Source organism: Pseudomonas sp. MWU13-2100, assembly GCF_023242365.1.
In the GTDB taxonomy this organism is placed as follows: domain Bacteria; phylum Pseudomonadota; class Gammaproteobacteria; order Pseudomonadales; family Pseudomonadaceae; genus Aquipseudomonas.
Genome location: NZ_JALLIX010000024.1, coordinates 1 through 56,464, shown reverse-complemented (window position 1 = coordinate 56,464; position 56,464 = coordinate 1). Strand labels below are relative to the sequence as shown.

At 61.8% G+C, this 56,464-nt stretch carries 50 protein-coding genes and 1 pseudogene (1 of these 51 cut by a window edge); 30 read left to right on the top strand and 21 right to left on the bottom strand.

All coding sequences use genetic code 11. The features are described from left to right. A protein-coding gene (locus M5B99_RS17635; RefSeq protein WP_248805236.1) for a thymidylate synthase crosses the window boundary here: on the top strand, positions 1-795 show its 3' portion. The gene continues 177 nt to the left of window position 1, outside the view; 795 of the gene's 972 nt are visible here — the last part of the coding sequence; its start codon lies beyond the left edge, outside the window; the stop codon is at positions 793-795. Positions 796-973: 178 nt separating this feature from the next. On the opposite strand, the gene cadR is transcribed toward M5B99_RS17635, so the two are convergent. Beyond that, positions 974-1,420, bottom strand: coding sequence for a Cd(II)/Pb(II)-responsive transcriptional regulator (gene cadR, locus M5B99_RS17630; RefSeq protein ID WP_248805235.1), 447 nt, complete (start codon positions 1,418-1,420; stop codon positions 974-976). An 83-nt stretch (positions 1,421-1,503) separates the two neighbouring features. Between cadR and M5B99_RS17625 the strand changes: the two genes are divergently transcribed. The 13 genes from M5B99_RS17625 (at position 1,504) to M5B99_RS17565 (ending at position 17,757) form a co-directional block, all read left to right on the top strand. After that, complete coding sequence (locus M5B99_RS17625; RefSeq protein WP_248805234.1) at positions 1,504-3,867, top strand: heavy metal translocating P-type ATPase; 2,364 nt, start codon at positions 1,504-1,506, stop codon at positions 3,865-3,867. Between the two features lie 17 nt (positions 3,868-3,884). Continuing rightward, positions 3,885-4,748, top strand: a complete 864-nt coding sequence (locus tag M5B99_RS17620; protein ID WP_248805233.1) for a LysR family transcriptional regulator — start codon at positions 3,885-3,887, stop codon at positions 4,746-4,748. A 260-nt stretch (positions 4,749-5,008) separates the two neighbouring features. After that, on the top strand, positions 5,009-6,085 hold the full coding sequence (locus M5B99_RS17615; RefSeq protein WP_248805232.1) for a putative 2-aminoethylphosphonate ABC transporter ATP-binding protein: 1,077 nt from the start codon (positions 5,009-5,011) through the stop codon (positions 6,083-6,085). Position 6,086: 1 nt separating this feature from the next. Then, positions 6,087-7,811 (top strand): putative 2-aminoethylphosphonate ABC transporter permease subunit, encoded by a 1,725-nt coding sequence (locus tag M5B99_RS17610; protein ID WP_248805231.1) that lies wholly within the window; start codon positions 6,087-6,089, stop codon positions 7,809-7,811. Positions 7,812-7,864: 53 nt separating this feature from the next. Continuing rightward, the gene (locus M5B99_RS17605; protein WP_248805230.1) at positions 7,865-8,887 is read left to right on the top strand and encodes a putative 2-aminoethylphosphonate ABC transporter substrate-binding protein; all 1,023 of its coding nucleotides are present in this window, start codon (positions 7,865-7,867) and stop codon (positions 8,885-8,887) included. Between the two features lie 149 nt (positions 8,888-9,036). Then, positions 9,037-10,173 carry a TIGR03364 family FAD-dependent oxidoreductase gene (locus tag M5B99_RS17600; protein ID WP_248805229.1) on the top strand — a complete coding sequence of 379 codons (1,137 nt, stop codon included), beginning with the start codon at positions 9,037-9,039 and terminating at the stop codon, positions 10,171-10,173. Then, entirely contained in the window at positions 10,170-10,775 is a 606-nt protein-coding gene (locus M5B99_RS17595; RefSeq protein WP_248805228.1) for a phosphonate degradation HD-domain oxygenase, read from the top strand. Before M5B99_RS17600 ends, M5B99_RS17595 begins: the two co-directional genes overlap by 4 nt. 145 nt (positions 10,776-10,920) lie before the next feature. Further along, complete coding sequence (locus M5B99_RS17590) at positions 10,921-11,073, top strand: hypothetical protein (protein ID WP_248805227.1); 153 nt, start codon at positions 10,921-10,923, stop codon at positions 11,071-11,073. 201 nt (positions 11,074-11,274) lie between these two features. Then, positions 11,275-12,555 (top strand): HlyD family secretion protein, encoded by a 1,281-nt coding sequence (locus M5B99_RS17585; RefSeq protein ID WP_248805226.1) that lies wholly within the window; start codon positions 11,275-11,277, stop codon positions 12,553-12,555. Beyond that, the gene (locus tag M5B99_RS17580) at positions 12,552-14,717 is read left to right on the top strand and encodes a peptidase domain-containing ABC transporter (protein WP_248805225.1); all 2,166 of its coding nucleotides are present in this window, start codon (positions 12,552-12,554) and stop codon (positions 14,715-14,717) included. Before M5B99_RS17585 ends, M5B99_RS17580 begins: the two co-directional genes overlap by 4 nt. Beyond that, positions 14,714-15,724, top strand: a complete 1,011-nt coding sequence (locus tag M5B99_RS17575; RefSeq protein ID WP_248805224.1) for a hypothetical protein — start codon at positions 14,714-14,716, stop codon at positions 15,722-15,724. Before M5B99_RS17580 ends, M5B99_RS17575 begins: the two co-directional genes overlap by 4 nt. After that, the gene (locus M5B99_RS17570; RefSeq protein WP_248805223.1) at positions 15,721-17,103 is read left to right on the top strand and encodes an efflux transporter outer membrane subunit; all 1,383 of its coding nucleotides are present in this window, start codon (positions 15,721-15,723) and stop codon (positions 17,101-17,103) included. The genes M5B99_RS17575 and M5B99_RS17570 overlap by 4 nt, the downstream gene beginning before the upstream one ends. 132 nt (positions 17,104-17,235) lie before the next feature. Further along, positions 17,236-17,757: a hypothetical protein gene (locus tag M5B99_RS17565; RefSeq protein WP_248805222.1), complete on the top strand. Its 522-nt coding sequence runs from the start codon at positions 17,236-17,238 to the stop codon at positions 17,755-17,757. 229 nt (positions 17,758-17,986) lie between these two features. Here M5B99_RS17565 and M5B99_RS17560 read toward each other — a convergent pair whose 3' ends face one another. Together M5B99_RS17560 and M5B99_RS17555 are read right to left on the bottom strand one after the other, a co-directional pair. Then, the gene (locus M5B99_RS17560) at positions 17,987-19,360 is read right to left on the bottom strand and encodes a DUF3482 domain-containing protein (RefSeq protein WP_248805221.1); all 1,374 of its coding nucleotides are present in this window, start codon (positions 19,358-19,360) and stop codon (positions 17,987-17,989) included. Further along, entirely contained in the window at positions 19,353-20,765 is a 1,413-nt protein-coding gene (locus M5B99_RS17555; protein ID WP_248805270.1) for a DUF2868 domain-containing protein, read from the bottom strand. The genes M5B99_RS17560 and M5B99_RS17555 overlap by 8 nt, the downstream gene beginning before the upstream one ends. Positions 20,766-20,872: 107 nt before the next feature. Here M5B99_RS17555 and M5B99_RS17550 point away from each other — a divergent pair, with 107 nt between their 5' ends. Beyond that, positions 20,873-21,385, top strand: a complete 513-nt coding sequence (locus M5B99_RS17550; protein ID WP_248805220.1) for a dihydrofolate reductase — start codon at positions 20,873-20,875, stop codon at positions 21,383-21,385. 122 nt (positions 21,386-21,507) lie between these two features. On the opposite strand, the gene M5B99_RS17545 is transcribed toward M5B99_RS17550, so the two are convergent. Beyond that, complete coding sequence (locus M5B99_RS17545) at positions 21,508-22,899, bottom strand: L-cystine transporter (protein ID WP_248805219.1); 1,392 nt, start codon at positions 22,897-22,899, stop codon at positions 21,508-21,510. Positions 22,900-23,211: 312 nt separating this feature from the next. Here M5B99_RS17545 and M5B99_RS17540 point away from each other — a divergent pair, with 312 nt between their 5' ends. Then, positions 23,212-23,796 carry a YopT-type cysteine protease domain-containing protein gene (locus M5B99_RS17540; RefSeq protein WP_248805218.1) on the top strand — a complete coding sequence of 195 codons (585 nt, stop codon included), beginning with the start codon at positions 23,212-23,214 and terminating at the stop codon, positions 23,794-23,796. 252 nt (positions 23,797-24,048) lie between these two features. Further along, entirely contained in the window at positions 24,049-24,642 is a 594-nt protein-coding gene (locus M5B99_RS17535) for a YopT-type cysteine protease domain-containing protein (protein WP_248805217.1), read from the top strand. A 66-nt stretch (positions 24,643-24,708) separates the two neighbouring features. Here M5B99_RS17535 and ilvD read toward each other — a convergent pair whose 3' ends face one another. The 5 genes and pseudogenes from ilvD to M5B99_RS17510 form a co-directional block, all read right to left on the bottom strand. Beyond that, positions 24,709-26,556 carry a dihydroxy-acid dehydratase gene (gene ilvD / locus M5B99_RS17530; RefSeq protein WP_248805216.1) on the bottom strand — a complete coding sequence of 616 codons (1,848 nt, stop codon included), beginning with the start codon at positions 26,554-26,556 and terminating at the stop codon, positions 24,709-24,711. 260 nt (positions 26,557-26,816) lie between these two features. Then, entirely contained in the window at positions 26,817-28,022 is a 1,206-nt protein-coding gene (locus M5B99_RS17525) for a multidrug effflux MFS transporter (protein WP_248805215.1), read from the bottom strand. After that, complete coding sequence (locus M5B99_RS17520; RefSeq protein ID WP_248805214.1) at positions 28,015-28,986, bottom strand: diiron oxygenase; 972 nt, start codon at positions 28,984-28,986, stop codon at positions 28,015-28,017. Before M5B99_RS17520 ends, M5B99_RS17525 begins: the two co-directional genes overlap by 8 nt. Further along, positions 28,983-30,070: pseudogene (locus M5B99_RS17515) on the bottom strand (SagB family peptide dehydrogenase). Before M5B99_RS17515 ends, M5B99_RS17520 begins: the two are co-directional and overlap by 4 nt. A 437-nt stretch (positions 30,071-30,507) precedes the next feature. Then, positions 30,508-31,704, bottom strand: a complete 1,197-nt coding sequence (locus M5B99_RS17510) for a class I SAM-dependent rRNA methyltransferase (protein ID WP_248805213.1) — start codon at positions 31,702-31,704, stop codon at positions 30,508-30,510. Between the two features lie 144 nt (positions 31,705-31,848). On the opposite strand from M5B99_RS17510, the gene M5B99_RS17505 reads away from it, so the two are divergent. The 3 genes from M5B99_RS17505 to M5B99_RS17495 all read left to right on the top strand — a co-directional run bounded on the left by M5B99_RS17505 (position 31,849) and on the right by M5B99_RS17495 (position 33,985). After that, on the top strand, positions 31,849-32,715 hold the full coding sequence (locus M5B99_RS17505; protein ID WP_248805212.1) for an HDOD domain-containing protein: 867 nt from the start codon (positions 31,849-31,851) through the stop codon (positions 32,713-32,715). A gap of 49 nt (positions 32,716-32,764) precedes the next feature. Further along, complete coding sequence (gene mutM / locus M5B99_RS17500; protein ID WP_248805211.1) at positions 32,765-33,577, top strand: bifunctional DNA-formamidopyrimidine glycosylase/DNA-(apurinic or apyrimidinic site) lyase; 813 nt, start codon at positions 32,765-32,767, stop codon at positions 33,575-33,577. A gap of 69 nt (positions 33,578-33,646) precedes the next feature. Then, the gene (locus M5B99_RS17495) at positions 33,647-33,985 is read left to right on the top strand and encodes a multidrug transporter (RefSeq protein ID WP_248805210.1); all 339 of its coding nucleotides are present in this window, start codon (positions 33,647-33,649) and stop codon (positions 33,983-33,985) included. Positions 33,986-34,469: 484 nt separating this feature from the next. Here M5B99_RS17495 and M5B99_RS17490 read toward each other — a convergent pair whose 3' ends face one another. From M5B99_RS17490 to M5B99_RS17470, 5 genes are all read right to left on the bottom strand, one after another. Beyond that, positions 34,470-34,721 (bottom strand): YfhL family 4Fe-4S dicluster ferredoxin, encoded by a 252-nt coding sequence (locus tag M5B99_RS17490; RefSeq protein WP_191489419.1) that lies wholly within the window; start codon positions 34,719-34,721, stop codon positions 34,470-34,472. 136 nt (positions 34,722-34,857) lie between these two features. Next, positions 34,858-35,337: a pantetheine-phosphate adenylyltransferase gene (coaD, locus tag M5B99_RS17485; RefSeq protein WP_248805209.1), complete on the bottom strand. Its 480-nt coding sequence runs from the start codon at positions 35,335-35,337 to the stop codon at positions 34,858-34,860. A 117-nt stretch (positions 35,338-35,454) separates the two neighbouring features. After that, on the bottom strand, positions 35,455-37,050 hold the full coding sequence (locus M5B99_RS17480; RefSeq protein WP_248805208.1) for a GMC family oxidoreductase: 1,596 nt from the start codon (positions 37,048-37,050) through the stop codon (positions 35,455-35,457). Positions 37,051-37,217: 167 nt separating this feature from the next. Then, positions 37,218-37,760 carry a twin-arginine translocation pathway signal protein gene (locus tag M5B99_RS17475; RefSeq protein WP_248805207.1) on the bottom strand — a complete coding sequence of 181 codons (543 nt, stop codon included), beginning with the start codon at positions 37,758-37,760 and terminating at the stop codon, positions 37,218-37,220. A 28-nt stretch (positions 37,761-37,788) separates the two neighbouring features. Next, positions 37,789-39,219 (bottom strand): coniferyl aldehyde dehydrogenase, encoded by a 1,431-nt coding sequence (locus M5B99_RS17470; protein ID WP_248805206.1) that lies wholly within the window; start codon positions 39,217-39,219, stop codon positions 37,789-37,791. A 179-nt stretch (positions 39,220-39,398) separates the two neighbouring features. Between M5B99_RS17470 and M5B99_RS17465 the strand changes: the two genes are divergently transcribed. Together M5B99_RS17465 and M5B99_RS17460 are read left to right on the top strand one after the other, a co-directional pair. Continuing rightward, positions 39,399-40,085 (top strand): TetR/AcrR family transcriptional regulator, encoded by a 687-nt coding sequence (locus M5B99_RS17465; RefSeq protein WP_248805205.1) that lies wholly within the window; start codon positions 39,399-39,401, stop codon positions 40,083-40,085. A 54-nt stretch (positions 40,086-40,139) separates the two neighbouring features. Next, positions 40,140-40,994, top strand: a complete 855-nt coding sequence (locus M5B99_RS17460) for a sulfurtransferase (RefSeq protein WP_248805204.1) — start codon at positions 40,140-40,142, stop codon at positions 40,992-40,994. Between the two features lie 148 nt (positions 40,995-41,142). Here M5B99_RS17460 and M5B99_RS17455 read toward each other — a convergent pair whose 3' ends face one another. The 6 genes from M5B99_RS17455 to M5B99_RS17430 form a co-directional block, all read right to left on the bottom strand. Beyond that, positions 41,143-42,198 carry a hydrolase gene (locus tag M5B99_RS17455; protein WP_248805203.1) on the bottom strand — a complete coding sequence of 352 codons (1,056 nt, stop codon included), beginning with the start codon at positions 42,196-42,198 and terminating at the stop codon, positions 41,143-41,145. Positions 42,199-42,276: 78 nt separating this feature from the next. Beyond that, positions 42,277-43,740 carry a M16 family metallopeptidase gene (locus tag M5B99_RS17450; protein WP_248805202.1) on the bottom strand — a complete coding sequence of 488 codons (1,464 nt, stop codon included), beginning with the start codon at positions 43,738-43,740 and terminating at the stop codon, positions 42,277-42,279. Next, positions 43,733-45,079 (bottom strand): M16 family metallopeptidase, encoded by a 1,347-nt coding sequence (locus M5B99_RS17445; protein ID WP_248805201.1) that lies wholly within the window; start codon positions 45,077-45,079, stop codon positions 43,733-43,735. Before M5B99_RS17445 ends, M5B99_RS17450 begins: the two co-directional genes overlap by 8 nt. Before the next feature lie 114 nt (positions 45,080-45,193). Then, on the bottom strand, positions 45,194-45,808 hold the full coding sequence (gene rsmD / locus M5B99_RS17440) for a 16S rRNA (guanine(966)-N(2))-methyltransferase RsmD (protein ID WP_248805200.1): 615 nt from the start codon (positions 45,806-45,808) through the stop codon (positions 45,194-45,196). Continuing rightward, positions 45,808-47,298 (bottom strand): M16 family metallopeptidase, encoded by a 1,491-nt coding sequence (locus tag M5B99_RS17435; protein WP_248805199.1) that lies wholly within the window; start codon positions 47,296-47,298, stop codon positions 45,808-45,810. The genes rsmD and M5B99_RS17435 overlap by 1 nt, the downstream gene beginning before the upstream one ends. Further along, entirely contained in the window at positions 47,295-48,647 is a 1,353-nt protein-coding gene (locus M5B99_RS17430) for a M16 family metallopeptidase (RefSeq protein WP_248805198.1), read from the bottom strand. The genes M5B99_RS17435 and M5B99_RS17430 overlap by 4 nt, the downstream gene beginning before the upstream one ends. A gap of 174 nt (positions 48,648-48,821) precedes the next feature. Here M5B99_RS17430 and ftsY point away from each other — a divergent pair, with 174 nt between their 5' ends. From ftsY to rpoH, 4 genes are all read left to right on the top strand, one after another. Then, complete coding sequence (ftsY, locus tag M5B99_RS17425) at positions 48,822-50,294, top strand: signal recognition particle-docking protein FtsY (protein ID WP_248805197.1); 1,473 nt, start codon at positions 48,822-48,824, stop codon at positions 50,292-50,294. Further along, positions 50,291-50,962: a cell division ATP-binding protein FtsE gene (ftsE, locus tag M5B99_RS17420; RefSeq protein ID WP_040071500.1), complete on the top strand. Its 672-nt coding sequence runs from the start codon at positions 50,291-50,293 to the stop codon at positions 50,960-50,962. The genes ftsY and ftsE overlap by 4 nt, the downstream gene beginning before the upstream one ends. After that, entirely contained in the window at positions 50,959-51,981 is a 1,023-nt protein-coding gene (ftsX, locus tag M5B99_RS17415) for a permease-like cell division protein FtsX (protein ID WP_248805196.1), read from the top strand. The genes ftsE and ftsX overlap by 4 nt, the downstream gene beginning before the upstream one ends. Positions 51,982-52,110: 129 nt before the next feature. Continuing rightward, positions 52,111-52,965: an RNA polymerase sigma factor RpoH gene (gene rpoH / locus M5B99_RS17410; protein WP_100944601.1), complete on the top strand. Its 855-nt coding sequence runs from the start codon at positions 52,111-52,113 to the stop codon at positions 52,963-52,965. 232 nt (positions 52,966-53,197) lie between these two features. Here rpoH and mtgA read toward each other — a convergent pair whose 3' ends face one another. Further along, positions 53,198-53,920 (bottom strand): monofunctional biosynthetic peptidoglycan transglycosylase, encoded by a 723-nt coding sequence (gene mtgA, locus M5B99_RS17405; protein WP_248805195.1) that lies wholly within the window; start codon positions 53,918-53,920, stop codon positions 53,198-53,200. Between the two features lie 70 nt (positions 53,921-53,990). On the opposite strand from mtgA, the gene M5B99_RS17400 reads away from it, so the two are divergent. From M5B99_RS17400 to trmB, 4 genes are all read left to right on the top strand, one after another. Beyond that, the gene (locus M5B99_RS17400; RefSeq protein ID WP_248805194.1) at positions 53,991-54,368 is read left to right on the top strand and encodes a DUF423 domain-containing protein; all 378 of its coding nucleotides are present in this window, start codon (positions 53,991-53,993) and stop codon (positions 54,366-54,368) included. Positions 54,369-54,455: 87 nt separating this feature from the next. Further along, complete coding sequence (gene thiS, locus M5B99_RS17395; protein WP_248805193.1) at positions 54,456-54,656, top strand: sulfur carrier protein ThiS; 201 nt, start codon at positions 54,456-54,458, stop codon at positions 54,654-54,656. A gap of 198 nt (positions 54,657-54,854) precedes the next feature. Further along, positions 54,855-55,649 (top strand): thiazole synthase, encoded by a 795-nt coding sequence (locus M5B99_RS17390; RefSeq protein WP_248805192.1) that lies wholly within the window; start codon positions 54,855-54,857, stop codon positions 55,647-55,649. 9 nt (positions 55,650-55,658) lie between these two features. After that, complete coding sequence (gene trmB, locus M5B99_RS17385) at positions 55,659-56,384, top strand: tRNA (guanosine(46)-N7)-methyltransferase TrmB (RefSeq protein ID WP_248805191.1); 726 nt, start codon at positions 55,659-55,661, stop codon at positions 56,382-56,384. Positions 56,385-56,464 lie beyond the last annotated feature (80 nt).

The following is a 56,464-nucleotide window of genomic DNA, read 5'->3' as shown; positions in this document are numbered from 1 at the left end:
TGCGGTTTTCTCCGTGGGGTGAACAACGCCGCCGAGTTTCGCGCGCTGGGCTGTAAGGTCTGGGACCAGAACGCCAATGAAAACGCGCAGTGGCTGGCCAACCCGTTCCGCCAGGGCGAAGACGATCTGGGCGAGATCTATGGAGTGCAATGGCGTAAATGGCCGGCGTACAAGCAGATTGCCAAGAGTAATGTCGCGGCTATCGAGCAGACCCTGGGCCAGGGTTACCGGCAGATTGCCGAGGGCGAGGAAGGCGGCCAGGCCTATGTGGTGCTGTATAAGGCCATCGACCAGGTGCGCCAGTGCGTCGACACCATCATCAAGGACCCGGGCAGCCGGCGGATCCTGTTCCATGGCTGGAACTGCGCGCAGCTGGATGAAATGGCCTTGCCGCCGTGCCATTTGCTCTATCAGTTCCATCCGAATGTGGAGACGAAGGAGATTTCTCTGACCCTTTACATTCGTTCGAACGACCTGGGGTTGGGCACGCCGTTCAACCTGACCGAAGGCGCCGCGCTGCTCAGCCTGATCGGGCGCCTGACCGGTTATACGCCGCGCTGGTTCACCTATTTTATCGGCGATGCCCATGTATATGAAAACCACCTGGATATGCTCAACGAACAGCTGACGCGGGAGCCGTTTCCGATGCCGAAGTTGGTGATTTCCGAGCGTGTGCCGGAGTTTGCCAAGACGGGTGTGTATCAGCCGGAGTGGCTGGAGCGGGTGGAGCCGGGGGATTTCTCGCTGGAAGGCTACCAGCACCATGCGCCGATGACGGCGCCGATGGCGGTCTGAGCCGTCTCAGTCAAGCGGTCTCAAGTCTGGCCGAGATTTGTGGCGAGCGGGCTTGCCCGCGCTGGGGGGCGAAGCCCCCCTAAAATCAGCTACCCCACTGTGTCAGGCAGAACGCAGTCACAGGTTTTGGGGGCGCTTCGCACCCCAGCGCGGGCAAGCCCGCTCGCCACAGAGGCCCTCAATGCCCGTGACTTCTTCCGACATGTGAGTGCTCTTCAGCCGCCACCACACTGCCGCTGACTTCCAACCGCTGCAAAATCCCGCACTGATCCAGATCCGGCCCGCCGCCACAACGCTGACGCAGATCCAGCAATTGCACCTGCAACGCAAGCAACCCATCAATCCGCGCCTTGACGTGAAGGATATGCTCATCAATCAGCGCATTCACGCTTTCGCACTGATCCTGCGGACTGTCGCGCAGTCCCAGCAAGCTGCGAATCTCCTCCAGCGTCATGTCCAGGCTGCGGCAGTTGCGGATAAAGGTCAGGCGTTCCACATGCGCCTGGGTGTACAGGCGGTAGTTGCCTTCGCTGCGCGCCGGCTCCGGCAGCAGGTTTTCCTTTTCGTAGTAACGGATGGTTTCCACCTGGCAGTCGGTGAGTTTCGCCAGTTCGCCAATCTTCATCGCTCGATCTCGCAAAAGGGTGCTTGACCCTATAGTGACTACAGGGTGTTCACTTGGCAACAAGCACTTTCAGGGACGCACCCATGAGCGACTCCATCCATCCTTCGCACAAGCCCGGCAGCGATCACACGCATGCTGGCCACGATCACGATCACGATCACGATCACGATCACGGCCATGCTTATGAGCACGGTCCTGCCGATAAGCCGGCTCCCCAGTCTTTCCGTGTCCTCCAGCCGGTGACGGCTTCCCACTCCCATGGCGCGGCCGGGCATGCGCATAGCTGCTGTTCGAGCGCCGAAGCCCCGGCGTTGATCAAGCTCAGCGAGACCACCAGCGCCGACGCACGTTTGAGCCGTTTCCGCATCGAAGCCATGGATTGCCCCACCGAGCAGACGCTGATCCAGAACAAGCTCGGCAAGCTGGCGGGTGTGCAGCAGCTTGAGTTCAATCTGATCAACCGGATCCTCGGCGTGACCCATGACCTGTCGTCGACCACGCCGATCATCGACGCCATCAAGTCCCTGGGCATGCAGGCCGAGCCGCTGGAAGAGGGCGCAAGCGCCGAAACCCCAAGCCAGCCGGCGGCGAAGAAGCCCTGGTGGCCCCTGGCGCTGTCCGGTGTCGCTGCATTGGCCGCCGAAGTGATTCACTTCACCGGTCTGGCCCCGACCTGGGTGGTGGCCATTATCGCGCTGGTTTCCATTCTCAGCGGTGGCCTGAGCACCTATAAAAAGGGCTGGATCGCCCTGAAGAACCGCAACCTGAATATCAACGCGCTGATGAGCATCGCCGTGACCGGCGCCGTGCTGATCGGCCAGTGGCCGGAAGCGGCGATGGTGATGTTCCTTTTCACCATTGCCGAGTTGATCGAAGCCAAGTCGCTGGACCGTGCGCGCAACGCCATCAGCGGCCTGATGCAGATGACGCCGGAGCAGGCCACCGTACGCCAGCCCGACGGTGAATGGGTCGAGCGTGAGGTGAAAAGCATCGAACTGGGCACGTTGGTGCGTGTGCGGCCCGGTGAGCGCATCGGCCTCGACGGCGAAGTGGTCTACGGCAGCTCCAGCGTCGATCAGGCACCGATCACCGGCGAAAGCCTGCCCATCGAGAAGAATCCGGGCGACAAGGTCTTCGCCGGCACCATTAACCAGGCCGGTTCGCTGGACTATCGGGTGACCGCCGTTGCGGGCAACTCGACCCTGGCGCGGATCATCCATGCCGTCGAGCAGGCCCAGGGTGCACGGGCGCCGACCCAGCGTTTCGTCGATACCTTCGCGAAAATCTACACCCCCGCAGTGTTCGCCTTCGCCCTGGCGGTGGCGGTGCTGCCGCCGCTGTTCATGAACGGCCTGTGGTTCGACTGGATCTACCGGGCGCTGGTCCTGCTGGTGGTTGCCTGTCCGTGCGCGCTGGTGATTTCGACCCCGGTGACCATCGTCAGCGGCCTGGCCGCCGCCGCCCGCAAAGGCATCCTGGTCAAGGGCGGGGTGTATCTGGAAAGCGGGCACCAGCTCGATTACCTGGCCCTGGACAAGACTGGCACCATTACTCACGGCAAGCCGGTACTGACCGATTTCCTGGTCCTCGCCCCACAGGCCCTCGATACCGCATCGGCGATTGCCGCCAGCCTCGCGGCGCGCTCCGACCATCCGGTGTCCCTGGCAATTGCCCGCGACGGGCAGGACAAACAGTACGCACGACTCGACGTCGAGGCGTTCGAAGCCCTGAGTGGGCGCGGGGTGCGCGGTGAGATCGGCGGTCAGGGTTACTACCTGGGCAACCATCGCCTGGTGGAAGACCTCGGCCTTTGCTCGCCGGCCCTGGAGGAAAAGCTCTTCGCCCTGGAAAAACAAGGCAAGAGCGTGGTGCTGTTGCTCGACGCCTCTGGCCCACTGGCCTTGTTCGCGGTGGCCGATACGGTCAAGGACTCCAGCCGCGAAGCGATCCGCGAGTTGCACGCCATGGGGATCAAGACCCTGATGTTGACCGGGGACAACGTCCATACCGCCGCCGCTATTGCCGCCCAGGTCGGGATCGACGAGGCCCGCGGCGACCTGTTGCCCACCGACAAACTGCAGGCCATTGAAGAGCTGTATGCCCGTGGCCATCAGGTCGGCATGGTCGGCGACGGTATCAACGATGCCCCGGCCCTGGCCCGCGCCGAGATCGGTTTCGCCATGGCCGCCGCCGGTACCGACACCGCCATCGAGACCGCCGATGTCGCCCTGATGGACGATGATCTGCGCAAGATTCCGGCTTTCATTCGCCTTTCGCGCCAGACCGCGCGTATCCTCAGGCAAAATATCGCCCTGGCACTGGTGATCAAGGCGATCTTCCTGGCGGTGACGTTCCTGGGCTTTGCGACCATGTGGATGGCGGTGTTCGCCGATATGGGCGTCAGCCTGCTGGTGGTGTTCAATGGGTTGCGCCTGTTGCGCAAGTAAACGAATGAGAGGGTGATGTGCTGAGTGCCGAGCTGAAGGCGTTTTACATGGTCGCCCGCTTGGGCAGCATCACCCTGGCGGCGAAAAAGCTCGGGCTCAGCCAGCCCACGGTGACCACCCAGATCCGTCATCTGGAAAGCCAGTACTCGGTCGAGTTGTTCTATCGCGGTGGTCGGCGTTTGAGCGTCAGTGAAGACGGTGCGCGCCTGCTGCCGATGGTCAAGACGTTGTTGCAGCAGGAAGCCGATATCGAGTTTTTCCTGCGTAATGCCGGGCAGGTACAGGGCACCTTGCGGATTGCCGCAACGGCGCCATATTACATCCTCGATCTGGTGAAGGCCTTTCGCGAGCGCTTGCCGCAGGTGGAAGTGTCGGTGGAGATCGGCAACTCCCAGCAGGTGCTGGAGGCGCTGGAGGATTATCGGGTCGATGTCGCGGCTTCGTCGCAGTTGCTGGAGGACCCGCGCCTGATCCGCCGGGTGCTGGGCAGCGATCCACTGGTGCTGGCGGTGCATCGCAACCATCCCCTGGCGGCACATGATCATGTGCCGTTGAGTGCGCTGGCCGGGCATTGCCTGCTGATGCGCGAGCCTGGGTCGACCACCCGGCAACTGACGGAAGAGCTGTTGCGTAACGCGCAGGTCAGTTATGGCCCGCTGCTGGAGATCGGCAGTCGTGAGTCGATCCGTGAGGCGGTGCTGCGCAATATCGGCATCAGCATCATTGCCCGGCAGGAAGTCCCTCACGACCCGCAACTGCGGGTGCTGACTATCGAGAATGCCCCGCAGATTCCCGAATACCTGTATTGCCTCAAGGAACGCAAGGCGGCGCGCCTGCCTGCAGCATTTCTGGGGTTGGCGCAGGAAATGGCGCCGGTCTGACAGAACCGTGGTGAATGGCCGTCTGCTGCGCAGCCGTTCGCGGGCAAGCTCCGCTCCCACAGGTTTCGCGCTGTGTAGAGGATATTTGTACGACGCATTCATTGTGGGAGCGGAGCTTGCCCGCGAAGGCGTCAGTCCAGACAACCCATACCTTCAACCCAAATCTACCAATACCACTATCGGAAACTTTGGCCTCGTTGCCACATAGCCTACGCATTCCCTCCCTAGCATGACCCTCATCCGCTTGATGAGGTCCGTCCATGAACAACTCGATCGCCAATGCCCTGGCCAACCCCGGCGCGCCGATGAAGGTGCGCGGTGTGCGCAAGCGCTTCGGTGCCTTCACCGCGCTGGATAACGTCTCCCTGGACGTGGCCGCCGGCGAACTGGTCTGCCTGCTTGGCCCGTCCGGCTGCGGCAAGACCACCTTGCTGCGCTGCATCGCCGGCCTGGAGCGCCAGGACGATGGCGAGTTGTTCCTCGGCGAGCGCAACGTCTCCGAACTGCCACCGCAAGCCCGTGACTACGGCATCCTGTTCCAGTCCTACGCGCTGTTCCCCAATCTGACGGTCGAGGCAAATATCGCCTATGGCCTGGCCGGTAGCGGTCGTGAGGTAACCCGCAAGCGTGTCGGCCAGATGCTGGAACTGGTCGGTCTGCTCGGCAGCGAGAAGAAATACCCCGGGCAACTCTCCGGCGGCCAGCAACAGCGGGTCGCCCTGGCCCGCGCCCTGGCTCCGGCGCCCTCGCTGTTGCTGCTCGACGAACCGATGTCGGCCCTCGACGCCCGGGTCCGTGAGCATCTGTGCACCGAGTTGCGCCAGCTGCAACGCAATCTCGGCGTGACCACCCTGATGGTCACCCACAACCAGGACGAGGCCATGCTGATGGCCGACCGTATCGCCGTGATGAACAACGGTAAGGTCGAGCAGTACGCCACGCCCCAGGAAATCTACGATAGGCCGGCCACACCGTTCGTTGCCGAGTTCGTTGGCCAGGGCAACTGGCTGCCGTTCCAACGCAGCAGCGACAGCCATGCGCGGGTCGGCGGCATGGATGTGCGCCTGGCCGATGGCAGCGCCCGCGCCGCCTCCGGTCGGCTGTTCTGCCGCCCCGAAGCGATCAACGTCAACCCGCCGGTGCATGAGGAAAACCTGTTTCCGGCGCGGGTGCGTGAAATCACCTTCCTCGGCAATCGCTGCCGCATGAGTTTCGAACTCAACCAATTACCCGGGCACGCGCTGTTGGCCGAAGTCGGCCCACAGGACATGCCGCGCCTCGGGGCTCCGGATATCTGGGTGGCCTTGCCGCCGCGCAGCCTCCAGGTCTTTGCCTGAGATGGCCGTGGAAATCAGCCTGCCCCTGTCCCGGCAGTCGAGCATGAAGACCGCCCGGGTCGGTCTCGGCGATCGTCTGTTCGTGGTCGGCGGCAAACTGCTCTGGCTCTGCCTGCTGGGCGTGGCGGTGCTGCTGCCGTTGCTGGCGATCTTCTGGCGCGGCTTCAGCAACGAAGCCGGGCAAGGCGGTGGCTGGGTCGCGGCGAAGGAACTGGTGAACAGCGACAACTTCCACTGGCTGCTGGGCAATAGCCTGAAAGTTTCCCTCAGTGTGGCGGCCATCGTCGTACCGTTGGCTTATCTGTTTGCCTACGCCCTGCAACGGACCCTGATTCCCGGCAAGCCGTTGTGGCGCGCCCTGTCGCTGTTGCCGCTGATGGCACCGTCGATGCTGCCGGGTATCGCGCTGGTCTACCTGTTTGGCAACCAGGGTCTGTTGCGTGGCCTGCTGTCGGAGAATATCTACGGTTTCTGGGGCATGGTCCTCGGCGAAGCCATCTACACCTTTCCCCATGCCTTGATGATTCTGATCTCGGCTTTGTCCCTGGCCGATGCGCGTTTGTTCGATGCCGCGTCGAGCATGGGCGCCAGCCCCTGGAAAGCCTTTCACAGCATCACCTGGCCGGCCAGCCGCCAGGCGGTGTTCGCCGCCTTCTGCCTGGTGTTCACCCTGACCATCACCGACTTCGGTGTACCGGTGGTGGTGGGCGGCGACTATCAAGTGCTGGCGCTGGAGGCCTACAAGGCGGTGGTCGGCCAGCAGCAGTTCGGCCGCGGTGCCTTGATCGGCATGATCCTGTTGCTGCCGGCGCTGTTCAGTTTTACCGTCGATGCCTGGCTGCGCCGTCGCCATGGCGAGGCCATGAGCGGCCGGGCCCAGGTGTTCAAGCCGGCAGCGTCCCGCCGCCGCGACGCCTGTTACCTGGTGATCGTACTGTTGATCTGCGCGGTGCTGCTGCTGGTATTCGGCATGGCGGTGTACTCGTCGCTGGTAAAGTTCTGGCCGTACAACCTGTCGCTGTCGTTCAGTCACTACGCCTTCAATGCGACCACCGGTAGCGGTTGGTTGGCCTACCGCAACAGCCTGACCCTGGCCTTGAGCACAGCGCTGATCGGCAGCGGGCTGATTTTCACCGGCGCCTACCTGATGGAGAAAACCCGCAGCCAGAGTGGCCTTAACCTGGCCTTGCGCATTCTCGGCTTTGTCCCGATGGCGGTTCCGGGCCTGGTCCTGGGCCTGGGCTACGTGTTCTTTTTCAACCTCAATGGCAACCCGCTGAATGTGTTCTACGGGACCATGACCCTGCTGGTGGTCTGCACCATTGCCCATTACCTGACCACCGCGCAGATGACCGCCACCACGGCGTTGCGCCAGCTCGACAGCGAGTTCGAAGCCGCCGCCCTGTCGCTCAAGGCGCCGCTCTACCGGCATTACCTGCGGGTCACGCTACCAATCTGCCTGCCGGCGCTGCTGGACATCGTGCGCTACCTGTTCGTCTCGGCGATGACCACGGTGTCGGCGGCGATCTTTCTCTACAGCCCGGACACCATCCTCGCGGCGGTGGCGGTGCTGAACATGGACGACGCCGGCAACGTCGGCGGCGCCGCCGCCATGTCGAGCCTGATCCTGTTTACCTCGGTGGCCGTGTCGCTGCTGCTGGCCTGGGCTTCGCGCGGCGTGCTGCGCCGCTCTCAGGGCTGGCGGCAGACCGAGCCCGGCCATTGATCCCGCGCCAATGTTTTGCCCAACCCCAACCGCACTCACCAAGGAACCGCACCATGTTCAAGCCCCTGGCTCTTGCCGCTGCTGTCCTCACTGCTTTCAGCCTGAATGCCTTTGCCGCGAAAACCGAGTTGACCGTGTACACGGCCCTCGAGTCCGAGCAGTTGAGCGCCTACAAAAAAGCTTTTGAGGCGACCTACCCGGACGTGGAGATTAAATGGGTGCGCGACTCCACCGGCATCATCACCGCCAAGCTGCTGGCCGAAAAGGCCCGTCCGCAGGCCGATGCGGTCTGGGGCCTGGCGGCTTCCAGCCTGGCGATCCTCGATCAGCAGGGCATGCTGCAAAGCTACGCCCCCAAGGACCTGGGCAAGATCGGCAACAACTATCGCGATACGGCGAACCCGCCTTCATGGGTCGGCATGGACGTGTGGGCGGCGACCATCTGCTTCAACACCGTTGAAGCCGAGAAGCAGCATCTGAGCAAACCGGTGAGCTGGCAGGACCTGACCAAGCCCGAGTACAAGGGCAAGATCGTGATGCCGAACCCGGCGTCGTCGGGTACCGGCTTCCTCGATGTCAGCGCCTGGTTGCAGACCTTCGGCCAGCAGCAAGGCTGGAAGTACATGGATGACCTGCACCAGAACATCGGCCAGTACGTTCACTCCGGCTCCAAGCCGTGCAAGCTGGCGGCGGCGGGCGAGTTCCCGATCGGCATTTCGTTTGAATACCCGGCTGTGCAGTTGAAGCGCCAGGGCGCGCCACTGGACATCATCCTGCCGAAGGAAGGCCTGGGTTGGGAGATCGAGGCTACGGCGGTGATCAAGGGCACTCCGCATGAAGAGGCGGCGAAAAAACTCGCGGATTTCTCGGCCAGCCCCGCGGCGATGGAGTTGTACAAGGAAAACTTCGCCGTACTGGCGCAGCCGGGCATTGCCAAGCCGCAGACCGAACTGCCGGCGGACTACGAGCAGCGCCTGATCAAGAACGACTTTGCCTGGGCGTCGAAGAACCGCGACGAAATCCTGACCGAATGGCGCAAGCGTTATGACGGCAAGTCGGAGAAATTGCCTCAGTAACCTCTTTGTCTGACTCGCGGGCCTCTTCGCGGGCAAGCACCGCTCCCACAGGTTCGTGTCGAACACATCATGTGCGTACGACACGAACCTGTGGGAGCGGTGCTTGCCCGCGAACCGCGCAGCGGCCATTCCCCTCAGGACCCCCCTCAATGAAAAATCACAGCGACATCCTCATCGTCGGCGCCGGCATCCTCGGCCTGTGCCACGCCTATGCCGCCGCCCGGCGCGGTCTCAAGGTCACGGTCTTCGAGCGCAGCGCCACGCCCCTGGGCGCTTCGGTGCGCAACTTCGGCCAGGCCCTGGTCACTGGCCAGCCGCCGGGCATCATGTCCGAGCTGGCCCGCGCCAGCCGGGAGATCTGGGCCCAATGGGCACAACAGGCCGGCTTTGCGCTCAAACGCAACGGCTCGTACCTGTTCGCCCGCACTGAAGCCGAAGAACATCTGCTCGACGCATTTTGTGCCGGACGCGCCGAGGAGCAGGGCTATCGCGTCGAGTTACTGCGTGGCGCCGCACTGAACGACCTCTACCGTGGCCAATTCAGCCATCACCGCGCCGCGCTGCATGGTCTGGACGACCAGCAGCTCTACTCGCGCGAGGCGATTCCGACGCTGATCGAGTACCTGCGCCGCGAGCTGAGCGTGACCTTCCACTTCTCGACCCTGGTCCGCGAGGTCGAGCCGGGCCAGTTGCACAGCACCGCCGGCACCTTCCATGGGGAACAGATCATCGTCTGTTCCGGCCACGATTATCAGACCCTGCTGGCCGAGCCCATCAGCCGGTTGCAACCGGGCATCTGCCGCCTGCAAATGCTCCGCGCCCGGCCCCGGGTCGAGCTGAACCTGCAACACGCCTTGCTCACCGGCCTGAGCTGCGTGCACTACGGCGCCTTTGCCGATCTGCCGGAAGCGGCGGCCGTCCAGGCCGAGATCCTGCGCGACAGTCCATACCTGCACGAACACGGCATTCACCTGTTGATCAGCCCGACCCCTTATGGCGACCTGATCATCGGCGACTCCCACCACTACGGCAGCGATGCCTCGCCGTTCAATGCCGAACAGGTCGATACCTGGCTGCTGGAACTGGCCGAGCAGACCCTGGGCTGCAAGGTGCAGGTGCTCGAGCGTTGGCAGGGCGTCTATGGCGCCAAGGGGCCGGGACCTTTTTCGTTCCTCCAGGCCGCACCGGGGTTGAGTGCCGCGTTGATGCACACGGGTGTTGGCATGAGCGTCGGCCCGGCCCTGGGCGAAGGCAATATTGCGCGCTTGCTGGGGGAGTCGGCATGAAGTCCGTCGAGCAGGTGCTGGACGAAGTCTTCGGTCTGTACCAGCAGTTCGGCAGCGCCGACTATATCGGTGAGCCGGTGTCCCAGCTGGAGCATATGTCCCAGGCCGCGCAGTTGGCGCTGGCCGAGGGCTTCGACGATGAAGTGGTACTGGCGGCGTTCTTCCACGATATCGGGCATATCTGCCCGTCTGATGAACGGCCGGGAGGGGACATGGGCGGTTATGGCGTGGTCAGTCACGAGCACCTCGGCGCCGACTACTTGCGCCGGTGCGGCTTCAGCGAGCGGCTGGCGCGGCTGGTGGAGTATCACGTTCAGGCCAAGCGTTTTCTGACATTGCGTGAGCCTGGGTACTACGAGCGGTTGAGCGAAGCGAGTCGTCGTACCCTGGAGTACCAGGGCGGTGTCATGACGGAGGACGAGGCCCACAAATTCGAGCAGGACCCGTTGTGTGCCGTGAGCCTGCGGATGCGCCATTGGGACGAGCAGGCCAAGCTTGGAGAGGTACCGGTGATCGACCTGCAACTGTTGCGCGCCAAGGCGGCGAAGTTCCTACATGCCCATGCGGCTTTGCGCTGTTCTCCAGAGACTATTCGGATATAAATAAATACGACCTTGGCTGAAGATAGCACTCGCAGTTCAAGCACGGCGCGTCGTTCCGGAACTGTCTGAAAGTTCGATTCGACGGCGCTCTCGCCGGCCGACTCGATGTTGTCTTCATCCAATAATAATGCCGAGGTCCATACCTATGCTGGAAGCAACCCAACAAGAAAACACCCTTCAGGAAATGACCCTCGAAGAGGCCCAGGACGTTCGTGGTTCCGGGTTCTTCACCGATTTCGGTCCGATCCTCGACAAAGCCGTCGACTGGATCTCCGAAGGCCTGAAAAAAGCCAGCTGATCGGGCACTTGATGCCAGGGCGATAGCTATCGCCCATTGTGTAGGAGCCGGCTTGCTGGCGATGGCGTCCGGATGGGCAACGCGAGACCTTACGGCCGTATCGCCCGCAAGCCGGTTCCTGCAGGGTGCATCGTGTCCCCAGTCTGTATTCCTTCATCGGCGCGTGCCCTGTCGCGTCGGTTGTCATGCACGAGTTCACCTATGCTTGAGTTGGGCAAGGTCGCGCCGCGAGCGGCGCCGGCCCCCGTGGTCTTCGCCTGGTTCGTCTGCCTGTTTTTCGCCGGTGGCCTGGTCTTGCTGTTTATCGGCAATTACGCGAAGAAAGAAGATGTCCAGGGCCGGGTCCTTACCCGCGATGTGGTCCGCATCACCAGTGAGCGCCCCGCTCATATCCGCGAAGTGCTGGTCGAGGCCGGTGCTTCGGTGAGCAAGGACCAGCCTCTGGTACGGATCCGTACCCTGGAGCCGGAAAGCTTCAACGAAGGCAGTGACAAACCCCTTTCCGCCCAAAGCGCCGAGCGCCTCGGCAGCCTGCTGGAGGACGCCGCCAGCGATGAAACCCAGGCCCGTTCGGCTCACGAAACCCAGAAAAAACTCCTGCAATTGCAGATCGAGCAGTTGCACAAGGATCTGCAACTCACCGCCACCATCAAGCGTTCGATCCAGCGCCGGGCCGCGATTGCCCAGGAAAACCGCCAGCGTCACGAGCGCCTGGCGGCCGAAGGCGCGGTGTCCGTGGCGGCGCTGAACGAGGCGATCGTCAAGCACGAGACGGTCCTCCAGGACCTGGCCAACAACGACCTCGCCCAGGCCAGCGCGCAGCAGCGGATCCTCGAGCTGGAGCAGCGCGGCAGCGAAGCCGATCACACTCTTACCAGCCGTCTCAGTGACCTTGCCCGGCAACGGCATGACTTGCGCGAACGCCTCGAAAACCTCAACAAGAGCCAGGAATATGTCCTGCTGTCGCCCGTCGAGGGGGTGGTCGATGCCGTCTCGGTATTCCCAGGCGCCCGGGCCCAGGGTGGCCAGCCGATGATGTTGCTGCGCATCAGCCGGGCGCTGCAGGAGGCACCGGTGGTGGTCCTCGATGTCAGTCCCGCGGCCATCGGTTTCGCCGGCGCCGGTACCGAAGTCATCGTGCGGGTCGATGCGTTTCCCTATGAACGTTATGGCGTGATCAAAGGACAGATCGTGCGCAGCACTGCCAGCACCTACCTGGAAGCCCCACCCGGTGCCAGAACCGATGGCGAGGAACCGGGGCCGACCTATCGGGCCGAGGTGAAGCTCGACTTTTCCGACCCGCGCACCAAGATCCGCCAGGACTGGCTCAAGGACGGCATGACCCTCAGCGGTTCGTTGCGCCTGGAGCGCCTGAACCTGATGGAGTGGCTGTTCCTGCCGGTACTCCGGGGGCTGGCCGGCAATCCGGACTATCTGCCGGCGTTGGGCACCCCGGCACGACCCGTGGGTGAGTCGGCATGAGCCGGCTCAAGCAGTCGCTGCGCGAAGCCCTGGCCCGTTCGCGGCAGTTGTTCCAGCGCACGGTCCCGGTGATTCTCCAGGACGAAATGTCCGAATGCGGCATGGCCTCGATTGCCATGGTCGCCGGCTATCACGGCAAGGCCCTGACCTTGCGCGAGATGCGCCAACGCTATCGGGTGGCGCGGGACGGCATGTCCTTGTTCCAGGTGATCAAGGTCAGCGAAGAACTGGGCTTCAGCTGCCGCCCGCTGCGCTTGCAACTGCATGACGTGCGGCAACTGCGCACGCCGTCGATCCTGTTCTGGAACAACATGCACTTCGTCGTGCTGCAATCCAGCAACCGTCAGGGGCTGCAGATCGTCGACCCGGCGGTGGGGCGGCGCTTCTATAGCTGGGAAGAGGCGCTGTCGATGTTCAGCGGCGCGGCGCTGGAAATGCTTCCGGGGCTGGGCTTCACCACCCAGGTCCAGCGGCGGGTGTCCGGCACCTTCGGCCCGCTTGGCATCCTGCGCAACAACACCTGGCTGTTGCGCTACCTGGTGCCCATGGGGCTGCTCTCGGTGGTCGGCTACTTCGGCGCCATCGCCGCGCCCAAGCTGTTTTCCCTGACCATCGATGAGGTGGTGGCGAAGAACGACGAGGATTTCCTGTTTCTGATCCTCTATGTCTTTGGCGGGATCTTTCTGTTCAAGAGCCTCGCCGCCTGGCTGCGGGCGGTCCTCGACATGCGCCTGCGCATCGCCTTGAGCCAGGACCTGTCCACCGGGGTTATCGCCTGGCTGTTACGGCTGCCGGTGAGTTACTTCGAACGCCGCGCCCCCGGCGATATCCTGCGGCGGACCCAGGCTACCGACAAAGCCTTCGTGCAGTTCACCGCCGGCTGGATGGATATCGCCATCGACCTGGCTTTCGGCATGGCGTTCCTGGCGCTGATGGCCTTGATCAATGCCAAGTTGGCGGCGTTGTCGTTGCTGCTGTGCCTGCTGTTTTTCCTGTTTCGCGGCCTGACCCTGCCGGTGATGGAGAAACACCACAAGACCTCGATCGAAGCCGAGACGGCGCGCAACGTGACCTTGCTCGGCACCCTGGGCAATGTCGAGTCGATGAAGCTCTACAACTACGAAGCGGCCAAGCTGGCGAACTGGAGCAACCAGCACACCGACACCGAAATGGCCCGCGCCGGCGTCCAGCGTTTGCAGGCGATGAACCAGGTGGTGCATGAAGGGCTGTCCCACGGTCATTCGCTGCTGGTCAGCGCCCTCGGCGCGCTGGCCGTGCTCCATGGCGAGAACAGCGTCGGCGACCTGTTCGCCTTCGTCCTCTACAAGGACATGTTCATGGGCTGTGCGCTGAAGGTGGTCGACAGCTATATGAACCTGCGACTGGTGAAGGTCGAGCTCAGGCGGGTCGAGGAAATCGTCGATGAGCCGGCCGAACAGGTGGAGTCAAGCGTGTACAGCGCCGATCCTCTCGGCCAGCAGCAACCCTTGCGCTCGATCCAGATCGAAGGCGCGCGTTTCCGCTACAGTTCGTTCGACCGGCCAACCTTCGAGGACCTGAGTTTCAGCCTCGAAGGCCCGTGCCGGCGTATCGCGATATTCGGCCCTTCGGGCTGCGGCAAGAGCACCTTCCTGAAAGTGCTCGCCGGGTTCTATGCCCTGGACACGGGACGCTTCAGGATCAACGGCCTGGCGATGCGGCATTTCGGTTTGCGCCGCTACCGCCAGAGTGTGGCCTATGTCACCGCTCACGACGAGATCATCGCCGGTACGGTGATCGAGAATATCCTGATGGACAGCGACCCACTGGACGGCACGCGTTTGCAGAGCTGTGTCGAGCAGGCCGGGTTGCTGGAGAGCATCCTGAAACTGAGCAACGGCTTCAACACCTTGCTTGGGCCCATGGGGGTGCAATTGTCCTCGGGCCAGAAGCAACGCTTGCTGATCGCCCGGGCGTTGTATCGGCGCCCGGAGTTGTTGTTGCTCGATGAGCCGACCTCCCATCTGGACCCCAGTGCTCGCGATGTCATCATCGAGACCGTGCGCCGCTTACCCATGCTGTGTGTGATCGTGACCCACGACAAGGCCGTGGCCGCGGCCTGCGACACGGTGTTGCTGATGCATCAGGGGCGTTTGCGACCCTTGAGCGGCGCGGCGCGATGAATCCGTTTCGCCCGGGCTGGCCGATCCGCCGCTGGCTGTGGTGGATGCGTTGCAAGGCCGGGTTGCGGGTGCGCCTGGTGAAAGGGCTGGCGTTGATCTTTCGCCTGAAAATCGCACACCGAGGCTTGCCGCTGTTGCCGGCGATCCTGCTGCGGTTGCCGTCGGCGTGGCGCGGCCCGGACTACAACGCGTGCCGGCAGAACCTCGAATTGTTCGGACTGGAACCCCGCGCCTGTCGGCTGGTGGCCTGCCGCTACAGCGCCATCCAGTTGCAGTGCGCGATCTACCAGGTACTTTATCCGCGCAATCATCCCGAACGCTTGCGCGCCTGGATTCGCGCGATTGCCTGGCACGACCCCGAGCAACATTGGCCGCGTACGCGGGTGCGTTCGACCATCATCGTGCTGGCTCACACGGGCGAGTACTGGATGACGGTGGCCTGCCTGATCGAGCGCTACCCGGCCCCGAAGCGCTTCATCATCCCGATCTGGAACTTCAACGATCCGCTGACCCGGCGCTCCCTCAAGAGCCTGGAAGCCTTCGGTCACCGCGTGGATATTCTCGACAGCAACGATCCAAAGACCGCGCTGGCAATTGCCCGGGCGCTCAAGCGCGGTGATCAGGTGCTGATCTTTGCCGACCTGCCGGTGAGCTTCGGCGGGGTGCGTTCCGGCGAGCCGGTGGATGGGCGCCTGTTCGGCCGCGCCGCGCAATTCGTCAAGGGACCGATGTTCCTCGCGGCGAAAATGCAGTGCGATGTATTGCTGGCGGGGCATCGGGCCCGGCTCGGCGGCTGCGGTGAGCTGCATGTGATCCAGTGGATCAGCAGGGCCGCCGCGTCGGATATGCAGGCGCAATGGGCGCGGGCGATGGAGTCTTTCATTGGTGCGGCCCCGGAGCACTGGTTCTACCTGGCGCGGCTGGAGGCCTTCTACCAGCGGCAAAAAAGTTCGGAGGAGAAAGCCTCGGGGTTGCCAGGACTTCTGCAACGACGGAGGCCCGGATGAAGGCGCGTTACCCTGGGCTGGCGCTGCTGCTGCTGGCGGGTTGTTCGTTCATTCCCGACTACCGGCAACCATCGCCGACCGTGGCTGAGTACTGGCGTGACGCGGGGACGCAGGGCGATACCGGGTCGTTGCCGGACTGGCGCGAAGTTTTTCTCGACCCCGAGCTGCAAGCGCTGATCGAGCTGGCGCGCACGCATAACCGTGATCTGCAGGTTGCCGTCCTGCGTATTGATGAGGCGCGAGCGTTGTATGGGATTTCCGCTGCCGATCAATGGCCCGGCGGGGGCGTCGACGGCTCGGTACAGCGGCAGAAGATTTCCGCGGCGGACTCGCCTACCCGCAAGGCGGTGATCCATGAGCAGGGGCAGTTCCGGCTGGGCATCACCGCCTTTGAACTGGACCTCTGGGGGCGGGTCCGGGCGTTGAAAGCTGAAGCCGGGCAGCGTCTGGTCGCCCGTGAGGAAGATGCCTTGAGCGTGCAGATCAGTCTGGTCGGCGAGGTCGCGACGGCTTACTACGAGCATCATGCCTATCTTGAGTTGCATCGGCAGAACCACCGGTTGCTGGAGCGGGCGGGCGAGTCGAAACGTCTGATCGGGCGCCGCCAGGAACTGGGGCTGGCGAGCGAGCTGGAGTTGCGCCAGGCCGATGCACTGGCTTTGACACTGGCGGCCGAAATGGCCGACGCGGACCGTCAACAACGCCTGGCCCTGAACCGGCTGGAGCTGTTGGTGGGGACCACACTGGAGCCTGCGCGGTTTTCCTCCACGCCCAGGGGCGATGGGCCGCAGTTGCCGGAGATCGCTCCGGGCCTACCTTCCGAGTTGCTGGTGCGACGCCCGGATATCCGCGCCGCCGAGGCCCGGCTCAAGGCCTTCAACGCCAATATCGGTGCCGCCCGGGCGGCTTTTCTGCCGAGCATTTCCCTGACCGGGTTCTTCGGTGTCAGCAGTCCGCAATTGAGCGAGCTGTTTTCCGGGGAAGCCAAGGGCTGGTCCTTCACCCCGGCCGTGACGTTGCCGTTGTTCGATATGGGGCGACGTTTCGTGCAGCTTGAGCTGTCCAAGGTGCAGCGTGAGATTGCCGTGGTCGAGTACCAGCGTTCGATCCAGCAGGCTTTTCGTGAAGTGGCCGATGCCTTGGCGTCGAATGAACCGCTCAATCGGCAGCTCGATGTGCAGCAACGGCTGGTGCGTAGCGAATCGCGCCGCGTCGAGCTGGCGCAGTTGCTCTATCAGGATGGCCTGAACAGCTACCTCGAAGTACTCGATGCCCAGCGTGGCCTGAGCACGGCGCGGCAAGCGCTGATCAGGACCCGCTTGTTGCAGGTGAGCAATCGTATCTCGCTTTACAAGAGCCTGGGGGGAGGGTGGTCCTGAGTCGTGCCGTGCCTTTCAGGGATGGGCGTACATTCGTACGCAAGCTCAGGAAGCCTGCTCTGGTGACTGATCGCTGCGGCGAATTAAGGTGAGGACTCACATGGAAAGGAGTCTTTTATGCGTTATCTGAGAATGACCGCCCAGGATCGTAGCGGCAACGGCCGGGCCGATACCGTATTGCTGCGCTTTTATGAAGAAGTCCCCGGCCAGCCCGACAAACTGGTGTTCAAGGCCGCGGCGGTCGATGTGAACGCCGATGGGGTGAGCGATTTGCAGTTCGGCGGTGACGTCAACCGTGACGGCAAGGACAACGCCAAGGATGAAAAGCTGATCCGGGCCTTTGCCAACAGTTTCCTGAAGCTTGGCTGGTTCAACAGGGGGAAGAGCTGGCAGCGTTATATCAAAGTGTTTGCCGAGAACTATCACCGCGACAAGACACCCAATATCGTGAGACTTCATATTCATGAAGGGACGGGAACGCCGCGAAATCAAACCCTGATCTACAAAACCTCGGTCCATGACACCGACAATAATGGCACCCTGGATTCGGTGGTTTACTTCGATCTCGAGGACGAGACTATTGTCAGCCGCAAGGAGGAGGAATGGGCGAAGTTCATGGGGCGGACCTTTCTGAAGTTCAAGTGGTATAGCTGAAAGCTACGCAGCCGTTGCGCACAATGCCCGTTTGAGGTCGAGCCCACTCCTGTGGCGAGCGGGCTTGTCGGAACGTCGCACCGCCCCTAAAATCAGCGACCTCGGGGTGTCAGACAGAACGCAGCCACAGGTTTTGCGACTGCTACGCAGCCGAGCGCGGGCAAGCCCGCTCGCCACAGGATTGCGTTCGGCTTCAGCTTTAGCTGGCTGGTATTGCACCGAGACTCTGTCAGGGTTCAGTCAGGCGACCCAGCAACAGGTCGATCTGTTCCTGGCGCTCCGGCTGACTCAGCCGGGCTTGGGGGTTGAGCGACGACCACTGCGGATGCGCCCGGGCCTTGTGCAAAGCCTCGGGCAACTTGCCTTCACGCCAGTTGGTATCCGCCGGCAGGCTCATCTGGATGCTGTCCATTGCCGCGTGCCCACGTGCCTCCAGGGCTTGCAACAGTTGCCGTTGACGCAGGGCGAGCAGACGCAGCACGCTGTCGTCGACGGTCAGTTCCCGTTGGCCCTTGAGTTTGCCCAGCAGGCGGCCGCCATAGCCGCGGGCAGTTTGCAGGGCGCCGCCGGCGATTGCTCCGGCGAGGGCGGCCGCGCCGAGGGTCAGGCCACCCACCAGCAGGTCGATACCGGCACCCGCCGCCGCGCCCGCGGCAATCCCACCACCGACCTTCACCCCCAGTTGCTTGAGGGTTTCCGGGTTGAACAGATCGTCGCCCCAGCGTCCGTCCAGCAGCGGCAGGTCGCCGGCCGCTGCATCGCCGCGGCGGAACCCGTAGAGCTTGAGCAAGGCCTCGACACAGCGTTGCTCCCGCTGGCGCACGGCCTGGCGTAACTCACCGATGGCCTGGGTTTGCGCATCGACCGCGCTGATCACGCTACGCCGACAGGCCGCGCAGTCGATCAGCAGTTCGGCGATCAACCGGTTGGCGCTTTGCCGTCGAGCAAGACGCTGGGCTTCCAGGTCGAAGACCAGGCGCTCCAACTGCGGGCGCGAGCCTTCCAGCAACAATGCCAGACTTTCATACAGACGCCGCTCACCGTCCTCTGGCGGCGCCACGCTGTCGAATCGCACCAGCGCGTGCAGCCCCAGGCGGGCCAGGGCTTCACGCCATTGCGGTTCACGCTGCTCGGCGCTGCTGACGAAGTTGAGCACCGGCAACAGCGGCTTGCCGCAACTGGCCAATACGCTCAGTTCGTCGCGGTACTTGGCCAGCACCGGTTCGCGGGCGTCGATCACATAGAGCCCGGCGTCCGAGGCCAGCAGTTGGCGCAGCACCTTGGCTTCCTGTTCGAAGCGCTGGCGGGCTTCGCTGCCGTCGAGAAAGCGTCCGACGCGGGCCGGACCGTCGAGGCGTTCGCCGGGTCGATCCAGGCGTTCGAGGTAGTCGAGCAGGGCGATGGCGTCTTCCAGGCCGGGGGTATCGTAGAGCTCGAGCAGGGCTTCGCCGTCCACCGACAGTCGCGCACCTTCCACATGTCGGGTGGTGCTGGGGCGGTGGGAAACTTCGCCGAAGCCGACGTCCCGGGTCAGGGTGCGCAACAGCGAGGTCTTGCCGACATTGGTGTGGCCGACCACGGCCAGTTTCAGGGCTTTAGTCATGGCCGGTCTCCAGCCAGTTCAGCGGCGCGCTGTCGGCGAAGGGCAGTTCCAGTTGTTGCAGGGCGTTGTGCCAGTCGCCGAGGCGATCGGCATCCAGGGCCTGGCCGGGCGGCGCCTGCAGCAGCCAGACCCGGGTCGCGCCGGCGCTGCGCGCCAGCTCGGCGATCAGCCCGAGGCTGCCACGGTCTGGCGAACGCCTTGGGTCGCAGGCGATCGCCAGGCGCGCCGGCGGGAAGCGGATCAATTGCTCGAGGAGCTTTTGCCGCGACTCGCGGCTGTCGAGGATACCGGCGTCCCTTACGGTTTTCGGCAAGGTCGGCGGCCAGGGGCGCTGGTTGTCCAGTTCGATGGCGACCAGCAAGGCGCCTTCGCTCTCCAGGGGGGGCGCGCCGGCTTCAGCGTTGTGCAGCGCGTCGGGTGCCGCATCGCTGACCCCCAGGCGTTCGCTGCTGGGCATCAGCCGTTCGCGCAGTTGCGCATAGCCGGGCAGGTTGAGGTCCAGGCTCAGGGAGCGGCTGCCATGCCGCCAGCGCCACAGGCAAAACCCCGCCAGCAGCAGGCGCGGCAGGACGCCATAGACCACCAGTTCCCCCACCAGCCAGGAGGCCCAGGTGTGCCGGGCGTTTTCCAGGTTCAGCGCGCTATCGCCGCTGGCGCGGATCAGGTCGGGGTCGGGCAGGCCGAATCCGAGCAGGGCGGGCAGGGCGCCGAGGGCCTGGGTCACGGCGACAAAGGTGTCGCCGCGCAGCAGGGTGGTTTCCCAGACGAAGCCGTAGCGCCGGGTTGACATCAGCAGCAACAGCAGGACCAGGGCGCTGAGCATGGCCAGCAACCAGAGACCGTGCACCACGCTGCCGATGGCCCAGCGATTGAGGCGCCGACGCTGCAACATCAACAGCAGGGCCGGTGCCAGTTGCGCGGCCTGGGCATCGCGGGCGAGTTTTTCGCTGAGCCACAGCCAGAGGCGGCCGAAGCTGGACGCGTGTTCGCCGGCGAAGGCCAGGCCCAGGGCCCAGCTCAGCAGCAACAGCAGGTTCAGGCCGAGCAGGCTACCCAGAGCCCAGAACACATTCACCGGCACCTGGCCGTTGCCCAGGGCGGCGAAGGCCATGCCGGCGCCGCTGACACTCACCACCACCGCCAGGACCAGCAGCGCCAGTCGCGCACCCTGCAACCAATGGCGCAAGGCCGTGAGCAAACCATCGCGTTCGGCTAGCCAGAGGGCACGGTGCTGGATGCGGGCCGGCAGGTCGCCCCCCGCGGCGCGGGCGCGGCGATTGGCTTCGAGGTCTTCCAGCGGGCCTGCCTGTTCTTCACGCAGGCGCACGGTCTCGGTCAGCCAGAGGCGGTGCAGTAGAGTCGGTTCAGTCACGCGGCGTCCTGGGCTCAAGTGAGCTGGAAGCATAACCGCTGTGGCGGGTAGCTGCATCCCGCTGTCCCGGGTGGCCAGGGCGAGTTAATTTTGTCGGCGTATGTCCGAGTCGGTCCATGGGCTCTGGTATCCTCGGCGGCATGAACAGAACTCTTCCTTTAAGCCTGATCGCGGCCCTCGGTGAAAACCGCGTGATCGGCGTCGACAACAGCATGCCCTGGCATTTGCCGGCGGATTTCAAATACTTCAAGGCCACGACCCTCGGCAAGCCGATCATCATGGGGCGCAAGACCTGGGACTCGCTGGGCCGGCCATTGCCGGGCCGGTTGAACCTGGTGGTCAGTCGCCAGGCCGGTTTGCAGCTCGAAGGCGCTGAGGTGTTTGCGTCGCTGGACGCAGCGCTGGTGCGCGCCGAGCAGTGGGCGCTGGAGCAGGGCGCGAGCGAGCTGATGTTGATCGGCGGTGCGCAGCTGTATGCCCAGGGCCTGGAGCTGGCGGATCGGCTGTACCTGACCCGCGTGGCGTTGAGTCCGGAAGGCGATGCCTGGTTTCCGCAGATTGATGAGAACCAGTGGACGCTGGTATCGGATGAACCGCACCCGGCGGCGGAAGGCAAGCCGGCGTTCAGTTTCGAAGTCTGGGAAAAACGCTAAAAGCTTCGCGGGCAAGCACCGCTCCCACAGGTTCCGGGTCGTACACAAGAATCAGGTACGACTCAGAACCGAAGTGGGAGCGGAGCTTGCCCGCGAAAGCATTGGAACAGGCGCCGCAGGACTCAAGCCTGCGCCAGCTCCCCATGCTCTTCAGCCTTCAGCAGTGCCTTGTCGGTCTGCTGCATCATCTGGCTGGTAATCGCCCCGGCGGTGATCGAACCGCTGACGTTCAGCGCCGTGCGCCCCATATCGATCAACGGCTCCACGGAAATCAGCAGCGCCACCAGCGAGACTGGCAAGCCCATCGCCGGCAGTACGATCAGCGCGGCGAACGTCGCCCCGCCACCGACCCCGGCCACCCCGGCCGAACTCAAGGTCACAATCGCCACCAACGTCGCAATCCACAGCGGGTCCAGCGGGTTGATCCCCACCGTCGGTGCAACCATCACCGCCAGCATCGCCGGATACAGCCCGGCACACCCGTTCTGACCGATGGTCGCGCCGAACGACGCGGCAAAGCTGGCAATCGACTGGGGAATCCCCAACCGCCGGGTCTGGGCTTCAATGCTCAGCGGAATGCTCGCCGCGCTGGAGCGGCTGGTGAAGGCAAAGGTCAGCACCGGCCAGATCTTGCGGAAGAACCGCAGCGGGTTGATCCCGGCCAGTGACACCAGCAGCCCGTGAACCACGAACATCAGGCCCAGGCCGATATACGACACCACCACGAAACTGCCCAGCTTGATGATGTCCTGCAGGTTGGAGCCGGCGACCACCTTGGTCATCAGCGCCAGCACGCCGTAAGGCGTGAGCTTCATCACCAGGCGCACCAGGCGCGTGACCCAGGCTTGCAGGGTGTCGATGGCATTCACCACCTTCTGGCCCTTCTCGGCGTCATCCTTGAGCAGTTGCAGCGCGGCTACGCCCATGAACGCGGCAAAGATCACCACGCTGATGATCGAGGTCGGCTTGGCCCGCGCCAGGTCCGCGAAGGGGTTCTGCGGAATGAACGAGAGCAGCAACTGCGGCACATTCAGGTCGGCGACCTTGCCCGCGTAATCGCTCTGGATCACTTGCAGACGCGCCAATTCCTGGGTGCCGGCGACCAAACCTTCGGCGGTCAGGCCGAACAGGTTGGTCAGGCCGATGCCGATCAGCGCGGCGATGGCCGTGGTGAAGAGCAAGGTGCCAATGGTCAGGAAGCTGATCTTGCCCAGGGAGGTGGCGTTGTGCAGACGGGCCACGGCGCTGAGGATCGAGGCGAACACCAGCGGGATCACGATCATCTGCAGCAATTGCACGTAGCCGTTGCCGACCAGGTCAAACCAGCCGATGGACGCCTTGAGCACCGGATTGCCGGCACCGTAGATGCCGTGCAGGGCGACCCCGAAGATCACCCCCAGGACCAGGGCGAGCAGCACTTTTTTCGCCAGGCTGAAGGTGGTGTGGCGGGTTTGGGCCAAGCCCAGCAGCAGGGCGAGGAACGCCAGCAGGTTGAGAATCAGCGGCAGATTCATTGAAGCTCCGAAAGACGATAGGTGCCAATTACCCTAGTCGGCAATTGTCAGCCGGTAAGCCTAACAGCTTGATATATATGAATTTAATAACGATATGGAATGGTGACTGGCGTTTTTGGAATAAGTCGCGAGTGCTTGGGCGCAGATGGCTGACGTGAGTGGGCCCGGGGAAGGCCTGGCGGAAAACCTGACCCTCTGGCTTGCGTATCCGCGTTAAATGTGAAGCTTTGGTTTTTTGTGGGCGTTAATTTATAGAGGCGTATTTTGCCGGCTCATTATAATCTTGGTTGCGATTTATATCAGGGAATGGTGATGAGCGTTTTTGCAAGGTATGCGAATTTTTTTGATGGGACTTGTGGCAGGCTCAAACAGTACGAATATATAGAGCGTTACAATCTCCAGAATAAAAGGGGTGTTTGTCACGCCCTGTGTTTTATCTATCTTGAAATGCGCCGAAATAGCGAAAAATTTCATCTGGCCAAGGAGCAGGCGCCCCTATGGCACCGCGCTGACGAACTGCAAAGCATCCTGATATATGGCAATAGGCCTGGCGCTTCCCCGCTGGTTTCTCATGGGATTGAATTGGTTGCCTTGAAAACGGGCTGGAGAATAGTGGGCTGGAATCCCAGTGTTGCGCCTTATATCAATCTCGCCAATGACATAATGAAAGCCCCGGGAAAGGCCTTCATTTTACACGTCGGTCATCATGCGTGCGCGGTGTTCAAGGAAAAAAATCAAGGCTGGATACGTTTTTTTGATCCGACTTATGGACAGGTTACTTTCAAGTCCGCAGAGAAGTGTTCTTCATTTATCAGTGCTTTCCTTCAGGATCAACATATTCAGAAAAAATACGATATGCCATTTGGGGCGCAGGTTCTGGCTATGCATTTGCACTAGGAATGGCTGGATGCAGGCTATCCCTACGAAGCAGGTGGGAGCGACGGCGGACAGTGCGCCTCGGATTAATCTCTTTTTCACCGTTCACGCGGTGGCACCTTGAGTCAGCATCATGAGTGATGATGAGCGTTAGTTTATATCGGCCGTGTAGAAAAAATATTTATAATTATAGTTGAGGCTGACACCTCGTTTGGCGAAGTGGGTGTTGGTGGTGTGGTATTTGGTTTTTATGGAAAGTGAGTTTTCTTTGTTATGGAACCGTTTTTTAAATATGCAAAACAGTTTGGTGGAAAGTGTGGGGCGCTGAATCAGGTTGATTATATAAACAAGTTCGCTCTGGAGACCCGGGATGGAGTTTGTTATGGTCTTTGTATTTCTTATATTGCCTTGCATGCCAAAGGAATCAATTTTGGCTCGGTGAGAGAGCAGAAGCCGACCTGGATGTTTGTTGACGGCCTGCAGCGCGCATACGATAACTTTCATGACTTTCGGGCTGGGTTTTCGAGGTTTGTTCCCGAATGGGCAAGGGTCTCCGCTTCGCTGGCGGGTCTGCGTGTCCTGGGGTGTAACCAGGGCGTGGGGCCTTCCTATATCGAGATCAGTAACGCCCTGAGGGCACACCAGGGGGGGGCGTTATTGGCCATTGGCCGGCATGCTTGCGCTGTGTTCAAGGAGAAGGACGGCCGGGTACGTTTTTTTGAGCCCAATTATGGTCAGGCCACATTCGTTGCGTGGAACAGCTTTATTGCGTTCCTGAGTTGCTTTCTCCATGACCATAAAATCGAGAGGCAGTATGGTTATGCGTTAAATAAAAAAATATCCGTGTACTGGTATGAGCTCGTCTGAGTGGCCGTGTGGGTGGATAAATGAAAAGCCCGACCATTCAGTCGGGCTTTTTGCTGTGCCGGGTAGTTAGGGCACCAGCTTGTCCAGCATCGCCTTGTCGCGTACCGCACCCTTGTCGGCGCTGGTGGCGAGCAACGCGTAAGCCTTCAAGGCGGTGGTCACTTTGCGTGGTCGCACTTCCACCGGTTTCCAACCTTTCTTGTCCTGTTCCACACGACGTGCTGCCAGCAGCTCATCGCTGACCAACAGGTTGATCGAACGATTCGGAATGTCGATCAGCACTTTGTCGCCGTCCTGGACCAAGCCGATCGCGCCACCGGCAGCCGCTTCCGGCGAGGCGTGGCCGATGGACAGGCCCGAGGTGCCGCCGGAGAAACGTCCGTCGGTCAGCAGGGCGCAGGCTTTGCCCAAGCCCTTGGACTTCAGGTAGGACGTCGGGTAGAGCATTTCCTGCATGCCCGGACCGCCTTTCGGACCTTCGTAACGGATGATCACGATGTCACCGGCCTGCACTTCGTCGGCGAGGATGCCGCGCACGGCGCTGTCCTGGCTTTCGAAGATCTTCGCGTTGCCTTCGAAGACGTGGATCGACTCGTCGACGCCGGCGGTTTTCACCACGCAGCCGTCCAGGGCGATATTGCCGTACAGCACGGCCAAGCCGCCTTCTTTCGAATAGGCATGCTCGACACTGCGGATGCAGCCGTTTTCACGGTCGTCGTCGAGGGTTTCCCAACGGGTCGACTGGCTGAACGCGGTCTGGGTCGGGATACCGGCGGGACCGGCCTTGAAGAAGGTGTGCACCGCTTCGTCGTTGGTCTGGGTGATGTCCCACTTGGCGATACCCTCGGCCAGGGTCTTGCTGTGCACGGTCGGCAGGTCGGTGTGCAGCAGGCCGCCACGGGCCAGTTCGCCGAGGATGCTGAAGATCCCGCCGGCGCGGTGCACGTCTTCCATATGGTATTTCTGGATGTTCGGCGCGACCTTGCACAACTGCGGTACATGACGGGACAGGCGGTCGATGTCGCGCAGGTCGAAAGCGATCTCGGCTTCCTGGGCGGCGGCCAGCAGGTGCAGGATGGTGTTGGTGGAACCGCCCATGGCGATGTCCAGGGTCATGGCGTTTTCGAACGCCTTGATATTGGCGATATTGCGCGGCAGCACCGAATCATCGTTGTCGCCGTAGTAGCGTTGGCACAGCTCGACGATGGTACGACCGGCCTGGAGGAACAGTTGCTCGCGGTCGGAGTGGGTCGCCAGGGCCGAACCGTTGCCCGGCAGGGCCAGGCCCAGGGCTTCGGTGAGGCAGTTCATCGAGTTGGCGGTGAACATGCCGGAGCACGAGCCGCAGGTCGGGCAGGCGCTGCGCTCGTACTCGGCAACCTTCTCGTCAGAGGCGCTGGAGTCGGCGGCGATGACCATGGCGTCCACCAGGTCGAGGCCGTGGGCGGCCAGTTTGGTCTTGCCGGCTTCCATCGGGCCGCCGGAGACGAAGATCACCGGGATGTTCAGGCGCAGGGCGGCCATCAGCATGCCCGGGGTGATCTTGTCGCAGTTGGAGATGCAGACGATGGCGTCGGCGCAGTGGGCGTTGACCATGTATTCGACGGAGTCGGCGATGATTTCGCGGCTCGGCAGCGAATAGAGCATGCCGTCGTGGCCCATGGCGATGCCGTCATCCACGGCGATGGTGTTGAATTCCTTGGCCACGCCACCGGCACGTTCGATTTCACGGGCGACCAGTTGACCCATGTCCTTGAGGTGGACGTGGCCGGGGACGAACTGGGTGAAGGAGTTGGCGACGGCGATGATCGGTTTCTTGAAGTCGGCGTCTTTCATCCCCGTGGCGCGCCAGAGGGCGCGGGCACCGGCCATGTTGCGGCCGTGGGTGGATGTTTTCGAGCGGTAATCAGGCATGGAGCACTCCGGGCGGCTAATCAGGTACACAAAGGGAAGTGAGCTTCTATGGGCCTCTGGCGCACACCGAAAATAGCCGGGTGCCCGAAAGCTGCCGTTGGCCTCGCGGGATCGCCGCGCGCCTGGGCCTGAGCTCATAAACCCGCCGGGGGATGACTGGCGATGAATAGCGCGATTCTACACCGCTGGCGGCGGGAAGGAATGGGCACAGGTATTGAGGCTGGGATTATGGAGTGTGAAGAATAATGATAGGGATCCTCTCACTCTAAAGCCGGTCGTTGGCTGCGCCGCCGGATGAGCGTGTTCAGACCAAGCCCCGTCGTACTCAGGAGCAGGAATGAGCAGGCGAGCGTAGCTTCCAGTGCCATTGGGCTGAGATTGACTAGCGCACTGATCAGTCCGCCGCAAAGGAAAATCAACGTGTTACCAGCCGAGGCGCTTGCGCCAGCTTGATCCGGGAAACGCTCCATGGCTTTTGAGGTTGCAGCTGGACGAGTGATAGTTGTACCCGCAGTGCAAATGACCATCGGTATCAATATCGTGATAGTCGACAGGGTGAAGCGACTTGATAGGTAAAATAGCATCATCCCAGCGCAAAAAATAAAGCACAGACCCACCGAGATTTGGGTGTTGGCAGTTATTCTGGTACTGAGGTATCCCGCGACGGTACCACCTATGATATAGGCGGCGCCGTAGAGCACTAGCGTTAATGAGAACTCATACTCGGAAAGTTGCAGAAGCTCCATGAATATCAATGGCGAAACAACGATAAACGAAAAATGGCAGGTGAAAACCAATGCAGCGATCAGCCAGTAGACAAGGAATTGCATATCTGTGCAGATGTTGCGATAGGCCTGGAAGATTGAGCGGTAGGGGCTTTGTTTCGCTATTGTATCCTCTAGGAATAGGCAGGCTTTGATGAATACCATAGCCGCAACCATGGTGAATATATAGAAACTGCCTGACCAGTCCAGCCACTTTTGTAATGTAGCACCGGCCAAGGGCGATAGTGATATGAAAACACCGCTGGCAGTAACGATGAGAATACGTAACCGATCTCGTTCTTTACCCTCGAATAGATCCTGGACGAGGGCCTGTGACAGTACGAAACACCCGCACCCGGCTGCTTGGACCAAACGAAAAAATAAAAACAGACTGTATTCACTGACGAGCACACACCCCAGTGCCCCCAGCATGGATATTGCCATACCCACCAGGAGGAGGTTTTTTCGACCTACTTTATCGGATAGTGGGCCAATGAACAGCTGAGAGATGGATATTCCGACGGCGAACAGGCTAATGGATAGGGCAATGTCGGCAGGTGAGCGATTGAAATGAGATGATAGCGAAGGAAAAGACGGAAGTAGCACATCAATTGGAAATACCCCTAGCAGTACCATGGATAGCAAGAGCGCAATAGCCGAGGTTTTTTTGTTTTTCTTTGTGACTGGATTTGGCTCAATCATCGATCAGTCCCGCCTCCTTGAAATGGAGTCTATTATATTTATTATCGAAAACACCGGCTCTTTTCATGGCCATTAAGGTGGGAGCGGCGCCGACTCTGATGCGTTGAATCGCTGCCGGTTTATTGAGGAGTGGCTGAATGATGGCGCAGGCCTGAGCCGCAGAGAAACCTGTGCTGCACAGACTTTTCGTCAGCCACGGTTTATCAATTTCTGAAAAAATAAAAATGATATCTTTGAGTAGTTTTGCTGCAAGTAGTTGCTGGTCCGTCTCAATGTTCTGCCAAAAATAGTAAAAAACTTCTGCAAAAAATCGACTGTGCTGAGCTTCATCTTCCAAATGCTGTCTTAGGATTGTGTAAACACTGGAAACTATGGTGTGGCAGGTGACTTTGAGCAGTTCTTTGGCGATGATTGTCTCCGACACAAAGCCAATCAAGAGCCATGCTAGTGCTTTGTGTTCTATATCAACACTGTCGATAAATTCAAGCAGTAGGGTGATTCGTAGTGGCTTGCTCTGTAGGTGTTGAATTCCATAATATTCCGCTACCTGTTTGGCTATCTCATAAGAAAAAAGCGCATGATAGCCCTCGTCAGTGTAGAGCTGTAAGGCCGCCGACCTCATTTCTTCGGGTGTGTCGATTGATAATCCTCCATGGATGATGGTTTCTACCGAGCGATTGACGATTTTGTGTTCCAGTACGGTTGTGTAGTCTAGAAAGTGAATCAAGTGATTGGCCGTGAGTTTTTGCTTGATTCTTTTGTCTATGTCTGTGAGCAGCGGATGTTGTAGGTAAGGCATAAAAGTTGGAGGGAACCAGTATTTGCATTTTAGTTCAAATCCGAGCTCCTGCTCGGGAGGTAGAAAATAATTGCCTTTTTTGTTTCTTACACAGGCTTTGTTGTTCCAGTCTCCCAAGGTAAAACAGAGAGTGTTGTTTATGGTGTTGGGGTTGGAGGGCTTCAATGTTGAGCACTCCGTTCTTTGATCAGCGCACGGAGTTCTTCGCAGTGAGCTTCTGCATCACCCTTTCCGCACCCTACGAAGAACAAGACCTGTTCAGGACTATTTTTCAATCCTAGCAAATCTTCAATTCGCTCGTCAGCCATAGCGCCGGTCAGCCAGGTTTTTAGTCCAAGTGCAGTGGCAATCAGTTGGAAAGTTTGGGAAATATGACCTGTTTCGACGTAGGCCATCCGATAGGCATCGCGAATGCTCATATTTCCACCACAACTTGTCAAAGCGACAGGTGAGGAACACACCGAAAGGCAGTGTGTTGATGAAGTGCTGACCCGCCAGGAGCAGGCCCAGAGGTTTAGCCGGCAACGGACTAGCAAGACTCAATGCGTGATGGTCTGGATGATAGCGATAAATACCAGGATTCAATCCTTTAATCCGACGGGCATAGATAAAACCATCGCATGCGTTCAGGCCCCCCCCCGGAAGGGCTACTGCGCCGTGATCGTAACGTCTCAGGAATTGTCTCATCGGCATCCTGCTCTCGCTCTTTCAGGTAACCGAGTGAGAGATAGAGCAGCGTGCTGGCGTGGCTTAGGCATATCTCATCTTCGGTGAATGATCGACAGGTTTTTCTACTGATCAGGCTTTGAGCTAGCGGCATCTCCAATGATCCTGTCAACAAGGGAGGTGGCAGAGGGATTAAATCGAGTGGAGAGCATTTCTCTGAGAGAAAGTCGGGTGCCGGCTTTTTCAGTATTTCATTACAATGCTCCAGATAGTGCACTGACCATTCTTCAATATCTTGGGGTTCATGTTCGCAAGGGATATCTTTGGTGCCAATGTGAAATATTTTCGATAGCTCGTCCCATTTCCAAGTGGAGGTGGTCTGTTTTGATGTGCTTATTATTCCGGAAGCAAGAAATTCTGCGTCCATTGAAGCGTCGGCGTCAAATGAGTTAGGGTTGTAAATAAGTTCGCTCAGGCGTTTTGCATAATGAATATTTAGCTCGTACTGCGTATGTGTCTTGTAATTCCATACGATCTGGTTGGGTGGTCGAGCAATTATAAATAGGTTCGGGTTTATATGCATGGTGTGCCACCTTCTTGGGGAAGGCTAGCAAGAGGGAGTCGGGCTGCCGGCACTTCCCGATCCCTCATTTATATTAACGTTGCTTGGTCGCTACCAGGCAGTGAAGATTGGCGATTTTTTTTGATTGCAGATTAATTGCTTTCATGGTTCGTGAGAGTCGGGTGGTTGGTGTTTCTGAGTTTAGTCATATGTGGAATGACTGTTCTCAATAATAGTTTGGTTGTGGTTGTTAGCAAGGGAAAGTTGGGTAGGAGATTTCCAGGAATTCTGTAAGTGATGTCTATAGAGCGTAGGACGGGTTATGTGCTTTTGTCGTTGTAGACACAAGTTTTACGCGTGGGTGTTGTAGGCGGTGTTATTGAGTTTGGACGGAGAATGAGGAGGATGTTTAACGAGCCCAGTGGCGCGGAGCGGGGCAGCTCCGCGCTACGGTAAAATCAGCTATTGGGCAACAACCGACAAGTAATGCTCTTGATATAACGGGTTTCCGGAATCGCCGGGTGTACCGGATGGTCCGGGCCCTGGCCGCCGCGTTCCAGCAGCTGGATATTGCGGTCCAGGTGGCGGGCGCTGGTGAGCAGGATGTTCTGCAGGTCATCTTCCGGCAAATGCATCGAGCACGAAGCGCTGACCAGGATGCCGTCCTTGCTCAGCAGGCGCATGGCCTGTTCGTTCAGGCGGCGGTAGGCGCCTTCGCCGTTCTTCAGGTCTTTCTTGCGCTTGATGAAGGCGGGCGGGTCGGCGACGATCACGTCGAAACGCTCTTCGGAGGCCTTCAGTTCCTTCAGGGCTTCGAACACGTCGCCTTCGATGCAGGTCATCTTCTCGGCAAAACCGTTCAACGCCGCGTTGCGTTCGACACCGTCCAGGGCAAAGGACGAGGCATCGACGCAGAACACTTCGCTGGCCCCGAACGCCGCCGCCTGTACACCCCAGCCACCGATATAGCTGAACAGGTCCAGTACTCGCTTGCCCTTGGCATAGGGCGCCAGGCGCGCACGGTTCATGCGGTGGTCGTAGAACCAGCCGGTTTTCTGGCCTTCCATCACCGGCGCTTCGAACTTCACGCCGTTCTCTTCCAGGGCGACCCACTCCGGCACCAGGCCGAACACCGTCTCGACATAACGCTCCAGGCCTTCGGCATCGCGGGCCGCGGAGTCGTTCTTGAACAGGATGCCGCTCGGTTTCAGGACCTGGACCAGTGCCGCGATCACCTCATCCTTGTGCCGCTCCATGGCCGCCGAGGCGAGCTGGACCACCAGAATATCGCCGAAACGATCCACCACCAGCCCCGGCAGCAGGTCGGAATCGCCGTAGACCAGGCGGTAGAACGGCTTGTCGAACAGCCGCTCGCGCAGTGACAGGGCCACGTTGAGGCGATGCACCAGCAGCGACTTGTCCAGCGGCAGCTTGATGTCGCGCGACAGCAGGCGAGCGCAGATCAGGTTGTTCGGGCTCATGGCGACGATGCCCAGCGGTTTGCCGCCGGCGGTTTCCAGCACGGCCTGGTCGCCGGCCTTGAAGCCATGGAGGGGGGTGGCCGCCACGTCGATTTCGTTGCTGTAGACCCACAGGTGACCGTTGCGCAGGCGTCGGTCGGCGTTGGCTTTGAGGCGTAGGCTAGGCAGGGACATGACGTCGCTCCGGGAAAAAAGAGCGGAATTATAGCGGGAGTTCAGGGGGATCGTGTCGTCATGTTTCATGTAAGCGTTTGTATGCTCGGCCCATGCTGTAAGAGATTTCCGCTAGAATCCCTCACTCGCCCGGAGTGTGTACCCATGTCCCAAGAACTTTCACCTGAACAGATCCAGCAGGCCCTGCAAGGCATTAGCGTACCTCCCCAACCGCAGATCATGGTGGATTTGCAGATGGAGCAGTACATGCCTGACCCGGATCTGGAGGTGATTGCCCGCTTGATCAGCCAGGATCCCGGCCTCTCTGGGGCGCTGCTGAAAATCGTCAACTCGCCGTATTACGGCCTGTCGAACAAGATCGCCTCGATCCAGCGCGCGGTGAATCTGCTGGGTAGCCGGTCGATCATCAACCTGATCAACGCGCAGTCGATCAAGGGCGAGATGGCCGACGAAACCATCGTGACCCTCAATCGATTCTGGGATACCGCCCAGGACGTGGCCATGACCAGCCTGACCCTGGCCAAGCGTACCGGCGGCCAGGCGGTCGATGAGTCCTATGCCCTGGGGCTGTTCCACGATTGTGGTATTCCGCTGATGATCAAGCGTTTCCCCAACTATATGACGGTGCTCGAACAGGCTTACGCCAATGCCGGCCCGGAGCAGCGCGTGGTGGACACGGAGAACACCGAGTTCAACACCAACCACGCGGTGGTTGGCTACTACACGGCCAAATCCTGGCGCCTGCCGGAGCATGTGACCAACGCCATCGCCAATCACCACAACGCCCTGGCGATCTTCAGCGACGAGTCGACCCGCAACAGCCAGTTGAAGAACCTGCTGGCGATCTTGAAAATGGCCGAGCATATCTGTGCGTCCCATCGGGTCCTGGGCAACGAAGCCGAAGACCATGAATGGAATGCCATCGGCCCTCTGGTGCTCGATTATGTCGGCCTGTCCGACTATGACTTCGAAAACCTCAGAGAGAACGTCCGCGAACTCGGCGTGAACTAAGCGCCCGAGCAGCGTCGTCGAGCCCGTTATTGCCTGACCTGGGGCCGCCATGCCTGAATTACCTGAAGTCGAAACCACCCGGCGCGGTATCGCGCCTCATCTGGAAGGCCAGCGGGTCAGCCGCGTGATCGTGCGTGACCGCCGGTTGCGCTGGCCGATCCCGGAAGACCTCGATGTCCGCCTGTCCGGCCAGCGCATCGTGCTGGTGGAGCGGCGGGCCAAGTACCTGTTGATCAATGCCGAGGTCGGGACCTTGATCAGTCACCTGGGCATGTCGGGCAACCTGCGCCTAGTGGAGGCCGGCTTGCCGGCGGCCAAGCATGAGCATGTGGATATCGAACTGGAGTCCGGGCTGGCCCTGCGTTATACCGACCCGCGGCGTTTTGGCGCGATGCTCTGGAGCCTGGACCCGCTCAATCATGAATTGCTCGCGCGCCTGGGGCCGGAGCCGCTGACCGAGCTGTTCGATGGTGAGCGGCTGTTCCAGCTGTCGCGCAAGCGTTCCATGGCGGTGAAGCCGTTCATCATGGATAACGCGGTGGTGGTGGGGGTCGGCAATATCTATGCGACCGAAGCACTGTTCGCCGCCGGCATCGACCCGCGCCGCGAGGCCGGGAGCCTCTCGCGGGGGCGCTACCTGGCGCTGGCGATCGAGATCAAGCGCATCCTGGCGGCCGCCATCGAGCGGGGCGGCACCACCTTGCGCGACTTTATCGGTGGCGACGGCCAGCCCGGCTACTTCCAGCAGGAACTGTTCGTCTACGGGCGTGGCGGCGAGCACTGCAAGGTGTGTGGCAGTGTCTTGCGCGAGATTCGCCTGGGGCAGCGGGCCAGCGTGTATTGTCCACGTTGCCAGAGCTGACCTGACAAGCGCGCGGACGCTGTTATAGTTAAGACTTTGCCATCCATTGCTTTGTTGAAGGATAGTGCCATGAACCCGTTTCGCACCCTGGCCCTGGTTGTGGCCCTGAGTTTTGGCCTGCAAGCGTTGCCGGTTCAGGCGGACGATGGCACCAGCGGCGACCCGACCTACACGATCCAGAATCCACCGGCCTACGCGATGATCGCCGACCTGATCATCGCTCGCCCCTTGCTGGTGGGCGCGACCCTGGTCGGCACGGCGGTGTTTGTGGTGTCGTTGCCGTTTACCGCGTTTGGTGGCGTCGACGGCATGGGCAAGGCTGGCAAGTCACTGGTGCTCGCCCCCGGGAAAGCGGCCTTTGCCCGTTGCCTGGGTTGCACGGCGGAAGGTTTTGACGGCGATCAGTAGGCGGGTGTGGCGTCTATAACATCCCGTGCAGCCTAGGGTGGCTGTGGTGTGAATGATGGCCCTTTCGCGGGCAAGCTCCGCTCCCACAGGATTCTGGTGAACCGGCTCTTTCGCGACGGTGCGGTGTGCGGGCAAGCTCCGCTCCCACAGGACTCTGGTGAACCGGCTCTTTCGCGACGGTGCGGTGTGCGGGCAAGCTCCGCTCCCACAGGACTCTGGTGAACCGGCTCTTTCGCGACGGTCCGGTGTGCGGGCAAGCTCCGCTCCCACAGGATTCTGGTGAACCGGCTCTTTCGCGACGGTGCGGTGTGCGGGCAAGCTCCGCTCCCACAGGACTCTGGTGAACCGGCTCTTTCGCGACGGTCCGCTGTCCCGGAAAATTCCGCGCCCACAATATTCGAGTCAAGCCTGGATAGTGTGTACGACACAAAACCTGTGGGAGCGGAGCTTGCCCGCGAAAAGGGCTTTGGATTCGCTACAAGGCTCAAGCCTTGCCGGTGATCTTCCGGTATTTGACCATCAGCTCGGCTTCGGTTTCCGGATGGGCTTCATCCAGCGGGATGCAGTCCACCGGGCAAACCTGCTGGCACTGAGGCTCGTCGTAGTGGCCGACGCACTGGGTACACAGGTTCGGGTCGATCACGTAGATCTCTTCGCCTTGGGAAATAGCAGCGTTCGGGCACTCGGGTTCGCAGACGTCGCAGTTGATGCAATCGTCGGTGATGATCAGGGACATGGGCACTCCGGCCCGGACGGCAGGCCCGGGCGACATGAAAACTAATGCGTCAATTGTGCCGCATTAGCGCGCGCAGTGCACGCGCACCCGTCGAGGCGGCCGCAATCGCCGGTCTCGGCAGTGCCTGCGCCGGGCGTTATTTCTTGAAGCGCAGGGTCAGTGCGTCGGCCACCGCCGGGTGGACAAACTTGGTGATATCGCCGCCCAGAGCCGCGATTTCCCGGACCAATGTCGACGAAATGAACGAATAACGCTCCGACGGCGTCAAGAACAGACTTTCGACGTCCGGGGCCAACTGGCGGTTCATGTTCGCCAGCTGGAACTCGTATTCGAAGTCCGACACGGCGCGCAGGCCGCGCAGGAAGATGTTGGCGTTCTGTTCCTTGGCGAAATGCGCCAGCAGGGTGGAAAACCCCACCACTTCCACGTTGGGCAGGTGTCGGGTGACCTCTCGGGCCAATTCCACACGTTGTTCCAATGGGAACAGCGGGTTTTTCTTCGGGCTGGCAGCCACGGCGATGATCACATGGTCGAACAGGCGCGCGGCACGCTCGACCAAGTCGCCATGACCCTTGGTTATCGGGTCGAAGGTACCTGGGTACAACACTCGGTTCATCGCGTCGTCCTGGCGGGTATCCGTTTAAGGGAGTCGGATGGTATCGCAGCCTTTCCGGTCGGCCAAGTCAGGATACCGGGAAGAAAGCACTATAGACGCGGCGAATAGTCCTCTTTTTCACGGGTTTTTCAAGCGCTCCGCGAGGGCAGTTGCCAACTGCGCTGTCAGACCATAGACCGAAAGCTGTGGGTTGGCGCCTATGCTGGTGGGGAACAGCGAGCCGTCGTGGACCGACAGGTTGTGCAGTTGATGGTGGCGGCCGAGGCTGTCGGTGACCGCGCTTTTCGCATCTTCGCCCATAGCGCAACCCCCCATCACGTGGGCGCTGCCCAGCCGCGTGCGGTACAGCTCCAGGCTCAGTTCGTCGATCAGTTCCCGGGCCTTGGCCAGGGTATTCACGTAGTCGGCATCGGCGTGCAGGGGCAATACCGACTTGGCGCCCGCCGCGAACTGGATCTCGGCCATGCTGTGATACGCCCGGCGCAGGCCGTCCCAGGCATAGGCGGACACCGGGTAGTCGAGCACCGGTGTGCCGTCGCCGCGCAGTTCCACGCTGCCGCCAGGGCTGTCCGGGTGGAAGCCGTCGCGCATCAGCGCCAGCATCATGTGGGTGTGCGGCAGTTGTTCCATGCGCAGGGCGTTTTGCGTGCCGAAGCCGCCCAACAAGGTGCTGGCCAGCGCCGGTTGCAAGGGCGGTACTTCGAGTTTGTAGGACATCGGCCCGGTGACGCCGGCATTCCACTGGAAATGATCGGAATAGATCGACTGGGGGGCGCCGTAAAACGGATTGATGACTTCGGAAAATTGTCCGGCGGAGAAATTCACCAGGTGCAGGAAGGTCCGTTTGCCCAGTTGGCCGCTGGGGTCCGGTGCCTTGGAGCGCAGTAGCAGTCCCGGGCTGTTGATGCCACCGCCCGCCAGCACGTAATGCCGGGCCTTGACCTTGATTGTCCGGCCATTGGGGGCCACGCAACGCTCGTCCATCGCCACGCAGAGCAGGCCGGTGACCTGGTCGCCTTCGATCTGCAAGCGTTCGGCCCGCGCCAGATAGAGCAGCTCGCCGCCTTTTTCCAGGGTCGCCGGAATGGTAGTGACCAGCATCGACTGCTTGGCATTGGTCGGACAGCCCATGCCGCAGTAGCCCAGGTTCCAGCAGCCACGGACGTTGCGTGGGATGACTTTCCAGCTGTAGCCGAGGGCCTCGCAGCCGTTGCGGATCACATCGTTGTTGGCATTGGGCGGCATGACCCAGGGGGCGACGCCGAGGCGCTGTTCCATCTTCTCGAACCACGGCGCCATCTCGGTGCTGCCATGGCCCTTGACGTTGTGCTCCTTGGCCCAATGATCGAGGGTCTGATCCGGGGTGCGAAAGCTCGATGTCCAGTTGATCAGCGTAGTGCCGCCGACCGCCCGGCCCTGGAGGATGGTGATGGCGCCGTCCTTGCTCATGCGACCGATGCCCTCCTGGTAGAGGCTGGTGTAGGCCTGGTCTTCGAGCATCTTGAAGTCGCTGCTGGTTTTCAGCGGGCCTTCTTCGATCAGCAGGACCTTGTAGCCGGCGGCACTGAGGATTTCGGCGGTGGTGCCGCCGCCCGCGCCGCTGCCGATGATGGCGACATCGGCCTCCAGCGTCAGGTCCTGCTCCAGGCGGGAGCCATCGTGGGTTTTCCAGCCTCGGGCCAGGCCTTCGCGAAACAGATCGGGTACGGGCATGTGTAGCCTCTTTTATTGTTTTGTCAGGTTTGCCCGACTTGTGTGGGAGCGGAGCTTGCCCGCGAAAAGAACGCCGCGGTTCTCCAGGGACGCCGCGTTATCGTTCTTCGCGGCGGTGCGGCGTCCCGACAAGCTCCGCTCCCACAAGAGCCGTGCATCTATAAGGACTAGACTTTCGGCGGGCCGGGATAACCGCAGTGGGCCCAGGCTTCGGCGCGGTTGTACCAGGCCATCATCACCAGTTGCAGCAGCGATGCGTGGCCCATGCGCAGCAGGCTCAGGTAGCTGTTTTCCCAGCGTTCGAGAAAGCTATGGATCTGCGCGTCACTGGCATTTTCCCAACGGCCCCAGATGCCGGTCAGCGGCCCGCGGGTGATGCCCATACCGAGGACATCGAACAGTTGCCGGGTCAGCTTGAGCATTTCCGGCGACAGACGGTCGAGGTTGTAGTCCAGGCTCGCCAGGGTCTGGTCGATGGCGGCGGGCATTTTCTCGGCCGCGATGGCACCTTCGAGCATGACCGGGATCAGTGCCTGCAAAAACGGCAGGTCGTTGGCCTGCAACACGGTAAAACCGCTGGCCGGATGGCCGGCCGAGCAGCCGCTGAGGCTGGCGGCGAGCCCGGCGGTGCTGAGGAAGGCGCCGGCGCAGAGGCCGATTTTCAGCACGCCGCGACGGCTCAGTACGGGAGATTCAGACAGGCTTGGCATTCTTGTTATTCACCTGGGCAGTGGAACATCAACGAACGAAGAGTTTCTGGATCAGCTTCTGGATCGATTTGCCGTAAGGCGGATAGATCAGCCGCGCTGCGTTGAAGCGCTGCTTGGTCAGCACGCCCTTGGCCTTGCTGAAGGTCAGGAAACCTTCGTGACCGTGGTAATGGCCCATGCCCGAGGGGCCGATGCCGCCGAAGGGCAGGTCTTCCTGGGGGACATGAAGCAGCGTGTCGTTCAGGCAAACGCCGCCGGAGTGGGTTTCATCGAGCACACGTTGCTGTTCGGCCTTGTTGTAGCCGAAGTAGTAGAGCGCCAGGGGACGTGGCCGACGATTGATGTAGGCAAAGGCTTCATCCAGGCCCTTGTACGGCACGATGGGCAGCAACGGGCCGAAAATCTCGTCCTGCATCAGGGTCATCTCATCGTTGACGTTCAGCAGCAGGCTATGGCCCATGCGCCGCTGCTGATTCTGCTCAAACAGCGGAATCAGCAGCGCGCCCTTGCTGGTCGCGTCGCTGAGGTAGCCGTTGAGCCGGGTCAACTGGCGGTCGTTGATGATGCTGGTGTAGTCCGGGTTGTCGACCAGTGTCGGATAAAAGCCGCGCACCGCCTGGCGGTAGGCTTCGACGAAAGCACCGACTCGATCTTCCGGTACCAGCACGTAGTCCGGTGCCACGCAGGTCTGGCCGGCGTTGAGGGTCTTGCCGAAGGCGATACGTTCGGCGGCATCCTTGAGCGGCACGTCCTGGGACACGATGGCCGGCGACTTACCGCCCAGTTCCAGGGTGACTGGGGTCAGGTTTTCCGCCGCCGCGCGCATCACATGCCGGCCGATACTGGTGGCGCCGGTGAACAGCAGGTGATCGAACGGCAGCTTGGAAAAGGCCATGCCGATGTCGGCTTCGCCGAGCACCACGCACACCTGATCTTCCGGGAACACCCGGCCCAGCAGCTTCTTGAGCAACAAACCGGTGGCCGGGGTCGATTCGCTGAGTTTGAGCATCACCCGATTGCCCGCCGCCAGCGCGCCCACCAGGGGGCCGACGGCGAGGAACAGCGGATAGTTCCAGGGCACGATCACGCCGACCACCCCCAGTGGCTGGTAGACGACCTTGGCCGAGGCCGGCTGGAAGGCCAGGCCGACCTGACGGCGCGACGGTTTCATCCAGCGCTTGAGGTGTTGGCGGGCGTGGTGGATGCCTTGCAGGCTGGGCATGAGTTCGCCGAGCAGGGTTTCATCGGCACTGCGGTTGCCGAAATCCTGGCTGATGGCATCGATCAGCGCCTGGCGTTCGTCGCTGAGCAGTTGGCGCAGGCTGTCGAGCCATTGCCGACGTTGCTCGGCGGGGGGCATGGGGTGCACGGCGTAGGCTTGACGTTGCGCTTGAAACTGGCGCTGGAGCTGGTCGAGTTGCTGCTGCGACTCCTGTAGATAGGCGATTTCGGCAGGCATGGTGCGCTCCAGGGCTGTGATTTTATTTTTAAACAAATGTTTAGAGCTTATGCTCCAAAAAGTCAACAGGCAGCGCCGACGCTTTCTTACCTATAGCGGCTGAGAATCATGGCGATTTATCCGCGGCCGGATAGGCCGTAAGATGCTGGATACCGTCTTCTGGAAGTAAAGCTGAAGTCATGGCCCCTCGAATAAAAACCAGCGAGCGTATCGTCCAGAACAGCCTGGATCTGTTCAACCAGCAGGGCGAGCGCAGTGTCAGCACCAACCATATTGCGGCGCATATGGATATTTCGCCGGGTAACCTCTACTACCACTTCCCCAACAAGCAGGCGATCATCGCCGTGCTGTTCGCCGAGTATGAAGCCCTGGTCGACAGTTTCCTGCGTCCGCCCCAGGGGCGTGCCTCGACCATCGACGACAAGCGTTTTTATCTCAAGGCCTTGCTCGCGGCGATGTGGCGTTATCGTTTCCTGCACCGTGACCTCGAGCACCTGCTGGAAAGCGATGCCGAGCTGGCTGCGCGTTACCGGCGTTTTTCCCAGCGCTGCCTGATCCAGGGCCAGGCGATCTACGCAGGGTTTGTCGAGGCTGGCATCCTGGGCATGGATGCCGTGCAGACCGAGGCCCTGACCCTCAATGCCTGGATTATCCTGACCTCCTGGGTGCGCTTCCTGAGCACCACCCGCGAGAATGCCCATCACCTGAGCGAAGAGTCGATCAAGCGTGGGGTCTACCAGGTGCTGGTGCTGGAGTCGGGGTTTGTCACCGTGCAGTCACGGGCGGCGGTGGACAAGTTGCTCAGCGAGTTTTATGTGCCGTTGGCACAGGCCCTGGATGAAGGCGTCCAGGTATCAGGAAGTTAGGCAGCAGCCGTCGCCAAGCCGTCCCCTATCCGCTTCATTAATGAGGAGTTCGCCATGTCCCTTGCGCAACTGATCAGCCCCCGGCAACTGGCCGAACGCCAGGCTCGGCCCGGGTTGGTGATCCTGGATTGTCGTTTTGCCCTTGAGGACCCGGATTACGGGCAGCGCAGTTATGCCCAGGGGCATATAGAAGGCGCGCACCAGGCTGATCTGGAGCGGGACCTGAGTGGTCCGGTGACCCGGGGCCTGACCGGGCGTCATCCGCTGCCGGCCCCCGCGGCCTTGGTCGAGCGCCTGCAGGCCTGGGGTATCAGTGCCGACAGCGAGGTGGTGCTGTATGACGACGGCCCGGGCATGTACGCCGCCCGCGCCTGGTGGCTGCTGGCTTGGCTGGGCAAGCGCGACGGCGTGTTCCTGCTCGATGGCGGCCTGAAAGCCTGGCATGCCGCCGGGCAGCCGCTGAGCCTGAATCCGCCGGCCGCCGGCCGTGGATCCTTTGAGGGGACGCCGGACGCTGCGCTGCAGATCAGCGCCGAAGACTTGCAGCAGCGCCTCGGACAGCCGTCCATGACCCTGCTGGATGCCCGGGCCTTGCCGCGTTTTCGCGGTGAAGTGGAGCCGATCGATCCGGTGGCCGGACATATTCCTGGCGCGCAATGTGCCGCGTTCAACGAGAACCTGGATGCGCAGGGGCGGTTTCTGCCGGCGGATCAGCTCAAGCAGCGTTTCGCCGCCAAGCTGGGGCCGCGCTCGCCGCGGGAGTTGGTGGCGTATTGCGGTTCCGGGGTGACGGCGTGTCACAACCTGTTTGCCTTGTGCCTGGCGGGCTATCCGTTGGGGACGTTGTATGCCGGGTCGTGGAGCGAGTGGATTACCGATCCGCAGCGGACGGTGGCGACGGGCGACTGATTGTGGCGAGTAGGCTTGCCCACGTTGGGGCGCGAAGCGGCCCTGAAGCCGGCTATCTCGGCCCGCCTGTACACCACGGCCTCCGGTTTTAGGGGGCTTTGCCCCCAACGCCGGCAAGCCCGCTCGCCACATTGATTGCGCAGTGTGATCAACATCCTCTATCGGCCAGCCATTGCGGAATCCGGCGCTCCAGGTAGTAAGCCGGTTTGCCCAGGGTGCCGTCGACAAACCCCACATGGCCACCCTTGGCCTGCAATTCGAGTTGGGTGCCCGCTGCCAGCTCGCCGGGCTCGGGCAGGCTGTGGGGAAACACGAACGGGTCGTCCTTGGCCTGGATAATCAGCGTCGGGGTGCGGATTGCCCCGAGGAAATAGCGGCTTGAGGCGCGACGATAATAATCCTGCGCATCGGTAAAACCGTGCAGCGGCGCCGTGACCCGGCCATCGAAGTCCCAGAACGTGCGCATGCCCGTCAGCGGTCCCAGGTCGCTCAGGGTCGCCAGGCCCTCGATCCTCCCGTCATGCTGGAACCGGCGCTGCTTGTTCTTGATGTACGCCACCATCTCGCGCATGAAGTGCGCCTGGTAGATCCGTGAAAAGCCCTGGCCGATACGGTCGGCGCACTGGTCCAGGCGAAAGGGTACCGATACCGCGACGGCACCTTGCAAGCCGCTGTCCTGGCCGCTTTCCCCCAGATGCTTGAGCAACACATTACCGCCCAGGGAGTAGCCGACGGCGTAGAGCGGCGCCAGCGGACGCTGGGCCTTGAGGTGGGCCACGGTCGCGGCCAGGTCCTCGCTGGCCCCGGAATGATAACTGCGCGCCAGCAGGTTGGGTTCCCCCGAGCAGCCACGCCAGTTCAGCGCCACGCTGGCCCAGCCCTGCCGGGCCAGCGCCTGTTGCAGGCCGGCGACATAGGGCGAGTTCGACGAGCCGGTCAACCCGTGCAGCACCAGCACCAGCGGCGTCTCGGCGGCATGCGGGCCGTGCCAGTCGAGGTCGAGGAAGTCACCGTCGTCGAGCCACAGGCGTTCACGCCGCCGGTCGAGGTGGACGGTCTTGCGCCAGAGCGGCCCCCACAAGGTTTGCAGGTGCGGATTGCCCAGGCCCGGGGCGGGGGTGAAGCCCGGCAAATGAGCGGGCTGGGAAAATAATGGCAACGCAACGAGTCTCGCAGTGGAAATGGACAGGTCCTGCACTGCCATGATCAAACCATCATGGCAGCCACGCTTGCGCGTGCGATACGCCTAAGTTGCCACAGTCCCGTGCATGGCCACAGCTTTTTATCCGGCCGGTGGGGCGCCGGCCTGGCAACTGGGCTCCTGGCTCTGGAGGTCAGGCAAGGCTTGCTGGGGAGCGGTCGGGCCGGTACTGGTCACTACCCAGCTTTCGGCATCGAAGTGAGCGTTCAAGGCGACCTTGATGGTTTCGCGGGTCAGCCGCTGCGCCTGTTCGGCATAGTCGGTCAGGTTCAGTGGCAGGTCGTGACGAGCGATCACCAACAGCGCCTGCAGAATATCCGCATTGCTGGCGCCCTCCAGCGCCATGTCGCCGCGCAGGCTCTGCTTGATGTTCTGCAGTTCCTGCTCCGTCGGGCCTTCCCGCAGGAGTTGTTCGAACATCAGCCTGACCCGCCGGATCACCGCATCGCGGTATTCCGGCGGAGTCGAGAGGCTGATATGGAACGGTCCACGGGCTTGCCAGTTCCTGAGCTGGGCCACCGCCGAGTAAGTGACGCCATGTTGCTCGCGCAAGGTCTGCATCAACCGGCTATCGAAGCCACCGCCAAAAATCAGGCTGGCGACGTAGAGCGCGACGTAATCGGGATGGTGCCGGGGTATGGCGATCTGCGCCAGATCCAGCTGGACCAGCAGGGTCGGGCGTTCGATGTGGGTGGTGCCGACGAGGCTGTCCTCCCGCCGGGCACTGGTGGTTTGTGGCAGCGCCGGGCCTTTGGGCAAGGCATCGGAAATCTGCACGCTAAGGGACTGCGCCTGCTCCAGCGAGAGATCACCGACCAGCAGGATCACGGCATTGCCTGCGCTGTAAGCCTTGTTGTGAAAGGCCCGCAACTGATCGACCGTGATTTTTTCGATACTCTCCCGTGTACCGTAGAGGGGTTGGGCATATGGGTGTCGTGAATAGAGCGGCGGCGCAAGACGGTGACTGACCCAAGTGTCGAAGGCGACATCCTGGCGCATTTGTTGATCGAGGGCCTCGCTCTTGACTCGGCGAATGGCTGCGGCGGTGAAGCTGGGCCTGCTCAGCACCTCGCTCAATAACCGCAGGGCCGGTGCCCGGATGGCTTCATCGCTGAGACTGCGCAGGGTGAACCGGGCATGGTCGAGGTCGATGCCATTGCTGATATTCACCCCCAGGCTGTCGAACGCGGTCATGATCGAGTCGACGTCTTTACCGTCCGTGCCTTCGTTGAGCAGACTCAGGGTCATCGCCGCCAAGCCTGGTTGCGCGCCGTCGTAACGGCTGCCCGCGGCAAAGCTCACGGCCACGTCGAGCAACGGCAGGCCATGGGTTTCAACGAAGAGCACCTTGGTCCCGTTGAGGGTTTTCCAGCCCCGCACAACGCGGGTGGAAGGGCTGGGCGCCAGGTGCTGGACCTCGCTCAGCGATTGCAGGGGACTGACGCTCGACAGGTCGCCGCCAGCAGAGGCTCTCGACGCCGGGCTTGAAAGGCTGGCAAACAGCGCCAGCAGGATGCTCGATAACGCCGTATGCGCCTTATTCATGACGGGTTTCCCCGGGGCTGGCGAGGGCAACGCTGAGTCGCTCAAGGGTCAAGTAGGTTTGCGCGGCTTGTTGAATATCCAGGGGCGTGACGGCTTTGAGCTGCGCCTGTTCCCGTTCTTCCAGGGTCCACGACAGGCCGACGCTCTCCAGGCTGCCGAGTTTCTGCGCCTGGTTTTCCACCGAGTCGCGGGCAAACACCCGCTGCGCCATCATCCGGGTGCGCGCGCGTTCAAGTTCCTGCGCGCTGACAGGCGTACGTTTGAACTCGTCCAGCAGTTGCCACAGGCGGGCCTGGATATCGTCCAGGCTCGGGTTTTTCTGGGTGTCCAGGTCGACGGCAATCATCAACAAGGTGTCCCCCCGGCTGAACGCCTCGTAGCTGGAGTGGGCCTGAGTGATCAGCTCTTCGCGGAATTTCAACTGTCTGAAAATCCGCGAGCCGCCGCCGCCGCCGAGCAATTCGTTGAGCAGGCGCAAGGTGTACGCGGTACGCGGGTCGGCGGCGGTCGCCAGGCTGGGCACGTTGAAGGCCATGATCAGGCTGGGAAACTCATTGCGGGTCTGTAGCCTGATCCGCCGCTCGCCCGGCTCGTTCAGCTCCAGTGGACGCCGGGTTTGCGGCAGCGTGCGCCGGGGCAGGTCAGCGAAGTAGCGGCGGGTCAGGGTTTCGACCTCCTCGACGGTGACATCGCCGACCAGCACCAGGGTGGCGTTGTTCGGCGCGTACCAACTGGCGTACCAGCGCTGCAACTGCTGGACGTTCATGCGTTGCAGGTCGTGTTGCCAGCCGACGGTGGCGGTGCGATAGCCGCTGGTGGGAAAGGCCAGGCTGCGGATCCTCTCGTCGAGCATGGCCCAGGGGGCGTCGTCGATGTTCTGCAAGCGTTCGTTCTTGATCACCTCGATTTCACGCCGAAAGGCCGCTGGCGACAGTTGGGCGGTACTCATCTGGTCGGCCATGATTTCCAGCGCGACTCCCAGGACATGGCGCGGCATCAGGTATTCGTAGGTGGTGGCGTCATGGTTGGTGAAGGCGTTGATCCGGGCCCCCAGGCGTTCCATGATCTGGAACGCCTGGGCAGGGCAGACTTTGCTGCTGCCTTGGAACAACAGGTGCTCCAGGGCATGGGAAAGCCCCGATTCGCCGGGTGGTTCGTGACTGGAGCCGACCTTGTACCAAAGCTGGGCCGCCACGACAGGGGCGCGATGATCTTCGCGCAGGATGATTTTCAAACCGTTGTCGAGCATCCGCTCGTGGGTGCCGGGCGAGGGGTTGGCGCAGGCGATGAGCGGCAGCAAGAGCAAGCCGAGTGCATGTCGGTGGGTGGAGGGTTTCATCCGTCAGGGATCCTTTTGAGTTGCAAAGGAACACCTTGATCTGGTGGACGGATGGGCGGGCGGTATCGGGATAGTGAGGGCGGCCCGAGGTTCGAACCGCCCTTGAGGCTCACATTACTGGCTGGCGACGCTGCGTTGCCACAGCGCGTAGTGGACCCGCCCGGACTTCTGCTCGCGGTGCAGGCGCCAGTTACCCGGCAGGCCGAGGCCCGAGGGCGCGGTTTCACTTTCGGTGTAGACCCAGGCGTCATCGGCCAGCCACTGGCGCTCTTCCAGCAGGGCGCAGATGCCAGGCAGCAGGTTCTGGTTGAACGGCGGGTCGAGGAACACCAGGTCAAAGGCCGTGGCCGTCTGGGTTTCCAGGTAGCGCATGGCGTCGGCGGTCTGCACCTGGCCGACGCTGCAACGCAGAGTGCCCAGGTGTTCGCGCAGGTTGGCCACGGCCAGGTTGCTGGCATCCAGCGCCTGGCCCATGGCCGCACCACGGGACAGCGCCTCGAGGAACAAGGCGCCGCTGCCGGCGAACGGGTCGAGCACCTTGGCCCCGGCGACGTAGGGCGCCAGCCAGTTGAACAGGGTTTCGCGCACTCGGTCCGGGGTCGGACGCAGCCCCGGGACATCCGGAAAGCTCAGGCGTCGGCTGCGCCATTCGCCACCGATGATACGCAGTTGATTCACGCCGTTATGCGGGTGAGCGGGTTTCTTGCTGGGACGCGATGGGCTGGCCATTAATGCTCCGGAACCCCGAGCGGCTGCTCGGCGGGTTTGTCAGTCGGTGGCGGCAGGGGCTTTTGCGGCACCGTGGGCCCTGCGGTGACGACGATCATCTTGTCGGCACTCAGGTGTTTGTTCATGGCCGACTTGATCTGTTCGATGGTCAGCGCCTGGGTCTGTTGCACGAAGTTTTCCAGGTAATCGAGCGGCAAGTCATAGAAACCCATCAGGCCCAGTTGGCCAACGATACTGCTGTTGCTCGCATTGGAGAGCGGGAAACTGCCGGCCATCTCGCGCTTGGCGTCGTCGAGTTCCTTCTGGGTCGGGCCGTTTTTCAGGTAGTCGGCGATCACGTCGTCCACCAGCTTGAGCGTGCCTTCGCTCATTTCGGCGCGGGTTTGCAGGTTGATCTGGAACGGTCCGCGGACCTGCATCGGCGAGAAGCCCGAATAGACACCATAGGTCAGGCCGCGCTTTTCCCGCACTTCGCTCATCAGGCGGGTACCGAAACCGCCGCCGCCCAGGATCTGGTTGCCCAGGGACAGGGCCGCGTAGTCCGGGTCGGTGCGGTCGATACCCAGTTGGGCCATCAGGATGGTGGTCTGTTTGGACGGGAACTCGATATGCCCGACGCTGGCTTTCGGTTCGGCCGGCTGGGCGATCTTCGGCAGGGCCGGGCCCTTGGGCAGGGCGGCGGAAATCTGGGCGGCGATGCCTTCGGCTTCGCTGCGCGAGAGGTCGCCGACCAGCGCGATCACCACGTTGCCGGCCGCGTAGGCCTTGGCATGGAAAGCACGCAGTTGTTCCTGGGTGATCGGCGGGATGCTCTGCGCCGTGCCTTCGCTAGGGTGTGCGTAGGGGTGATCGCCATACAGGCGCTTGGACAAGTCCAGGCTCGCCAGCTTGCCGGGGTTCTGCTTCTGGTATTCGAAGCCGGCGAGCAACTGGTTCTTGATCCGCGCCAGGGAGTCGGCGGGGAAGGTCGGCTTGCCCACCACCTCGGCGAACAGTTTCAGTGCCGGCTCGCGTTTGTCCGGGGTACTGAGGCTGCGCAGCGAAGCAATGGCCATGTCCTTGTAGGAACCGTTGCTGAAGTCGGCTCCCAGGCCTTCGAAACCCTGGGCAATGGCGCCGACGTTTTTGCCGGCCACGCCTTCGTTGAGCATGGCGTTGGTCAGCGTGGCGAGGCCCGCCGCGTTGCCGTCCTGGCTGCTGCCGGCGGCAAAGGTCAGGTTCAGGTTGAACATCGGCAGTTCGTGGGCCTCGACGAACAGCACCTTGGCGCCTTCGACGGTTTTCCAGGTCTGCACGTTCAGGGCGCGGTGCGCCGGCGCCTTGCCGTCCAGCTCCGCCAGCGATTGCAGCTTGTGGCTGGCCTTGGCCGCGTCGAGGGCCTGGCTGGCCTGGGAGTTGCGTGAATCGAACAGGTAAAAGCCGACACCGCCCGCGGCGACGGCGAGGATCAGGGCGAGCAAGGTGAAACGTGGCCCCTTGGACTGACTCATTGGGCGCTCTCCTCGGGCAAGACATGGGCGACGCTGAGGCGCTCGCGGGTGAAGTAGGTACGGGCGGCGTTCTGCAGGTCCTGCGGTGTGACGCTTTGCAGGTCGGCCAGTTCGGTGTCCATCATTTTCCAGGACAGGCCGACGGTTTCCAGGATGCCGATGGCGCTGGCCTGGCTGGTGATGGAGTCGCGTTCGTAGACCAGGCCGGCGATCACCTGGGCGCGTACGCGCTCCAGCTCTTCGGCGCTCGGGGCCTGGGTTTTCAACTGGTCGAGCAGGCGCCAGAGGCCGGCCTCGGTGTCGGCCAGGGTCTTGTTCTTCTGGCTGTTGGGGCTGGCCGAGAGCAGGAACAGCGTATCGCCGCGGGTGTAGGCGTTGTAGCTCGACGAGCCGTCGGAGATCAGCTCTTCGCCGCGCTCCAGTTGCGACGGCAAGCGCGCGCTGTAGCCGCCGTCGAGCAGGGCGGCGATCAGGCGCAGGGCGCTGACCGAGCGCTTGTCTTCGGCGGTGGCGAAGCTCGGTACGTTGAAGGCGAGCATCAGGCTCGGCAACTGGGTCTTCACATGCAGGGTGATCAGGCGTTCACCGGGCTCGTCGAGTTCCCGCGGGATCTTCGCCGGCGGTGTGTCACGCCGGGGAATGACGCCGAAATAGCGCTGGGCCAGAGTTTTGACTTCGTCCGGGGTGACGTCGCCGACCACCACCAGGGTGGCGTTGTTCGGCACATACCAGGACTGGTACCAGTGGCGCAGTTCCTCGACCTTCATGCGGTCGAGGTCGGCCATCCAGCCGATGGTCGGCGTATGATAGCCGCTGGCCGGGTAGGCCATCGCCTTGAAGCGTTCGAAGGCCTTGCCCATGGGCTTGTCGTCGGTGCGCAGGCGGCGCTCTTCCTTGATTACCTCGATTTCCCGGCTGAATTCGTCGGCCGGCAGGCGCAGGCTGGCCATGCGGTCGGCTTCCAGCTCCAGGGCCACGCCCAGGCGGTCGCGGGCCAGGACCTGGTAATACGCCGTGTAGTCGTCGCTGGTGAAGGCGTTCTCCTCGGCACCGAGGTCCCGCAGGATCAGTGAGGCTTCGCCCGGGCCGACCTTGGAGCTGCCCTTGAACATCATGTGTTCCAAGGCGTGGGACAGGCCGGTCTGGCCTGGCGTCTCGTAGCTCGAACCCACTTTGTACCAGATCTGCGAGACCACCACGGGAGCGCGGTGATCCTCGCGGACCACGACCTTCAGACCGTTGTCGAGAATGAATTCATGGGTCGGTTGCGGGTCGGCGGCCAAGGCGGCCAGGGGGAGACAGAGCGTGCTGAGCAACAGGCCAGCGGCACGGCGGGCTAGAGCATTCATTCGTTTTCAAACCTGTAGTACGGCCCGCGTGATCTTAGCGTCGGCGGGCGAGGAGGTGCTAGGATACTGCGTTGCGCGCGAACAATCTGGTCAAAAGGCAGTCTGTTGCGCATCAGAATATTATTTGCCGAAGCGCCACCTTGGCGCGTCGCTACCGTGAGATAGCCGTCCTCCATGTTTGGTTCCAACGACGACAAGAAGACCCCAGCCCCGGCTGGCGAGAAAAAAAGCCTGTTCGGCTGGCTGCGTAAGAAACCGCAGGAAGCCGTCGTCGAACAGCCACAACCGACCCCCGAGGCCATGTCCGCGCCAGTGAGCGAGGCGTTGCCGGTTGCCGCCGAGCCGTTGCCGGTCAACGTCGCGATGGTTGAAACGCCGGCTGTCGCCCCGGTTGCCCCGGCGCATGAGCCCTGGCTGAGCTTGCCAGTGGCCGAAGAACCGGTGGCTCTGGTCGAGGATGTCCAGGCGCCGCATATCACTCCGTCGATCCCGGTGACCGGTGTTGCGCCGGTCGCTGAAGTGGTCGCGCCTGAACCGTTCATCGCCGAACCGGTGCCAGCGCCGGTCATTGCGCGGATTGTCGAAGCTCCAGCTCCAGCTCCAGTCTCTGCACCCGCACCCGCGCGGGTCGTGGCGCCAGTGGTTGAGCCTGCGCCGGTTGCGGTGGCTGAACCCGTGACCGCCGAACCGGCCAAGCGGGTTTCCGAAGAGACCAAGGTCGGCTTCTTCGCCCGTCTCAAGCAGGGCCTGTCCAAGACCAGCGCCAGCATCGGCGAAGGCATGGCCAGCCTGTTCCTGGGCAAGAAGGCCATCGACGACGACCTGCTCGAAGAGCTCGAAACCCGTCTGTTGACCGCCGACGTGGGCGTCGAAGCCACCTCGGTGATTATCCAGAGCCTGACCCAGAAAGTCGCCCGCAAGCAGTTGACCGACAGCGATGCACTCTACGCCTCGTTGCAGGCCGAGCTGACCGCGATGCTCAAACCGGTCGAACAGCCGTTGAACATCGTTTCGCAGCAGAAACCCTTCGTGATCCTGGTAGTGGGCGTCAACGGCGCCGGCAAGACCACCACCATCGGCAAGCTGGCGAAGAAGCTGCAGCTCGACGGCAAGAAAGTCATGCTGGCGGCGGGCGACACCTTCCGTGCGGCGGCGGTGGAGCAATTGCAGGTGTGGGGTGAGCGTAACCAGATCCCGGTCATCGCCCAGCACACCGGTGCCGACTCGGCCTCGGTGATTTTCGACGCGGTACAGGCGGCCAAGGCTCGCGGTATCGACGTGCTGATCGCCGACACCGCCGGTCGCCTGCATACCAAAGACAACCTGATGGAAGAGTTGAAGAAGGTCCGCCGGGTGATCGCCAAGCTCGACGTAGAGGCACCGCATGAAGTGCTGCTGGTGCTCGATGCCGGTACTGGGCAGAACGCCATCAACCAGGCCAAACAATTCAACCAGACGGTCCAACTGACCGGCCTGGCATTGACTAAGCTCGATGGGACCGCCAAGGGCGGGGTGATCTTTGCCCTGGCCAAGCAGTTTGGCCTGCCGATTCGTTACATCGGCGTCGGTGAAGGGATCGACGATCTGCGCACCTTCGAAGCCGAACCCTTTGTCCAGGCCCTTTTCGCGGAGCGGGAGCGTTCATGATTCGTTTCGAACAGGTCGGTAAGCGCTATCCGAACGGTCATGTCGGCTTGCATGAACTGAGCTTTCGGGTGCGTCGTGGTGAATTCCTGTTCGTGACCGGGCATTCCGGCGCGGGCAAAAGTACCCTGCTGCGCCTGCTGCTGGCGATGGAGCGTCCGACCACCGGCAAACTGCTGCTGGCCGGACAGGACCTCGGCCAGATCAGTAACGCACAGATTCCGTTTCTGCGCCGGCAGATCGGCGTGGTGTTCCAGAACCACCAGTTGCTGTTCGACCGCACAGTGTTCAACAACGTCGCCTTGCCGTTGCAGATCCTCGGCCTGTCCAAGGCCGAGATCGTCAAACGGGTGGATTCGGCCCTGGAGCGCGTGGCGCTGTCGGACAAGACCGACCTCTACCCCGGTGATCTCTCCACCGGCCAACAACAGCGCGTCGGCATTGCCCGGGCCATCGTCCATCGCCCGGCCCTGCTGCTGGCGGACGAACCCACCGGTAACCTCGACCCGCGCCTGGCGGCGGAAATCATGGGGGTGTTCGAAGACATCAACCGCCTGGGCACCAGCGTGCTGATCGCCAGCCACGATCTGGCCCTGATCGCGCGCATGCGTCACCGCATGCTGACCCTGCAACGCGGCCGCTTGATCGGCGACGGGGAGGCCGGCGTATGAGTGCGACCCGTAGCCCCAAAGTCGCCGAGCGCGTCGCGCCGAAGGCCTCCGACCCGCAGACACCCAAGAAAAAGCGCGATGAAGACGATGGCCCGGACTTCGGCACCTTGCTGCGCGCCTGGGTCGAAAGTCACCGCGCGAGCCTGGCGGACAGCCTGCGGCGCCTTGGCAAGCAGCCGATCGGCAGCTTCTTTACCTGCCTGGTGATGGCCGTGGCCCTGAGCCTGCCCATGGGCTTGTCGCTGCTGCTGAACAATGTCGAGCGCCTGGGCGGTTCCTGGCAGCGCGCGGCGCAGATTTCCCTGTACCTGCAACTGGATGCCAGCCCGACCGAAGGCGAGCACCTCAGCGAGCAGATCAAGGCCATGCCCGGCGTGGCGGATGCCGAGTTCATCAGCAAGGAAAAGGCCCTCGACGAGTTCCAGCAACAGTCGGGCCTGGGCGAAGCCCTCAAGGAATTGCCGCAGAACCCCTTGCCGGGGGTGGTGCTGGTGACGCCGAACGAAGTCGACAAGGCTACCCTGGAGGCGCTGCGCCAGCGCCTGGCCGAGTTGCCCAAGGTGCAACAGGCACAACTGGACCTGGTGTGGGTCGAGCGCCTGGCGGCGATCCTCAAGCTCGGCGACCGGTTTGTCTTCGGCCTGACCGTGCTGCTGGTGTCTGCATTACTTTTGGTGATAGGCAATACCATTCGTCTTCATATTGAAAACCGCCGCACCGAGATCGAAGTGATTAAACTGGTCGGAGGCACTGATAGCTATGTGCGTAGGCCTTTTCTCTATATGGGCGCGCTTTACGGCTTTGGTGCCGGGTTTTTGTCCTGGGGTGTGCTGGCTTACGGCCTGAACTGGCTGAATGACGCGGTGGTCGGGCTGGCTGGTCTCTACGGCAGCGATTTCGCCCTGGCCGGCGTGCCGGTCGCCGATGGTCTGTCCCTGTTGCTTGGGGCGGTGCTCTTGGGGTATATCGGTGCATGGATTGCGGTCGCACGGCATTTACGTGAGCTGGCACCGAAGTAGTTAATGTCAGATTAATGTGGTTTCGTTTGTATTGGCCGTGTCAGTGGTTTAGGGAACTTGTCCTACGGTTCCTGGTCAATTTTCGCAGTGCATCACTGCACGAGTTATGTGAGTCGGAGGTTTTTTCGTATGACCACTTCTTTGCAACCTGTCTACGCGCTGGTCCCGGGTGCGAACCTGGAAGCCTACGTGAACACGGTGAACAGCATTCCATTGCTGACGCCGGAGCAGGAGCGTGAACTGGCCGAGAGTCTCTACTATGAGCAGGATTTGGGGGCGGCTCGGCAGATGGTGCTCGCCCACCTGCGGTTTGTCGTCCATATCGCCCGTAGCTATTCCGGCTACGGCCTGGCCCAGGCTGACCTGATCCAGGAAGGCAACGTCGGCCTGATGAAGGCTGTGAAGCGTTTCAACCCGGAAATGGGTGTGCGCCTGGTGTCGTTCGCCGTGCACTGGATCAAGGCGGAAATCCACGAGTTCATCCTGCGCAACTGGCGCATTGTCAAAGTGGCCACCACCAAGGCCCAGCGCAAGCTGTTCTTCAACCTGCGCAGCCAGAAGAAGCGCCTGGCCTGGTTGAACAACGAGGAAGTCCACCGCGTGGCGGAAAGCCTCGGTGTGGAGCCCCGTGAAGTGCGCGAGATGGAAAGCCGGTTGACCGGCCAGGACATGGCCTTCGACCCGGCGGCGGAAGCCGACGACGACAGTGCCTTCCAGTCTCCGGCCAATTACCTGGAAGACCACCGGTATGACCCCGCGCGTCAACTGGAGGATGCCGACTGGAGCGAAAACTCCAACAGCAACCTGCATGAAGCGCTGGAAGTGCTCGACGAGCGCAGCCGCGACATTCTCTACCAGCGCTGGTTGGCGGAAGAGAAGGCCACGCTGCATGACCTGGCGCAGAAGTACAACGTTTCGGCCGAGCGGATTCGCCAGCTGGAAAAGAGTGCGATGAACAAGCTGAAGCTGTCGATTGCCGCGTAAACGCCGAGGCAATAAAAAACGCCCCGATCTGATCGGGGCGTTTTTGTTTGAGGTGGTGACAGGCTGCTAGTCATGTTGGGTTATTGCGGGCCTCTTCGCGGGCAAGCTCCGCTCCCTCAGTGGACCGAGTTGTACGCCAATTTTGTATACGCCACAAAACTTGTGGGAGCGGAGCTTGTCGGATCGCCGCACCGCCGCGAAGACGGCAGCACAGGCACCGCAGCGATAACCTTTATAACGCCCATGGCGCCTTGCGCGAGTTGTTCAACCCCACCAGATACTCATCGCCACCCAACTGGCTCATCTGCTGGCGAATCCAGCCGGCCCGGCGTGCCACATAGATGCTCGGATGACTGGCGCTCCACTCTCGCGGATTGGGCAGCACCGCCGCCAGCAGGCTGGCCTGCTGGCGCGACAACGACGCCGCGCTCACGCCGAAGTGGTGCCGCGCCGCCGCTTCCGCGCCGAACACGCCGTCGTCCCACTCCACACTGTTCAGGTACACCTCGAGAATCCGCTGCTTGGACCAGGTCAGCTCGATCAGCGCGGTAAACCAGGCCTCCAATCCCTTGCGCAAATAACTGCGGCCCGACCACAGGAACAGGTTCTTCGACACTTGCTGGCTCAAGGTACTGGCGCCGCGAATCGAACCGCCGCGCTCGTTATGCTCGAAGGCAGCCTGGATCGCGTCGAAGTCGAAACCCCAGTGCTCGGGGAATTTCTGATCCTCGCCGGCCATCACCGCCACTTTCAGCTCGTCGGAGATCTGCTCCCATGGGCGCCAACTGCGCTGCAGGTCAATGGGCTCGCCATCGGTCCAGGACTCGATCTTGCGTTCGACCATCAGCGCGGTAACGGGCGGCGGCACCCAGCGAAACAGCAGCACCAGCAGCACGCTGCCAATGGCGAACCATTTCAGAACGGTGACAAGGCGGCGGAAAAGGAATTGCAACATAGAGATGGCTTGGCCGGGGCGTGGGAGCGGGCCATTATACAGACCCTGTGCCCCCTGAATGGAGTTCGTCATGTTGCGTGGTTTTCTGCTGCTGGCCGCCTTTTTCGGTTTTACCGGCGTCGCCCTCGGGGCCTTTGCCGCCCACGGCCTGAAGGACCGTCTGAGCGCGGAGTACCTGGCGATTTTCCACACCGGCGTGACCTATCAGCTGGTACACGCCCTGGCGCTGTTCGGCGTCGCCCTGCTGGCGACCCATATTCCAGGGCGTTTGGTCACCTGGGCCGGCCTTGCGTTTACCATCGGGATTATCCTGTTCTCCGGCAGCCTGTATCTGTTGACCCTGAGCGGTATCGGCAAACTGGGGATTATCACCCCGTTCGGTGGCCTGGGCTTCCTGATCGGCTGGTTCTGCCTCGGTCTGGCGGCCTGGCGCCTGCAGGCGGCTTGAGCGGACCCTCAGGTAGACGAATGGCTTGGGTCACTTGGACTGATCGGGCTAGAATGCTGGCCCCTAAAAATGATGGCAGCCCGGCGCATGCGTATTCAATTGAACGGTGAACCCTTTGAACTGCCCGATGGTGAGACCGTCGCGGCGTTGCTGGCCCGGCTCGATCTGGTCGGGCGGCGGGTGGCGGTGGAGCTGAACCTGGATATCGTTCCGCGCAGCCAGCATGCCGACACCGCTCTGCGTGAAGGCGATCAGGTCGAAGTGGTGCAAGCCATCGGTGGCGGCTAGCCCAAACCCCGTGAAAACTGCTGCGCTCGGTAATACGGCGTTAAAAACAGGCTCGGACGGCTCATTTACAGCCAGTAAACTCCGAGGCCTCGCCTGTTTTTGCCTTGTCTCCCCTTCGCTCGCTACGTTTTCACGCGGTTTGTTTTATTTAAGGACGATCCACCCTGCAAGCCCTCAACCTTTCAAGAGGATTTCCGAATGAGCACTGTTCGTAGCGACAAGCCCTTCGTGCTGGCCGGCCGTACCTACCGGTCCCGTCTGCTGGTGGGCACCGGCAAATACCGCGATATGGAAGAAACCCGCCTGGCCATCGAGGCCTCGGGTGCCGAGATCGTCACCGTGGCCGTGCGCCGGACCAACCTGGGGCAGAACCCGGGTGAACCGAACCTGCTGGATATCCTGCCGCCGGATCGCTACACCATCCTGCCGAACACCGCCGGCTGCTACGACGCCATCGAAGCTGTGCGCACCTGCCGCCTGGCCCGTGAGCTGCTGGACGGCCACAACCTGGTGAAGCTGGAAGTCCTGGCCGACCAGAAAACCCTGTTCCCCAACGTGATCGAAACCCTCAAGGCCGCCGAAGTGCTGGTCAAGGAAGGCTTCGACGTAATGGTCTACACCAGCGATGATCCGATCATCGCCCGACAACTGGCGGAAATCGGCTGCATTGCGGTCATGCCGCTGGCGGGTCTGATCGGCACCGGCCTGGGGATCTGCAACCCGTACAACCTGCGGATCATCCTCGAAGAAGCCAAGATCCCGGTCCTGGTGGACGCCGGTGTCGGTACCGCCTCCGACGCCACTATCGCCATGGAGCTGGGTTGCGAAGCGGTGCTGATGAACTCGGCCATTGCCCATGCCCAGCAACCGATCCTGATGGCTGAAGCCATGAAACATGCCATCGTTGCCGGCCGTCTGGCTTATCTCGCCGGTCGCATGCCGAAAAAACTTTATGCCAGCGCCTCCTCGCCGCTGGATGGTCTGATCAAGTAAGAGCCTTTGATGACTGAATCGAACGACACGCCAATCCAGACGGAAGCCGGCGAAGAGCGCCAACACCGCCGTATCAAGAGTTTCGTGATGCGCGCCGGGCGCATGACCGAAGGTCAGCAGAAGGGCCTGGAGCAGGGGGCGCCGCTGTTTGTCCTGCCGCTGGCCGATGCGCCGGTGGATTTCGACCAGGTGTTTGGCCGCTCGGCGCCGCGCTCGCTGGAAATCGGCTTCGGCATGGGGCATTCCCTGCTGGAGATGGCGGCGGCCGCGCCGGAGCAGGACTTTATCGGTGTGGAGGTGCACCGTCCGGGTGTCGGTGCGCTGCTCAATGGTGTGCTGACCCAGGGGCTGAAGAACCTGCGGGTCTACGACTGCGATGCCATTGAAGTGCTCAACCGCTGCGTGGCAGACAATAGCCTGGATCGGCTGATGCTGTTTTTCCCGGATCCGTGGCACAAGAGTCGCCATCACAAGCGGCGTATCGTCCAGGCATCCTTTGCCGAACTGGTGCGTAGCAAGCTGAAGGTCGGTGGGATCCTGCACATGGCCACCGACTGGGAGCCGTATGCCGAGTACATGCTGGAAGTGATGAGCGTCGCCCCAGGGTATCGCAACCTGGCCGAAGACGGCAAATGCGTGCCGCGTCCTGCCGAACGTCCGATCACCAAGTTCGAGCGCCGTGGCGAGCGACTGGGGCATGGGGTCTGGGACCTGAAGTTCGAGAAGCTGGCCTGAGGCGCTGAGGCGCTGAGGTGAGTCGGACGCCGTGCAATCCCTGTGGAGCCGGCTTGCCGGCGATGGGGCCCTTGAGGCCG

Coding starts and splice junctions, on each gene's coding strand:
- M5B99_RS17575 (WP_248805224.1), top strand. CDS start 14,714: ATGAATCCGTTTCGCCCGGGCTGGCCGATCCGCCGCTGGCTGTGGTGG.
- M5B99_RS17430 (WP_248805198.1), bottom strand. CDS start 48,647: ATGAATGCTCTAGCCCGCCGTGCCGCTGGCCTGTTGCTCAGCACGCTC.
- M5B99_RS17560 (WP_248805221.1), bottom strand. CDS start 19,360: ATGACTAAAGCCCTGAAACTGGCCGTGGTCGGCCACACCAATGTCGGC.
- M5B99_RS17490 (WP_191489419.1), bottom strand. CDS start 34,721: ATGTCCCTGATCATCACCGACGATTGCATCAACTGCGACGTCTGCGAA.
- M5B99_RS17625 (WP_248805234.1), top strand. CDS start 1,504: ATGAGCGACTCCATCCATCCTTCGCACAAGCCCGGCAGCGATCACACG.
- M5B99_RS17565 (WP_248805222.1), top strand. CDS start 17,236: ATGACCGCCCAGGATCGTAGCGGCAACGGCCGGGCCGATACCGTATTG.
- trmB (WP_248805191.1), top strand. CDS start 55,659: ATGACTGAATCGAACGACACGCCAATCCAGACGGAAGCCGGCGAAGAG.
- M5B99_RS17545 (WP_248805219.1), bottom strand. CDS start 22,899: ATGAATCTGCCGCTGATTCTCAACCTGCTGGCGTTCCTCGCCCTGCTG.
- M5B99_RS17400 (WP_248805194.1), top strand. CDS start 53,991: ATGTTGCGTGGTTTTCTGCTGCTGGCCGCCTTTTTCGGTTTTACCGGC.
- thiS (WP_248805193.1), top strand. CDS start 54,456: ATGCGTATTCAATTGAACGGTGAACCCTTTGAACTGCCCGATGGTGAG.
- rpoH (WP_100944601.1), top strand. CDS start 52,111: ATGACCACTTCTTTGCAACCTGTCTACGCGCTGGTCCCGGGTGCGAAC.
- M5B99_RS17610 (WP_248805231.1), top strand. CDS start 6,087: ATGGCCGTGGAAATCAGCCTGCCCCTGTCCCGGCAGTCGAGCATGAAG.
- M5B99_RS17600 (WP_248805229.1), top strand. CDS start 9,037: ATGAAAAATCACAGCGACATCCTCATCGTCGGCGCCGGCATCCTCGGC.
- mutM (WP_248805211.1), top strand. CDS start 32,765: ATGCCTGAATTACCTGAAGTCGAAACCACCCGGCGCGGTATCGCGCCT.
- M5B99_RS17535 (WP_248805217.1), top strand. CDS start 24,049: ATGGAACCGTTTTTTAAATATGCAAAACAGTTTGGTGGAAAGTGTGGG.
- M5B99_RS17590 (WP_248805227.1), top strand. CDS start 10,921: ATGCTGGAAGCAACCCAACAAGAAAACACCCTTCAGGAAATGACCCTC.
- M5B99_RS17435 (WP_248805199.1), bottom strand. CDS start 47,298: ATGAGTCAGTCCAAGGGGCCACGTTTCACCTTGCTCGCCCTGATCCTC.
- M5B99_RS17615 (WP_248805232.1), top strand. CDS start 5,009: ATGAACAACTCGATCGCCAATGCCCTGGCCAACCCCGGCGCGCCGATG.
- mtgA (WP_248805195.1), bottom strand. CDS start 53,920: ATGTTGCAATTCCTTTTCCGCCGCCTTGTCACCGTTCTGAAATGGTTC.
- M5B99_RS17465 (WP_248805205.1), top strand. CDS start 39,399: ATGGCCCCTCGAATAAAAACCAGCGAGCGTATCGTCCAGAACAGCCTG.
- M5B99_RS17525 (WP_248805215.1), bottom strand. CDS start 28,022: ATGATTGAGCCAAATCCAGTCACAAAGAAAAACAAAAAAACCTCGGCT.
- M5B99_RS17540 (WP_248805218.1), top strand. CDS start 23,212: ATGAGCGTTTTTGCAAGGTATGCGAATTTTTTTGATGGGACTTGTGGC.
- cadR (WP_248805235.1), bottom strand. CDS start 1,420: ATGAAGATTGGCGAACTGGCGAAACTCACCGACTGCCAGGTGGAAACC.
- coaD (WP_248805209.1), bottom strand. CDS start 35,337: ATGAACCGAGTGTTGTACCCAGGTACCTTCGACCCGATAACCAAGGGT.
- M5B99_RS17585 (WP_248805226.1), top strand. CDS start 11,275: ATGCTTGAGTTGGGCAAGGTCGCGCCGCGAGCGGCGCCGGCCCCCGTG.
- ilvD (WP_248805216.1), bottom strand. CDS start 26,556: ATGCCTGATTACCGCTCGAAAACATCCACCCACGGCCGCAACATGGCC.
- M5B99_RS17495 (WP_248805210.1), top strand. CDS start 33,647: ATGAACCCGTTTCGCACCCTGGCCCTGGTTGTGGCCCTGAGTTTTGGC.
- M5B99_RS17605 (WP_248805230.1), top strand. CDS start 7,865: ATGTTCAAGCCCCTGGCTCTTGCCGCTGCTGTCCTCACTGCTTTCAGC.
- M5B99_RS17475 (WP_248805207.1), bottom strand. CDS start 37,760: ATGCCAAGCCTGTCTGAATCTCCCGTACTGAGCCGTCGCGGCGTGCTG.
- M5B99_RS17450 (WP_248805202.1), bottom strand. CDS start 43,740: ATGAATAAGGCGCATACGGCGTTATCGAGCATCCTGCTGGCGCTGTTT.
- M5B99_RS17445 (WP_248805201.1), bottom strand. CDS start 45,079: ATGAAACCCTCCACCCACCGACATGCACTCGGCTTGCTCTTGCTGCCG.
- M5B99_RS17390 (WP_248805192.1), top strand. CDS start 54,855: ATGAGCACTGTTCGTAGCGACAAGCCCTTCGTGCTGGCCGGCCGTACC.
- M5B99_RS17550 (WP_248805220.1), top strand. CDS start 20,873: ATGAACAGAACTCTTCCTTTAAGCCTGATCGCGGCCCTCGGTGAAAAC.
- M5B99_RS17580 (WP_248805225.1), top strand. CDS start 12,552: ATGAGCCGGCTCAAGCAGTCGCTGCGCGAAGCCCTGGCCCGTTCGCGG.
- rsmD (WP_248805200.1), bottom strand. CDS start 45,808: ATGGCCAGCCCATCGCGTCCCAGCAAGAAACCCGCTCACCCGCATAAC.
- M5B99_RS17480 (WP_248805208.1), bottom strand. CDS start 37,050: ATGCCCGTACCCGATCTGTTTCGCGAAGGCCTGGCCCGAGGCTGGAAA.
- ftsE (WP_040071500.1), top strand. CDS start 50,291: ATGATTCGTTTCGAACAGGTCGGTAAGCGCTATCCGAACGGTCATGTC.
- M5B99_RS17555 (WP_248805270.1), bottom strand. CDS start 20,765: ATGCTTCCAGCTCACTTGAGCCCAGGACGCCGCGTGACTGAACCGACT.
- M5B99_RS17510 (WP_248805213.1), bottom strand. CDS start 31,704: ATGTCCCTGCCTAGCCTACGCCTCAAAGCCAACGCCGACCGACGCCTG.
- M5B99_RS17595 (WP_248805228.1), top strand. CDS start 10,170: ATGAAGTCCGTCGAGCAGGTGCTGGACGAAGTCTTCGGTCTGTACCAG.
- M5B99_RS17570 (WP_248805223.1), top strand. CDS start 15,721: ATGAAGGCGCGTTACCCTGGGCTGGCGCTGCTGCTGCTGGCGGGTTGT.
- ftsY (WP_248805197.1), top strand. CDS start 48,822: ATGTTTGGTTCCAACGACGACAAGAAGACCCCAGCCCCGGCTGGCGAG.
- M5B99_RS17455 (WP_248805203.1), bottom strand. CDS start 42,198: ATGGCAGTGCAGGACCTGTCCATTTCCACTGCGAGACTCGTTGCGTTG.
- ftsX (WP_248805196.1), top strand. CDS start 50,959: ATGAGTGCGACCCGTAGCCCCAAAGTCGCCGAGCGCGTCGCGCCGAAG.
- M5B99_RS17470 (WP_248805206.1), bottom strand. CDS start 39,219: ATGCCTGCCGAAATCGCCTATCTACAGGAGTCGCAGCAGCAACTCGAC.
- M5B99_RS17460 (WP_248805204.1), top strand. CDS start 40,140: ATGTCCCTTGCGCAACTGATCAGCCCCCGGCAACTGGCCGAACGCCAG.
- M5B99_RS17505 (WP_248805212.1), top strand. CDS start 31,849: ATGTCCCAAGAACTTTCACCTGAACAGATCCAGCAGGCCCTGCAAGGC.